The following is a 53,759-nucleotide window of genomic DNA, read 5'->3' on the forward strand; positions in this document are numbered from 1 at the left end:
AAAGTGCTGTGGACTAGTGGTTACTTTATAGCGAGTTGTGGTGGGGTAACCGTTGACGAGCTCAAAGCTTACGTCCAAAATCAGGACAGACCTGATTAGACTGTTCGCTATCACTCACCTGGCTTTCATCCCACGCTAAGGACAAGCCTGTAGCGTGGGAATTCCCGCCGATCTAGTTAAACGAACCAAAGCCAAAGGGCAGAATGTGCGTATTCGAAGGTGGGCCAGTTCGCTCACGACCCCTTGGGGACTGCTGCTAGGCGGGTTGCTCTTTCGTAGCATCATCGCCTACTTTTTACCCGTCGGCTTTGATGAAGCCTACTACTTTCTCTATACGCAAAATCTGGCCTGGAGCTATTTTGACCACCCGCCTGCTGTCGCCGTTACAACTGGTCTAGGCATCTGGCTGACGGGAATAGCCACGCCGTTGACGATGCGGCTCTGCGCGTTGGTTTTGTTCACGGCGAGTCTATGGCTGCTCTATGCGACGGGAAAATGGCTGTTTGGCCCTCGGACGGGATTAATTAGCTGTGCGATCGCCTCTCTCGTTCCACTTTTCGTCCTCAGCTTCGGCGTTCTCGCTGCTCCAGACAACGCCCTGATTTTCTTCTGGAGTCTGGCCCTCTACCTCTGCGCTCGCGAATTCTATCCGCAGGGTTGTTCGCTAAGTGACTCACAGGGTGACTCACAGCGCAATGCCTACAGCTACAGTCCCACCGCTCAAATTGTCCTAATTGCGATCGCCATTGGACTAGCCTGTCTTAGCAAATATCACGGCTTCATCATAGGGCTAAGCCTTATCGGTTTTTGCTTAACTAGTGCGCCCCATCGAGTCGTATTTAGATCGAAGTGGTTGGCATACGGCTGTGTGGCCTTTGGGTTGACGCTGCTGCCGCTGCTGTATTGGAACGCTAGCCACGATTGGATTTCGTTTCAGTTTCAGCTAGGCGATCGCTTCACAGAATATGGAGATGATAGCAATAGCTATTCGTTCACGCTGTTGCTAGGGGCGGTGCTAGCTCAGTTTGGCTACCTGTTTCCTAGTATGGCGCTGCCGCTGTGGTGGGCGATTGTCAAAGCGCTAATTAGCCAGCTGCCTGCTTGGATGCCTGGCTGGCGAATTAGTCAGCGCGGTAGTCAGCGTCTTGGTCGACGCACTGGCGAGTTGAACCATCAGTCGCAAATAATCTCTAGCAAGATCGGCTTTCTTCTTTGGAGTGGATTGCCGGTTGCCCTCGGATTTACCTTGATCGGCGGTGCGACTCACACCTTTCCTGCTTGGCCTGCCTCTGGGCTTTGGAGCCTAGTCATTTTGCTGGGCTACGCTGCCTCAAGCTGGCCACTAACGAAGGTACGCCGCTGGCTGATGTCGTCAGCATTGACAATAGGCGTATTGCTGATGTTCGCGCTAACCCATATCACGCTAGGCACACTGCAAAAGTCGGGCGACTATGCCCTTTTGGGTGGCGTGGTCGCAATCGAGCAAGATCCTTCTACAGAGCTGATAGATGTGATGCAGCTGCGTCGACGACTCGATCAATCTGCTGAATTTAGAGTCGCTATTAAAAGCGTCGACTTTGTCATCACATCGAGATATTGGCTCAGTGGATATATCGCCCTAGCGATGCCAAGAGAGGTTGATTTGCCGGTAAGCAGCTTCACAATCGATCCGCGTGGCTATGCTTTTTGGTTCGATCCAGCGCAGTGGATTGGAAAAGATGCGCTATTTGTCAGCTTGAACCAAGATTCTCTTATAGAAGAGGTGGATGCGATCGCCCCTTACTTTTCCGATATCATCCCGCTGGCTCAAATCTCTACTAGACGAGGCGGCGAAATCTCTGAAACTTTTCATCTATATCAAGCTAAAAACTTACGCCAGCCCTACCCGTATCCATATGGGCCTAAACAACCTAATACCCGTACGACCTGAAAAAAGGGACGAGTGACCAAAACAGGCAAGCAAAACAGGCAATCAGTGACTAAAGGGTTAGCTCCAAAGACCCATGAGCAACAGATAACTACTTGGCCAAACGCACCGCCTTCCAGCCAGTGAAGCTCAGCAGCGCCGTCGATGCAAACACAAAAGGAATACCCGCTCTCAGCCCGGAAAACGCCATCGCCAAGCTGCCCACCCACAGCGCTAACACATAGATAAACATCACCGTGAATCGATGAGAGAATCCAGCATTGAGCAAACGGTGGTGCAAATGGCGCTTATCGGCGACAAAAGGCGATAGCCCCTGGCGCATTCGCAGCAAAATCACCGCAGACATATCCAAGATGGGCACCGCTAGCGTCAGCGAAGGCAACAGGACTGCAACGGTCGTAACGCCTTTGACCAGACCGATGACGCCCACACCCGCTAGCGTAAAGCCAATAAAATAAGCGCCACCATCGCCCATAAATATCTGAGCCGGATTGAAGTTGTAGCGCAAGAATGCCAAAGACCCCCCAGCCAAAGCTGCTGCAATCAGGGCCGCCGCTGGCTGTCCCATGTACAGGCTCACAACCACCATCACAACCGCAGCAATTCCAGAAACGCCTGCTGCCAAGCCATCTAGGCCATCAATCCAGTTGATCGCGTTGGCCATACCAACTAGCCAGAAGATAGTGACTACTAGACTCAACCAAGCTGGTAGCTGAGTAATACCAATAAAAGGAATAGTCAAAAACCGAATATCGACGCCTACCCACCAGGCAACCGACGCCACCGCAGACTGCATGAACAAACGACTGATCGGCGATAGGCCGAATAAGTCGTCGATTAAGCCAATTAGAAAAAAGGCTAGGCCGCCTATCGTCACGCCCCAAACTGAATATTCAGAGATGCGCTCTACCGGTTCACCGTCGCTACCCAAAAACCCACCCGCAGCCCACACTGATAGCAGCGCAACCAAAACACCGACAAAGATAGAAACACCGCCTAGACGAACCATCGGCTGGCTGTGAACTTTTCGGGCTCCAGGTAAATCTACTCTGCCGCTGGCAAGTCCTGCTTTTCTAACCAGCGGCGTTAGACATAGGACAACAAGAGCAGAGAGAATAAAAGCGAACAGATGGTAGAACGAAAATGCCATCGGAGGGAGGAGATAGGGTGGGCAAAGTTCAAAGATGAGCCCTTTCAATAGTAAGGCTCGGAACAAATCCACTGCGAAAGGATTAGCTCTTGGGGACGCTGCTGCCGGACGCAACAAGCGTCATGTAAGTTCAATTTCTGTCAATTTATCATCGTTCGGCGATAGTATAGCCTTTGCCAGCTACCGAAGACACAAATAAGGGCTGAGCATATCTTATGAAAGCGGTAAGATATCCCGGCTAGGTCCATAGCGCTGGTCACTTCGCTCAGGCTTCCCTTGATAGTGAAACCCTCACTACCAAAGTTCAAAGTAGCCAGCTAGCATAGTGGCTAATCAGCATACGGATGCATTCGGCGCTAGCTACAACAGGCCGGAAAATGAATTCTGACAAAACCCCAAGCATCAATAGAAATGCTTGGGGTTTCAATAGATAGGATCGTAGAAGGTTTAGTTTCTTAGATCTTCTGTGCTGTTTTCTGAGTACAGCAGTCCGCAACGAATAGCGACCAAAACCACGGCTAAAACTTAGACAAGCGCTGGCTCGGGCGATCGCAGGTGAGGATAGAGCGGAAAGCGATCGCATAAATCAAGCACCCGCTGCCGGCAGTCTGATTCCACGTTGCTATCGTCAGGATTTAGCAGCCTATCGGCGATGATATTGGCAATCTCAGCAAACTCTGCTTCGCCCATTCCCCGCGTCGTCATAGCAGGCGTACCTAGACGCAGCCCACTGGTGACGAATGGAGACTCTGGATCGAAAGGCACCGTATTCTTATTAGCGGTGATATTAACTTCACTCACCAAAGCATCAGCAATCTTGCCAGTCATGCCAATAGAGCGCAGATCGACGAGTACCAGATGGTTGTCTGTGCCATCAGACACTACCTTAATGCCTCGCTTTTGAAGCTGCGCGGCCAGCGCTTGGGCGTTTTTGATCACTTGCTCACAATAGGTCTTGAACTCAGGCTGTAGCGCCTCGCCAAAGGCAACTGCCTTAGCGGCCACGACATGCTCTAATGGCCCACCTTGGCTACCAGGGAAGACGGCCTTATCAAACTTTTTGCCCAGATCAGCGTCGCGAGTCATGATCAGCCCACCGCGCGGTCCACGCAGCGTCTTGTGGGTCGTTGTGGTGACCACGTCGCAATGAGGCAGCGGATTAGGATGGTGCCCAGTGGCGACTAGCCCAGCAATATGGGCGATATCAGCCATCAGGTACGCTCCGACTTCATCTGCGATCGCTCTGAACTTCTCAAAGTGAATCGTCCGAGGGTACGCCGAGTATCCACAGATGATCAGCTTCGGCTGATGCTCTATGGCTATCCTACGGATTTCGTCAAAATCAAGCTGTTCTGTTGCTTGGCTAACGCCGTATTGAACCACGTTGAACCATTTACCTGAATAGTTCACGGGTGAGCCGTGAGTCAGATGGCCACCGTGAGATAAATCCATCCCTAGAATCGTATCGCCCGGCTTCAGCAGTGCTAGAAACACAGCAAAGTTGGCTTGGGCACCCGAGTGAGGCTGAACATTTGCGTGGGCAGCGCCGAACAGAGTCTTCACCCGTTCGATTGCCAGGTGTTCTGCCTGGTCGACAAACTCGCAGCCGCCATAGTAGCGCTTGTTCGGCAGCCCTTCAGCGTACTTGTTTGTCAAAACAGAGCCTTGAGCTGCCATCACCGCTGGAGACGTAAAGTTCTCACTGGCAATTAGCTCTAAATGAGTCTGCTGGCGGTTTAATTCCCTATCGATAATGGCGGCCAGCTCTGGGTCGCTTTGCTGCAAAAAGTCCACGTTAGCCTGTGTCATCAGTTTCCCTTCAATCCACTCTATTTCTGTATTTCTCTATGACTTCTATCTCTCTTGTGTAAGCCTAATCGCTAATACACTCACACAGGTGCATTAACGCACGTCAGATACTCACCTCTAGAAGGTTTTCATAATAGCTCGATGCAAACACTGAGCTGGCAACAGATCTCGAAGAAATTCTATGAAGAAAGAGAATAAAAGAGGGTGGTAGAGTAAATAGATTGCCTGACAAATTGCCTGACGAATCGCTGAGAGGGCAAAGGATGAAAGGCTGCTTTGCCTTAATCTTTGGTGGCGGCTAAAAATGCCCTTGCTACAAGAGAAATTAAGGTTCGCCTCAAAATGTAACGCTTTGAAACATATAATAAGGAAATTACGCATCGCCTAGCCACGTCGGGAAACAACGATTCCCTGCGGGCGATCGCGATTGCTCAAGACGCCCTTGGCCGACTTGCCTAGCGACTATTGTTCATCTTCCAGTTTGAGGCATTGATGCTGCAACTGACCCATCCTTCAACGACCCTTACGCCTAAGTTTGTATCGCTCCAAGAGTCCTACGAACAATGTCGTCAAATCACCGCAGAGTGCTCTAAGACGTTCTACACGGGGACGTTGCTCATGCCTGAAGCCAAACGCAGAGCGATCTGGGCCATCTATGTTTGGTGTCGCCGAACCGATGAACTAGTAGACGGACCGCAGGCAAAGTACACAACAGAAAGTACGCTAGACCATTGGGAATCTACGCTAGAAAGCCTCTTTTCGGGTCATCCTAAAGACAATCTAGACGTCGCTATGGTTGACACGCTAGAGCGCTATGAGCTAGATATCCAGCCCTTTCGAGATATGATTGCCGGTCAAAGAATGGATCTGCACCGTTCTCGCTATCAAACTTTTGAAGAACTAAAGCTCTACTGCTATCGAGTCGCAGGTACGGTCGGTCTGATGTCGACGGTAGTGATGGGAATGGACACCGAGATCAACGCTTCGCCCTGGATGCGCTCAAATCCAGCCATTCCTCCCATCCCTGAGGCTGTTTCATTGGGAATTGCCAATCAGCTGACTAACATCCTTAGAGACGTGGGCGAAGACGCCAGAAGAGGGCGAATCTATCTGCCACTAGAAGATTTAGAGCTATTTGACTATACGCAAGAAGAATTGCTGCAAGGCGTGATCGACGATCGTTGGCGGGGGCTAATGCGGTTCCAAATTCAAAGAGCGCTCAAGTACTATCGAGAAGCAGAAGGTGGAATCAGTCGGCTGCACCCGGATGCCCGCTGGCCGGTATGGACAGCGCTGATGCTCTATAGAAAGATTTTGGACGTAATTGTCGAGAATGATTACGATGTCTTCAATCGCCGAGCATACGTATCTAAGACTCGTAAGCTGCTCTACTTGCCTCAAGCGTTGGTGCGATCACAAATCTCCTAAGGCTAGAGTTCAATAGCAGCAGTCCCAAAAGGCAGCGCGACAAAGTTTCTACAAAGTAGCTTTCACCAAAAAAAGACAGCGCTGCTATAGAGACAGCCTGTCTTTTCTGTTAGCTCAGCTATATACCGCTGTAGCTGAGACCTATGCCTGCCAAAGAAAATCTTCGGCAAGGAAGTCTTTACGTTTGTGATAAGCGATCAGGAAGCTGCTGTCTGAGCGGCAAGCATTTCCTTAAGCTTAGCTAGATCTTGTGCCCAGCGAGGATCTGGACCCGCATCAGCGCTCTGACTTTCTGCAACGACGACATTGTTGCCGCCACGCTTGCTGCCGCCTTTCTTTTGACGACGCTGTCCGCTGCTATCACCACGAGAACCTTCGCTTTCTTTTTCAGTTCGAGGCATTGCTTTTTCCACTTTCAAGGTGGCATCTTGCAAAGTAAACCCGTTGTACTTTTCGACTAGAGTATCCGCTGTCGCGTCATCTTTAGCGGTTACAAAGCCAAAGCCACGACACTTACCAGTCTTACGATCTGAAATCAGCTTGACTGAAACTAAACTGTCGGCATCTTCAGTAAAAATAGCCTCAAATTCTTCACGCTCAAGACTCCGTGGCAGGTTGCCAAAGTACAAACGAACTGACATGTGAGTATACCCTCTAACTCTTTTAACTTTTTAAAATCCTTCACAAAGATAAGCCTTGTGACCGCTTCTAAAGCGAAAGCACAAGTGCTTGACTAGTTAGGAAAATGGAAAACTCTTTATCACAATGTTTTTGGTGAAAGATCGGTTGTTTTTCCTCATCGAGCGGCTGCAGTGCTATGAAAACTTAAGACAGCCTCGATCGCGGTGACGAACCTACATAAAATGCTTAAGCAGACGCCTAAACGCAATAGGCACTCACTAACCTCTAAATATCTAGACTGCCATTACAGCTATCTAGACTGTCACTACAACTCAACAGAAGTAGCTAAGCTTAAGCGTTCGATAAAACACAGCTCAGTTTCACTATTCATCTTCTACTTTCTCACAACTGTCTTTCTAACAGTTGCCTCATTGACAATAGAGCTGGCGCGTGAGCTACGTGGCGGCTAGTTTCTTGTTTGACCACTATTAAAATATCACGATGTCAGATACCCAACCAGTTTATCAAGATAACTTACAGCCTGGGTTAGATAAGGGTTCGCAGCAAAACAACCTTGTCTTTATAAGTATTTCTTTTTCAAGAACAGAATGAAAATCACGCTTGTTCTTGCTCGAACCTCAAAGGCAACGCTGTCTTAACTCGATCTGTTGGCAAATTGTTGTACAGGCTAGGGCTCGTTGTCTTGACAATAGAACAATAAAAAGTCAGCCGTTTGGAAGAACGACTGACCCATATGCTGTGTTGAGAGTAGGAGAACCCGTGCCTAACTCCAGATGCGCGCGATCGCTAGAACGCTAACTCACCTAGCCAATAGACAAAACAAGCTCTTGCGAACGAATGTAACACTCTTTGCCTAGTATTCGCAACATTTCTTCACGTTGGCAGCAATAGGCTGATTTCACTGCGCTGACAGCCTTATATCCTTATATATAGTGCTCTCTTTGTGCTTGGACACAATTTGCCCAATCAATTGCTAATTGATTTTGCTCAATCGCTAGTTGCTTTGTAGTAAAAGCCAGAGTCCTAATCCGATAGTGATAGCGGCAAGAAGGAGCGAATAGATTGGGTGGCCTGCCTGAAGCACTCTGCTGTTTTCCGGTCGAATTTGGTGAATATCAATCCAGGGGTGAACGCCTCGGCGAAACCAGCCTGTAATCTGCACCGATTCACCTTGCATCTTTCGAGGTGTTTTCGACCTATTCAGCAGGTTTCCTAAAGGGCCAAGTGTAGAAAAGAAATGTAGCCTAATGAGGCCGAAAGACGTTTGCAAGCAAAGATCTTGGCCAAGCCAGTTGGCGATACCTGGCCTGCCTAACAAAGTGCCTGTCAGCTTGACTGGCAGACTATCTACTGGCAGGAGTTCAGGGTGAGCGATCCATCCGGGCACTAAATGATCGCAGAACGAACGACTAGACGATAGGGAAGAGATCTGCATAGAAGGCGGCAGGTCCGGGAAGAAGCGATTAATTCGTAAGAGAATGCCTACCCCGGTGCCTAATAATAGACAGCATTGAAAAAGTCCAATGTCTCTGTGCATCCAGTCAAATACAGGCCACTCGGTCGCGGCGGCGATCGCGCCCAATACCCACAGCGCCAATCCAATGCTTAGCCCTAACGTCAGCCCAAAGTATGGCGTTCCCTGATTGAACAGATGTTTCCACTCTGGCCTGGATAGTCCGCTCTGTCGACGAGGTAGAGGATCGAACAAAATTTCTGATGGTAGTTGCCAATGTTTGGCATAGGCTGTGAGCAGACGCAGACGATCGCCCAGCGGTGGATGTGAGTCTAAGCAGCCCATCCAGTTTCGTAGCGGGTTTTTGCTATCCCAAGCAAACAAATCAGCCAGGGAAAGACGTCCGTACAGTTTTTGTCTAGACAAGTCGGCAGAAACGGGCATGAGTAAAGACAGCCTTTCGATCCAACTAGGCGTATAGCCCTGTTGCTCTATGCTGGCAGCTAGGCCAAAGGAGAGTTTGGTCAGCCCTCGAATGAGACCATTGGGATCGCCTGTCATCTCAGTTGCGATGCGATCGCCATAATAAGTTCGCACCCTAGCTACCCACAGCCCCGGCAATCGCACCAGCCAAAAAAGCGCATAGCTGAGGCTAGCGATTGTTCCTACGGCCCATTTCAGCGGCAAGTTCTGCTTATTTCCCCATAGTGCTAGCTGCCAGTAGATCTGATGAAGTAGCTGAAGCAATAGGCTATGAGCGCTGAGCAACAGCCAATGCCAGCTTTTCCAGTGGGACAGCTCATAAGCTAGTACATCAGCGAGTTCATCGGCCTGTAGCGTAGACAGCAATCCATCTGAAATGACTAATCTGGCATTGCGAGGCAGCCACCCATAGGAGAAAACTAGCGGGATATCTGTTGACAGCTTCCACAGGCGAGGCAGTTTCCACTGGCGCTGGCGGCAGTATTGACTTATCAAGCTAGCCGCTTCGGCCGAATGCATGCGTAGCTGGCTAATTGATAGCTTTTGGCGATTCGCGGCAAAACGCAGATAGAGATCCCACAGCCAGGGAGAGGCGATCACAACTGCCAGTAGCGCCATTAGCAGCGGCCAAGTGACCTCTTCTAGATAAGTGGGTAGTGACCGTACATAGAACGGCGTGATGTCGTCTAAAAAAAACAGATAGCCGTTGAAGATTGCCACAGTCTGGTGGATGAGAAAGCGCAAGAGAAAATAGAGCGCGATCGCACTACCAAACTGAGCTATGCGTAGCTGCGATCGCTTAATTCGTCCCAAAGAGCGCCCTTTATCAAGTCGACCGGCGTAAGTCCAGAGACAGCCCTCCCCTACAGAATTTGGCTCGGCCTCATCACTTTCTGCTGGCGTGACTTCGTTGTTGAGGTAGGCATAATGAAACATTGAGACCTGCGGCTCAGAAGTTTCATCGACAGGCAATAGAGTATCGACCACTGGAGAATCAGCCGCTGAAGTATCAACGGATTTCGCCGATACTTCGAGCGGGCCAGACGACATATCTACAGACGACATATCTACAGATTCAAACCGACCAGTCCCGGTCTTTGCCAATGTCTCCGCCGATATAGGCGTCGAGCTAGCAGTTTGCGAATCAGCAGTAATCGGCTGAAATCCGCTTTTATCACCGCCATCAGAAACGGCCCCGGTAGAAACATCGCTAGGCACAACGGCATCTGAGACAACCACTCGATTGGCCATTTGACTGTTCATTTGGCCGTTCATTTGGCGGTCGATATCAGTCAACGTCGACCTTGCCCACCGCTGTGCTGCGGGCATTGGTGCCTTCTGCAAAATCTTTTGGCATAGCGCTTTGGCCTCGGCCCACCGCCTTTGAGCAATGTAAATCTGCACTACGCCCATGCTTGCCTTCAGCTGATATGTGCGATTTTCCCCTTTTGTCAAGCGAGCAAATACAGCGGCGGCCTGGTCGTAATCACCTTTCTGATAAGCAGCGATACCCGCTTTGAACGCCTTTTCTAGATCGATTGCAGAAGATGTCATAAAAGCTGTTGCGGGTAGAAACTTTGAGATCAGGGTACGCAGATTCGCGCAAGATATAACTTCTGTGGCATGTCAGACCTCCACCGCCTATTATTAAGAAACGGTTAATAATCGTTCACAATTTTGTTGTTTTAGCCTTTAATGTCCGACGCCTTACTCTTAGTTCTGCTTTCTTCCGTTAGCTTTGCAGCCTGGTTCACTAGCATGCTGGTGGGCGGTGGTAGTCCCCTAATTCTGATTCCGCTGGTGACTCTGCTACTAGGTGCGCCCTCAGTTGCCCCGGTGCTGACTATCGGCAGCGTCTTAGGTAATATTCAGCGGAGCATTCTGCTGTGGCGGTACATCGACTGGAAATTGACGCTTTGGCAAATGCCGGGTGTGGTGGCCGGATCCCTGATTGGTGCTTACGCTTTTACAAAGGTGCGGGCAGAAGGGCTGCAGTTTTTTATTGCGATCGCACTTCTCTATATGGTGGTTCACTCTTTACTTAGCCACCGTATCCAGATGCCTGCCATCAGAATCAGAGCATGGCATTTTCTGCCTTTGGGCTTTCTCAACGCAGTTGTCTCCGGCCTAGTCGGCAGCACTGGGCCGCTACTAAACCCTGCCTATCTCAGCTACGGCCTGGAAAAAGAGCGCATGATTGCTACCCGCGCAGCCGGATTCACCCTCACACACCTGATCAAAATTGTCGCCTATGCACTCTTGGGCGTCTTTTCACCTGCGCTGCTCGGCTATGGCTTAGTAGTCGGCTGTGCAGCCCTACCGGCTAATTGGCTAGGTCGAAAAGTTTTAGAAAAGATGAGCCCAGAACAATTTCAAGTCGCTGCGGTCAGCTTCGTTGGATTAAGCGGCGTATGGATGCTTTGGCAACAGCGGACCTTCTTTATCCACTAGCGCTTACCTATTAGCGCTTGGCGACTTCGTTGAAGTCGGCCTTAAATGCTAACTATCTGGGGCCAAAATATTTTCAACCAGTGCATACAGATTTTCCTCGCTTTCACCATCCATCTGTCGCGTTTTTAGATCAGTTAAGCCGTGAGCTAAGATCTCAGCTTGCTTCTTATAGCGACTATTTGCAGAGAGTAAATCAACAAACACCTCTTGCTCTACCTCTAAACGGCTAGCTTCTTCTGAGATATGAGAGATATAGCCGTCTTCTTCTACGTCATAGCGCAGCAAGAATATCAGAGCGTTGCAGAGTTCTTGAAGCTGCTTTTGTAGCTGACGGGTATCTAGCTCAAGTCGATCGAAGCCAACGGTGCCGGTAATGCGTAGCTCTACAATTGGCTTCTGGTCAGGGATGATTTTTTTCGATTTGATGGCTTTTTGGATGAGGGCGATCGCGCCTGCTTCTACCGATTCAATCGCATCTTGACTTCTCAGCTTCTGCTGCAATCGCACAATTGGCCGCTGCCGATAGTCCGTCTTCAGCTCTGCCTTAATCTTGCCTTTCTGGTCAATCTCAACTAGATAGGCACCCCGCTCGAACTGGCTTTCTTCGACATTATTTGCCTCAATCGAGCCTGGGTTGAAAATCCAATCATCTTCTGAATAGTTCTTATGAATATGGCCTAGCGCCAGGTAATTTACCCCTGCCTTTTTTAACGGCAGCACTTCGCTATAGCGCAAAGCTCCTGAATACCGAGCAATCTGTCCTTCTAACCCGTGATGAAACAGCAGGATAGAGGGCCCCTTTGCCTTTGGCAATTCACCCATTGCTGCTGCAATCTGCTCAATCGCTCTTGGCGCTGCTGCCCCATACCAGCTAGAGCCCAGTACCCGAACGCCGCAGTCTAAATCGATATATCCGCCCCGCTGTCGCGCTTCGTCCCAAGGTGAATAAAATGGCTCACCCGAATTCACATCCCCTGGCTCCAATAGCTTGAGTAGTCCCCAGTCGGATAGATAGCGCAGCCAGCTCGATTTGGTGCCGTAGGGTGCATTGTCATGGTTGCCCTCGATTGCTAGCACCGGAATATTTGCCGCCTGTAAAAGTTGTAGACAAACCTGAGCGTGATTTAGGATGGCGGGCTTGATATTTCGATGCTCGAATAGATCGCCGCCGATGATGACAAAATCTACCTGCTGGGCGATCGCATATTTCTCTAGAACATCCTTGAGCGCATAGAAAAAATCCAGCGTCCGCGCCTTACTGTCGTAGCGATCAAAGCCTAAATGGATATCGGAAATATGCAGAAATTTCGCCATGCCTAAAAGATGAAACGCTTTGATTCAGAGCATTTATTGTAGAACGATTTGTAGAACGGTTGAACTGTATGGCGAAGGCATGAGGAAAGCACTAATCCGTCTGATGCTTGGCGCGCATCAGGCTACACTATAGGCATGATTAGGTCGATCAAGCACAAGGGCTTGCGGAAGTTTTTTGAGACGGGAAATACCGCTGGCATACAAGCGAAGCATGCTGAGATTTTAGAAGACAAACTTACGGCGCTAGATACAGCCGAGTCTATCGATGACATGAACATCCCTGGCTACCGTTTGCATTCTCTAAAAGGCAAACTCAAAGGTCGATGGTCAATCAGAGTGAGCGGTAACTGGCGGTTGACTTTCGAGTTTAGAGACAAAGATGTCTATGTTTTGGACTATGAGGACTATCACTGATGAGACAATATAATCCCCCTCACCCCGGAAAATTTATTCGGCGGACTTATATAGAACCATTCGAGGTTAGTGCTAGACAGATAGCTGGCTTCCTTAAGGTATCTCCTTCGACTTTTTCTAGGCTGATCGCCGAGCAAAATAGAGTGACGCCAGATATGGCAATTCGTCTATCAAAGGTATTGGGACGCTCGCCTCAAAGCTGGCTGCAGATGCAGATGAATCATGACCTTTGGCAAGCTGAGCAAAAACAGCCACATGAGCATTTGCAACAATTGGAACTCGCGCGAGGCGAAAAGTCTGCTGAAGTCTAGCCTAATTCACAAAACAATTTCACTACACTGCTTCGGTTGTAGAAGCCGCTAACTCTTCTAAGCGCTCTTGCTGATCTTGGGAAATGCAGGTTTGAACGACAGTCTCGATATCGCCTTCTAAAACGGCAGGTAGCGAAAAGTTCTGATTGAGCCGATGATCGGTGACTCGGTTGTCTTTGTAGTTGTAGGTGCGAATTTTTTCAGAGCGAGAGCCGGAGCCGACTTGAGATTTTCGCATGGAGCTGATTTCGTCTTTTTGCTCTTGTAGCTTCATCTCATACAGTTTGGCGCGCAAGATCTGCATGGCCCGCTCTCGGTTTTGCAGCTGCGATCGCTCTTCCGTACAAAACACCCGAATCCCGGTTGGCTTATGAATAAGGTCAACCGCTGTCTCGACCTTATTCACGTTCTGGCCCCCGGCACCACCAGAGCGGGCTGTTGTCATCACAATCTCTTTCGGATCGATATGAATTTCAACATCGTCCACTTCTGGCATCACTGCCACCGTCGCCGTAGACGTATGCACCCGTCCGCCAGACTCTGTTAGCGGCACTCGCTGCACCCGGTGCACGCCCGATTCAAACTTCAGCTTGCTATAGACCTGATTGCCTTGAATCTCTACGATGGCCTCTTTCACACCACCCATATCGGCCCGTGATTCGCTGAGCAAATTCGCCTTCCAGCCCTGGCCTTCAGCGTATCGGCTGTACAAACGCAGTAAATCTCCTGCCCAGATACCAGCTTCATCACCGCCCGTCCCCGCCCGAATCTCTAACATTATGTTCTTGTCGTCGTTAGGATCTTGGGGCAGCAACAAGATCTTCAGTCGCTTTTCCAAAGCTGCCAAAGACTCCTCTAGTTCAGTGACTTCCATAGCCGCCATCTCTTTCATCTCAGAGTCGCTAGCGGCTTCTTTATAAACTTCTCTAGCACCTGCGAGTTCTTCATCAGTCTCTTGCCACTGATGGTATGTTTGTACAGTTTCTTCTAGCGAGGCCCGCATCTTGGCAATCTTTTGAAACTCATCCGGGTCTTTAGCCACATCTGGGTCGGCCATTCGTCGGGTGAGTTCGCCAAAAGTCTGCTCTACCGACTCTAATTTTTGTAATAGATAAGATTCAGCCATAGCAGTTAAGTCGAAAGACGGAGTAAATTCGCAGATGATTCTAGGGTAGATCTAGCAGAAATAAAGCGGCAAAGATTAAGTTGCAAAAAAATATCCGAGCAACCTAACCTCAGACCATAGCTGAGATGCGATCACTCGGAAATATCAAAGTTTGAGGGCGCTAAGCTTCAGCGTCACCTTCAGCTTCTGTGGTCTCGGATTCGCTAGACATGCCGTACTTACGCAAGAATCGCTCAACCCGACCTTCAGTATCGATAATCTTTTGAGTGCCAGTATAGAAAGGATGGTTACCAGACCATACATCTATGTTCAACTGGGGTTTAGTAGACCCTACAGTCATGACTTCTTTGCCGTTGCAAAACACTTTTGCTTCGGGGTACCACTCGGGATGGATATCAGCTTTTGGCATGGTTCTAGAGGAATGTAGTTAAGCAATTGGGCTTCGACTCCGCTCAGCCCACAGATTAGTAAGAGAATTGACCGGGAAGAAAGTCCCTGAAAGCTGCTGTATACAGCCAGTAGGGTGACTGAGCGTAGCCGAAGTCAACGCTTAGAGAACTGGCCCGCTTTGCGAGCTTTCTTGAGACCGTACTTCTTCCGTTCCTTCTGACGAGGGTCACGGGTCAGATAGCCTTCAGTCTTCAAAGGCATCCGATTATCCGGGTCTAACACACACAGCGCCCTGGCAACACCTAGCTTGATAGAATCTGCCTGACCTGTTAGCCCACCCCCGCGTACGTTGACGAGAATGTCGTATTCTCCTTCTAGACCTAGCGTCTCTAAAGGTGCTTTTGCAGCCGTAAGGTAAGCAGGATTTGCCTGCAAATAGTCTTCGCCAGTTTTTTTGTTGATAGTTAGGGTGCCGTTACCAGGAACCAGGCGAACCCTTGCCACTGAGGACTTGCGGCGGCCAGTGCCCCAGTATACAGCGCGATCAGATTGGTCTGGCATGGGTTAGTTAGCTCCAGTAGTGTTGACGGTTAAGGTTTGAGGGCTCTGAGCAGCGTGGGGATGGTCAGGGCCAGCATAGACTTTCAGTTTGGTAAATAGCTGACGGCCCAGCGCGTTCTTAGGCAGCATGCCTTTGACCGCTTTTTCGACAATGCGTTCAGGAATACGAGCTTGCAGCTGATTGAAGGTTTCAGTTTTCATTCCACCGGGGCGGCCAGAGTGACGGCGATACAGCTTTTGTTCGCTCTTTTTGCCAGTCACCACAACTTTGTCCGCGTTCACAACCACGACAAAGTCGCCTGTATCCATATGCGGCGCGTAGTTTGGCTTCTTTTTGCCGCGCAGCACCTGCGCGATCTCAGTAGCTAGCCGTCCCAAACGCTGATCAGCGGCATCTACCACATACCAATCGCGCTCGATTTCGTTAACAGGAGTAAGGGTAGTTTTCGTAGCCATAAGTGTACCGTGGGCGTTTTAGATCGTTGTAAGTGAAAAAGTTGTAAATGAAAAATCAAAGGAGAAACTGGAACTGCGGCTGAGTGTCTACCCAGACTTTGGGCTCAAAGGGAAAAGTCGGGTATCCGACCCGCAAAAGACACAGGCCCTGAGGTGGAGCACTGTATTTTACCAAATCGCGGCGGCGTTTTTGCCAGATAGCCGCAAATTCTTTTGTAGACAGCCGCTGCTCACCGACTTGAGTAATCAGGCCCATGATTAAACGAACCATGCCGTACAAAAAGCCCTTTGCCTGCAGCTCGATCTGAACAAAGTCACCTGACCTAGAGCACTGCACATCCTGTAGCTCTACCCAAGAGTGAGTACGATTAGAACCTGTGCGATGGAACGCGGCCAAGTTATGATAGCCCACCATTGGCTGCAGCGCCGCTAGCATTAGGCTTTGATTCAACGGCTGGCGGTAGTAGTGCCAGACATAGGGCTGTACGAACAGGTTAGGATATCTGCTGGTGTAAAAGGTGTATCGGTAGCGTCGCCAGCTAGCAGAAAACTGAGCGTGCCAGTCATTAGCTACCTTCGCAGAGGCTCTGATGACAATATCGTCACCCAATCGGTCGTTGAGAATAATGGACCATCTCTCTGCCGGAATCACTACAGGGGCAGCGAAATGAGCAACTTGAGCAGCGGCGTGGACCCCTGCGTCTGTTCTTCCGGCACCGACTAGCGCTGACTTTTTGCCTAGAACAGATGCGATCACGCGCTCTATCTCAGCTTGAATAGTCCGCTTTGCATTTGCCTGTCGCTGCCATCCATGAAAATGAGTTCCTCTGTATTGAATCACTAAGGCAACTCGCTGAATAGCCCTTTTGTCTGCTGGCAGATTTTGCAACTGCTGAGCAACTTTGGAATCGCGACTATCAGATGCACCCATCGCCTTAATTCATCAGAGTCAGCGCTCATCGCTTAAGTCAGCTCAATGATCGCCATCCGGGCGTTGTCGCCTCGACGGCTGACGGTTCGCACGATGCGAGTATAGCCACCGTTACGATCGGCGTAGCGATCGGGTGCCTGCTCAAATAGGGCATGCACGAGCTGCTTGTCATAGATGTAGCCCAGCGCCCGGCGACGCGCTGATAGAGAGCCATCTTTGGCCAAAGTGACCATCCGCTCAGCTTCAGAACGAACCGCTTTTGCCCTTACTTCAGTCGTTTTGATGCGGCCATTGCGGATCAGCTCTGTAGTGAGCGATCGCAACAGCGCCTTACGCTGGTCAGCAGCCTTACCCAGCTTTGCTACACGGCGACCATGTCGCATTTGTCTTCCTTCCTTTTCTAAACTTGCTAAACGATAAATATGAAAAAAACTGCACACAGCAATGGGGCTCTATCCACTAGAACCCCATGAAAGTTGTCTATACAGCCTTGGCTGGCTTTTCGAGAGGCAACATGATGCCTAAATGAATTTGAAGCGCCTCGACGACTTCTTCGGCTGACTTCTGACCAAAATTCTTGATCTCTAAAAGATCTTCTTGGCTGTAGTCCAGCAGATCGGAAACAGCGTTGATCTGTGCCCGCTTCAGGCAGTTGTAGGCACGGACTGAAAGCTGCAGCTCCTCAATGGGAATTTGATACGTCGGGTCTTCTTCCTTAGTATCTTCGTCTCGCTTGGGCTCAAGAGTAACATCCTTGAGCGGGTTGAACATATCAACGAGCAGAGCAGCCGCTTCGCTCATCGCCTGCTGCGCGGTCAAACTACCATTCGTCCAGATTTCCATCACTAAACGATCTTTGGGCAGACCTTCAGGATCGATGAAGTTTTCGACACTGTAGTTCACCTTACGTACGGGCATGAAGACCGCATCAATCTGCATGAATTCTACGCCGCCAGTTTCTTCACGGCTGCGATCAATTGCCTTATAGCCTTTGCCTCGCTCGATCCGAAATTCCATCTCTAGCTTGTAACCAGCAGAAACAGAAGCAATGTAGCGATCCGTGCTGATCAGCTCAACTTCAGATGGCAGATCGAAGTTTGCTGCCGTTACCTTGGCAGGGCCCTGTACTACCAGACGACCAATTTGAGGCTGCGCTGAATAGCTCTTCAGCACAGTCTCTTTCATATTCAGCAAAATATCCAAGACATCCTCTCGGACACCTGGAATCGTTGAGAATTCATGGCTAGCACCCGCAATCCTTACAGAAGTAACCGCTGTTCCTTCTAGATTGGATAGCAATACGCGCCGAAGAGCGTTACCGACAGTCGTGCCTTGGCTACGGCCCAAGGGTTCAATCACGAATCGGCTAAATTGACTCTGATCGTCTTCAACAATAGACTCTACACAATTGACCTGAAACTGTGCCATTCATAACCTCTGGTGAATTCCAATAGCCGCGCGTTGACCTACAAGACGGCCTTCGGGGCTATACATAGTAATCTCTATGGTTTTTAAATCCGCTGAACTTAACGCCAAGTTTAAATAGCTAAATAACTTGCTGCTCTAAACGCGACGACGCTTGGGTGGACGGCAGCCATTGTGAGGGATGGGCGTAACATCGCGGATCAGCGTGATCTCTAGGCCAGCTCCTTGCAGGGCTCGAATCGCTGTTTCACGACCGGATCCAGGCCCGCTGACTTGCACTTCGCACTGACGCATGCCCTGGTCGATTGCTCGCCTTGCAGCGCCATCCGCAGCAGTTTGCGCCGCAAAGGGAGTTCCTTTCTTAGCGCCTTTAAAGCCGCTAGAGCCTGCCGACGCCCAGGAAACTGCGTTCCCGCTCGCATCGGTGATAGTTACGATGGTGTTGTTAAAAGTTGACTGAATATGAGCGACCCCGTTGGGAATGTTCTTTTTCTGTTTACGGGGGCCTGTCTTACGAATAGGTTTTGCCATATCTAAACTGATGTGAGGTGTTCTTAGGAATGGATGGTTTGAATTTAGGAGGTTTGCTAGTAAGGCTGTAGACGGAAACTTTGAATGCTTGCTTTTCCAAACTGGCAGAGCATTCCTCTACAGCGACACTCGAAAACGCGAACTGAGTGTTCTGTCTGACCAGATTCCTAGCTAGTAGTCCAGCCTAGTTTTCTGGAGTGGAATCTCAGGTTTGCGCGATCGCAGCAGCTATGTCCTAACTTAATCGAAACTTACTTGGGCGCTAATTTTACTTACGCGGCGGCTTCTTCTTGCCAGCGATTGTGCGCTTACCGGAGCGGCGAGTGCGGCTGTTAGTGCGCGTCCGCTGACCTCGCACGGGCAAGCCTACGCGGTGCCGACGACCACGATAGCAACCAATGTCCATCAGTCGCTTGATGTTCATATTTACCTGACGACGGAGATCTCCCTCAATCAGATAGTCGCCTTCAACGGTCTCTCTCAGCTTAATAACGTCTGCATCAGCTAAGTCTTTGACTCGAATATTGGGGTCTACGCCCGTTTTTTCGAGAATCTCTTGAGAGCGACTAAAACCCACACCATAGATGTAGGTCAGGCCGATTTCAATTCGTTTGTCTCTTGGCAGGTCAACGCCTGCAATTCGTGCCACCGATTATTTCTCCCTCTATTTACACATCGGCAAATCCTATAAGGAAGATGCCAACAGATTCTCGTATCCCAGCGAAGCAAACTTTAACAATCGCTCGAAAATCTATTGGCTGCGCTAGTAATTACACCAGTAGCCAATAGATTCTATCCAACTAAATTTTGTTAAACCGCTGAGCTAATCAAATTGCCGAGCCACCTTATAAGCATAGCTATAGCGGTGATCGGCTGTGCCTGAACTCCAGTCTCAACCTTGACGCTGCTTGTGCTTGGGGTTGGGACAGATCACCATCACCCGACCTCGACGGCGGATAACCCGGCACTTTTCACACATTCTTCGAACAGACGCACGGACTTTCATGTCCTAAATTTCTTATTTACTACAGATTTGCAATCCTACCAGAGAAAACCGCATCCGACAACATGGCTTAAAAGACACTACTGATTAACTGAGCTTGCAGACCTAAGGAAATCGAGCCACGACCGAAAAAGCACCCTAGCTGTAAAGTAGTTGGCTAAGGTGCTCTTGGCGGCGATATTTTGGCTAGGCAAGGCTATAAGCAATTGAGCGTTTTAAGCGCCTCTACGCAGTGCCGCCTCTACCTGGCGAAATTCCTGCTCTAGCCTGTCCTGCAGCTTCTGCGGAACGGGACGGTTTGGATAAGAGCTGTAGTGTCCTGCCAGCGCGTTCAGGGCGGTACGCATGGTGGCGAATGAGCTGAGGTTAGAGACAGAGCCATTGCGACGATAGCGAGAAGCAAAGCCGTTGATCTTAGCTTTCGCTTCGTCTTGAAGCTGCACCTGATCAGGCGCATCCTTGGGCAAAGCAATAGATTCTCTGAGCGTTTCGATCAGTGCGGTGGTATCTTCGGTGTAGTTGCCAGTTAGGCCGTCGCTCGATCCGACTGCGCTACAGCCAGTGAGGCCGATAACTACAACTAGCATTAAGGCGAATATTCGGGAAAGTAGGTTTCTCATAAGGTTATTCGTGGGAATGAGCAGTTACAGCGAGATAACGCGATCGCTCGACCACGCCCGCTGAAAGAGTGAACATATGTAACATCCTACTCTGACGGGGGCGGTGAAGATAGTCCTCAGGGCAGAGCTTGGGAAGCACTAGGCCAGCGGCGGGGATCACGCTGGGTAGATTCTCAAGCGACGGTTAGGCTCATCGCCAAAGCTCAGCGATTTCAGACGATAGTGTTCGGCTAGCTCGTGCTGCATTTTGCGAATTTTGGGCGATCGTGGCAGTAGCTCAACCGGCTGATTTTTGGGGATCACAATCTGCTCTACTGCTAGTCTGGCCTCTTCTAGCGCCTCTAGCTCGTCGTCTGCGCCGTTTTGAGCAAACAGATCGAGATTAATGCCTTCGGCCATTTCACCAGCGTCGTCTAGATCGAGCAAGCGACGGAGCGATCGCGTAATCTGCGGAATGCTATTTGACTTCACCGTATACACAGGTAGCTGACGCGCTTTGGCCACCTGTTTGAGTTTGGAATGATTGCGAATGTGCGATCGCAGAGCTAACACCGCATCAGCCGACGCCAGCTCTTTAGTGAACCTGACTGGCAAGTCTAAAGTTCGCACCACATGATCTAACTGCTGACGACTGATCCCATAGGCATAGATGCGAGTAATATCATCTTCGCCGACCTCGTAGAAATCATCGCCAGCTACCTGGGCCATTCGATCGGAAGGAATCGGCAGCTGATGCAAAGAATCATCCAATAGAGCCTGAAATCGACGCTGCTCGGTTATCGGGTCATTTATTTGATCACCAACCGCTGGCTTTGCGACCGGTGGCTGATAGCTCGCCCGCTTACCAAACACGTCAGATCCTAGCGGTTCAATTTGTGATCCTACTGGCGGCATCTTGCCAGTGGTTCGCCAGCCGCCAGGACTAGGCTGCGCCCGCAGACTGCCAGATTTTAGTCTGCCGCGCCGATCGGACTTCAACGCTGCTGTGGCCAAAGACGAGTCACTGGGCATCTCGTCAGTGATGACCACTTGATTATCGGCGTTGACCGATCTGACCTGCTGTCCGGGCACTCGCCCTCGCAAGATAAAGTCCACAGTGTTCGAGACCTCTTCATGCACCACCCAACGCTGTCGCTCTAGCATTTCTACTGCGATATCAAAGGTGGGCGGCGCTTTGCGCTCTAGTACGCTTTTTTGACTGCCTCGACGACGGGCTTCATCGTCTCCTAACGTGACTGACTGGATACCTCCTACCAGATCAGAAAGCGTTGGATTTTTAATTAGATTCTCTAGACGGTTGCCGTGCGCGGTGCCGACTAGCTGCACTCCGCGTTCTGCGATTGTCCTAGCCGCTAGCGCTTCTAGCTCGGTGCCAATTTCATCGATGACGATCACTTCTGGCATATGGTTTTCTACTGCCTCAATCATCACCTGGTGTTGTTTTTCAGGATGGGATACCTGCATCCGCCGAGCCCGGCCAATGGCGGGATGAGGAATATCGCCATCCCCGGCAATCTCGTTAGACGTATCGATGATCACCACGCGCTTCATCAGATCGTCTGCTAACACCCGCGCAATCTCTCGAAGGGCAGTCGTTTTTCCCACACCCGGACGACCCAACATCAGAATTGAATTGCCAGTCTCAACCAAATCGCGGATCATCGCAATCGTGCCAAACACAGCTCTGCCTACCCGACAAGTTAGCCCAATGACATCGCCCTTACGGTTACGCATAGCGCTAATGCGATGAAGCGTTTTCTCTAGGCCAGCTCGATTATCGCCGCCGAAATGACCTACCCGGTCGACACAGTGCTGCAAGTCAGCTTTAGAAACGGGGGCATCCGAGAGATATTGCACCGCGTCCGAGAACCGAGCTTCAGGCTGTCGACCCAAATCGAGAACGACTTCAATGAGCTGGTCACGCCGAGGATGATTTTCTAGCTGGTCGCGGATGTATGCTGGCAGAATTGCTAATAGCTGCGGCAAATCGTCTGTTACAGACTGCGGCTTTATCTGTGCCGATTTTGAGCGCTTGCTGATAGTGGAATCGCGAGAGGATGATTCAGTAGGCTCTACTGAAGCGTTACCTTCAAACAAATTTTCGTTAAGACTCGTCATATAGAACTGTTTTCAAACGAGAGACAAACGCAGCAGCTGACGGAGCATTACAAATGCATTTCATCAGCTAAGTCCATTTCATCAGCCAATAACCTGACAAGATGTATTCGTAAAAACGTCGAACTATTGAGCCAAGGGTGGGCCAATAGCCGCTTGCTTTAGAGGCATTACCAAAGATTCAGCAAGCGTTACAGCTGTCTGCAGTGCATGGGGCACTTCTTCAAGATAATGGTTTTGCTCTAAAACTGACATCAATAGGCTTCTAGCAAAGCTGCCATATGCGATTCCAGAGACAGTAGGTCGCCTCGTCTCTAAAGTCGGGTCCGGCGATGACAGCAGCCCTAATTCGCGTAGTTTGTCAACGGTATGCTGGTTGGTGCCGCCGGCTAGTTGTACATAGCCGGGTAACTCTGCTGCCAACACCTTCTGTGCTAGTCGAATGGCAGCGTGGGTTGTCCCTCGGCCAATATCTCCGCTCATCGGTCGTCCGTCCGTTTGCCAGATCAAGATGGGCTTAGAAACACTTTGGTCATCAGCACCTTGAAAGGGGGCACCCATGATTTGCTGTAGCGTCTTTAGGTAAGCAATCAGATGCTCTCCGTCAGGGCAGCTAATCGAAATTAGCTGAAGATGTCCAATCCAGGGCTGGATTGTTTGCCAAAGCTCGAAGAAAGCTTGCTGCTGCCCAACGTGAGTATGAATTTCTAGTGCGTTTGCTTGGGTGAGGACTTTTGGCGCGATCGCATCTAAAGAAGTCGGCTGTGATCGCGCCTCAATCAATCCATACGGGCAGATCGGCAGACATCGTCCGCAGCCATAGCAGCGATCATGAATGACACCGGATTTTTCGGGTTTGAACGCGATCGCAGCCGCCGGACAAATTTTTTCACAAGGTCGTTTGCAATCGGTCGGGCAAATACTCGCATCAAACCAAGCCTTCCGAAAGTGAGGGTCTTCTCCTGCACTCACGCTTACCATCACCAGAGGGCGCTCGTAGCTAGACCTTTGCCACTGTCCCCCGGCACTTTTAGCCAGCCCCTCGGCAGTGTCCAGCCCTTCTTTGACGGCTGCAACAACAGCTGTATCAGCAGCCATATCAATACAGTCAGCACCAGCCAAGGCATAGGCTAGCGCCAAGTTTCTGATAGAAGGCAAGTCTTGATAGCTAGCACCGCAGATTAGCTTGAACCAGTGACTATCAAGCAGTGACTGAGTAGGTGAAGAAATAGTCAGAAATTAAGCGCCGAGAACGTTACTCGAATATGTTAATGAATGCTCAGGCCGCGACCGCTTCTTTTAGAGGGAACCAAGTCATCTGACGCTCGCCACCTACCTCTAGCACCACTTTCACACGGGGTTCTATAGACGGCAGCGCCACCAGAAACTCAATTTCTCGATTGGAAAGGATGTGCCCTTCAATCAGCCAAAGCAATAGTCCTTTTGATTTGGGAGACAGTGCCTGCAAGCGATAGCGCACAATCGGGGGGATGTAATAGCGATCGCCCGTCGCCGAATCATCCAGGTTCTTTTTACCTAAATGCGGTGGTCGCACGCCGTGAAAGTCGAGCAAATAGGCTGATACATCTCCCAATCCCCTCGTCGACATGCAAACACATTCGTAGCCAGCCGATCGAACCCGCCGCCGATAGCGGCCTTCATGCCCACCCTCTAATGGCATCCGCACACCCAACGCGCCAGCCTTTTCGAGGTCGCTTGTAAATTTGTTAAATGCGATTAGTGCCATAGATTCAGCGCCACAAAAGAAAATACAGAAGTTCGATTAAAGAACATATTACGTCATAACCAGATCTCTAGAGAATGCACCCAAAGACCGAGCCAGCAGCACTACCGGCAGCTGATACCCAGTCTTAGCAGTAGTGCTGATACCCAGTCTTAGCAGTAGTTCTGGTACCAGCTACCGTAACCGGTGTAAGGCTAGTCAACAGAATGGCAAAAAATATACAGCCGCAGACAGTATGTTGCGGTATGATACGGATCGCTTAGCTGACAGATAGATTAGGTATCGAGGCTATTTTTGCAGCCTTGAAAGTTATTTTCTCAAGAAGCGCTAAACATTGCCCCAAAAGCGTGTATAGTTAAAAGCTGTCGCCAAAAAACGGATACTAGAGGAAAGCTACTACTTACGAAGTAACTCGTACTGAGCGAAGTGATTTGTACTGATAGCACCTTCAAGAAATAAGGGCTTTGTACATTGCTTAGTTGCTGTACTAAATTCTCCCAGTCCAAGGCGAAAAGATAAGGCCAGTTAAAGACTCTTGGGTTTCGAGTAGAGCCTTTAGCAAGAAAAAGCCCTATCGACTGTTTTCCAGTGTGGTTGAGCAGAGCATAAAGAGCGCAGCGTTTGGTTTCTGTGATTTCAGAAGTCTGCGTTCGGCTGTGTGCTGCTAAAGCCTGGTTGTGTTGTGTCAACGTGAAGCGGAGACGGGATTAGTGTCTGTCGGTATTCTTGGTACCAAACTTGGTATGACCCAGGTGTTTGATGAAACTGGAAACGCAATTCCAGTCACCGTCATTCAGGCTGGCCCCTGCGTAGTAACGCAGATAAAAACAGAGCAGACAGACGGCTATGCGTCTGTGCAGATTGGCTATGGAGAAGTCAAAGAAAAAGCGTTGAATCGGCCAAAGCTCGGCCACTTGAAAAAGTCAGGTGCTTCGCCTGTTCGTCATCTGCGCGAGTACCGTGTTAGCGATACGGGTGAATTCGAATTGGGCCAAACCCTAGCGGCGGATCGATTTGAAGCAGGCCAGGCAATTGATGTCAGTGGCATCAGCATCGGTAAAGGCTTTGCTGGCAACCAGAAACGCAATAACTTTCGCCGAGGACCAATGTCTCACGGTTCTAAGAACCACCGAGCGCCTGGTTCGACGGGTGCAGGTACTACGCCTGGTCGGGTCTATCCTGGCAAGAAAATGGCGGGTCGGATGGGAAATGAGAAAGTTACTGTTCGTAAGCTCAGCGTTGTGAGAGTAGATAGCGATCACAATCTGCTACTGGTAAAGGGAGGCGTGCCTGGTAAGGCTGGTTCATTGCTTAGCATCGCGCCTGCGAACATTGTTGGTCAAACGTCAGTAGGCCAGTAGTCAGGATCAATAGCTAGAGCAACAGGCGTTGGAGCCAACATTTAGAACAGACAGCAGAGCAGCACACACGACTAAAGAATTACAGGTCGATAGACGCAAAAACTAAACGTCGCAGGACTCGAAAGGCTCAAAGGAACATCATGGTTGATTGTGTAATTAAAGATTGGCAAGGCGAAGAGGCAGGCTCAGCCACTCTCGATCTGAGGGTTGCCAGCGAAGAAAACGCCTCGCACATTGTCCATCGGGCGCTGGTTAGACAAATTAACAACGGTCGCCAGGGGACCGCTTCTAGTAAGACTCGCGCTGAAGTACGTGGGGGTGGCCGCAAGCCCTGGAGACAGAAGGGGACAGGCAGAGCTCGGGCGGGGTCTATCCGTTCGCCGCTCTGGAGAGGTGGCGGCGTTATATTTGGCCCCAAGCCACGCGATTACACAACGAAGATGAATCGCAAAGAGCGTCGGCTAGCACTTAGAACTGCGTTTCAAAGTCGTGCTAATGATATGACCGTCGTCCAAGATTTTGGCACAGAGCTCACTCAGCCCAAGACCAAAGAAGCGTTAGCTGCCTTAGATAGATGGGGAATTGATCCGACCGCTAAAGTTCTGATGATCCTGAGTGAGAGAAACGACAACGTCTATCTTTCGCTACGTAATGTGCCAAACGTTCGCATGATCGACGCGACCAACCTAAATGTGTACGACGTTTTACATACAGACAGTTTGGTTGTGACAGAATCTGCTCTCGAAAAGATTCAGGAGGTATATGGTGAGTAAACGATATGACGAGCGCGAAGTTCCAGACATTATCCGCAAACCTCTGATTACAGAAAAAGCCACCATCGCGCTTGAGGACAACCAGTACACCTTTGAGGTTGCACCCAAAGCGACAAAACCACAAATTAAGAATGCGATTGAGCAACTCTTCGATGTAACAGTGGTTGGAATTCGCACTCAAAACCCCCCTCGCAAGAAGCGCCGTGTGGGTCAATTTATTGGACACCGGGCCGCTTACAAGCGGGCAGTAGTCACTCTCGCACCAGACGATACCATCACGCTATTTCCAGATGTCTAGTCCTAGATGTCTGATGCTAGATGTCTGGCCGCTAGCTAGCCTAGCTGAAGACAATCAGCAGCTTAGCTAGATTATCCAAAGACGCACAAACAAAGACACGCAAACAACAGACAACGTAAACGCCAACCGCGACAAATTACAGCCATGGGCATTCGCTCTTACCGACCATTAACCCCAGGAACGCGCGAGCGTACCGTTTCAGATTTTTCTACTGTCACTACTGACAAGCCTGAGAAATCTCTCACATACTCGGTTCACCGTCCGAAAGGGCGCAACAATCGTGGTGTAATCACCTGTCGTCACCGGGGTGGCGGGCACAAGCGTCTGTATCGAGAGGTCGACTTCAGACGGAACAAATTCAACGTTTCAGCTAAAGTAGCAACGATTGAATATGACCCCAACCGTAACGCTCGAATCTCCTTGCTTCACTACGAAGATGGGGAAAAGCGCTACATTTTGCATCCGATTGGTTTAGAAGTCGGCGCAACTATCGTCTCTGGTGAAGATGCCCCTTTTGAAGTGGGTAATGCGCTACCGCTGCACCGTATTCCGCTAGGTACAACGGTTCATAACGTAGAACTAGTTCCCGGTCGAGGCGGGCAGATGGTTCGCGCAGCAGGTGCAGGGGCACAGCTAGTCGCCAAAGAGGGCGGTTATGTCACCCTTAAGCTGCCTTCTAGCGAGGTGCGAATGGTACGCCGTGAGTGCTATGCCACTATCGGCCAGGTAGGTAATGTCGAACACCGCAACCTGTCGTTGGGCAAGGCGGGGCGCAAGCGCTGGGCCGGTCGCAGGCCCGAAGTTCGCGGTAGTGTGATGAACCCGGTAGACCACCCTCATGGCGGTGGTGAAGGCCGAGCGCCAATTGGCCGTAGTGGTCCTGTGACGCCTTGGGGCAAACCGGCACTAGGCTACAAGACCCGGAAGAAGAAAAAGGGTAGCGATGCGTTGATTGTGCGTCGTCGCCGGCGTTCTTCCAAGCGTGGTCGCGGCGGTCGTAACGCTTAAGCATTTGCATATCACTACTTGCATATCACTGATCGATTGTTCTAGGTAAATAGCATGTCTCGTTCCCTTAAGAAGGGGCCATTTGTGGCAGATCACCTTCTTACTAAAATTGAAAAGCTCAACGCAAAAAACGAGAAGCAGGTCGTTAAGACTTGGTCTCGTGCCTCGACTATTGTTCCTCAGTTTATTGGTCATACCGTTGCTGTACACAATGGCCGTCAGCATGTGCCCGTATTCATCAATGAGCAAATGGTGGGTCACAAGCTAGGCGAGTTTGCCCCGACTCGCACTTTCCGGGGCCACGCGAAGAGTGACAAAAAGGCTCGGCGATAAAGCCTCTTTAGGAGATAGACACAAGAAATGATTGATATTGACTCAGATTCTCAGGTAAAGGCGACGGCTAAGTTTGTTCGCATGTCTCCTCGTAAGGTTCGCCGTGTTCTCGATCAAATTCGAGGTCGCTCATACCGCGAGGCGCTAATTATGCTCGAATTTATGCCTTACAAGTCCTGTGAGCCCATTCTTAAAGTCTTGCGCTCAGCAGTGGCTAACGCAGAGCACAACAACGGCCTCGATCCTGTCAGTTTATATATAAGTGAAGCGTACGCAGATCAAGGCCCGGTGCTAAAGCGATTTAGACCCCGCGCTCAGGGCCGAGCCTATCAGATTCGCAAGCCGACTTGTCATATTGCGATCGCAGTTGCCCCTGGCACCGAAGCATAACCTTTTCAGACCCTTCCACCCGTTTTTTCTAAGGAGTACATCAGTGGGACAGAAGATTCATCCTATCGGTCTTCGCCTTGGCATCACTCAGGAGCATCGCTCCCGCTGGTATGCCGACAAAAACCGTTATCCAGCGCTGCTCGAAGAAGACCATCAGATCCGTGAGTATGTGCTCAAGAATCTGGCCAACGCAGGTATTTCGGATGTCCATATCGAGCGTAAAGCCGACCAGATCGATCTAGAAGTTCGCACTGCTCGCCCCGGCGTTGTCGTCGGCAGAGGCGGCGCTGGGATCGAATCGCTGCGAGCTGGACTGCAGAAGCAAATCAAAGATGACAGCCGCCAGATCCGCATCAACGTAGTGGAAGTTTCCAAAGTGGACGCAGACGCAGGGCTGATTTGCGAGTACATCACCCAGCAGCTAGAGAGACGGGTCTCCTTTCGCCGAGTGGTCCGCCAAGCCATCCAAAGGGCTCAAAGAGCTGGCGTAGAAGGGATTAAGATCCAGGTCAGCGGTCGGCTGAACGGCGCTGAAATTGCTCGCACAGAGTGGACCCGTGAAGGTCGCGTGCCACTGCATACGCTTAGAGCCAACATAGACTACGCCTATCGCACAGCCCAAACGACTTATGGAATTCTAGGCGTAAAGACTTGGGTCTTCAAAGGTGAAGTCATTCCGGGGCAGGAGAATCAGCCAGAAGAATCTAGAGCCCAGCCTCGCCGTCGTCAGCCTCGCCGTCGTCAGCAGTTTGAGGATCGCTCTAATGATTCATAGAGCTGATTCATAGAGCTTTGATTCATAGAGCCTTGATTCATAGAGCCTGATTCCTAGAGTTTGATTTATAAGGCTCGATTTCTAGAGCAACTCTCCGCTATTTTTTCTGTGACCTATCATGTTAAGCCCAAGAAGAACAAAATTTAGAAAACAGCATCGCGGCAAGATGCGGGGCATGGCTTATCGAGGTAATGAGATCAACTTTGGTCAATTTGCTTTACAAGCTACCGAATGTTGCTGGATGACTTCACGTCAGATCGAAGCCGCTAGGCGAGCGATGACTCGCTATATCAAAAGGGGCGGTAAGATCTGGATTCGCGTCTTCCCTGACAAATCAGTCACGATGCGCGCAGCAGAGACTCGGATGGGTTCTGGTAAAGGTAACCCCGAGTTTTGGGTTGCTGTGATCAAACCCGGTCGAATAGTTTTTGAAATTGCAGGTGTTTCGGAGGAAGTCGCTAGAGAAGCAATGCGACTCGCCTCATTCAAGTTGCCCTTCAAGACCAAGTTCGTTATTAAAGAAGGCGAGGAGGGGTAAGAGAAGATGGCAATTGTCAAGATTCAAGAATTGCGAGAACTAAGTGACGAAGAACTCACCTCGGCGATCGCACAGACCAAGCGCGATCTGTTTGATCTGCGTTTTAAGAAAGCTACCCGTCAGTTAGAAACCGGATTTCATCAGTTCAAACACAGCCGTCGTAAGCTCGCTCAACTGATGACCATTGAAAGAGAAAGGCAGCTAGCAGCGATCGCATCAGCCGATCAAACAGCAGCGACAGCTCAAACGGACACAGCGACAGCTCAGACGGACGCAGCAATAGCTCAAACGGAAGAAGAGGCGTAGCTCACTATGGCAGCAAAAGAGAGAATTGGCTTAGTCGTCAGTAACAAAATGGATAAGACGGTGGTGGTCGCGGTAGAAAGCCGGGTTCAGCATAAAAAATACGGCAAGATTATGGTGCGAACGCAGCGCTATAAAGCCCACGATGAGGACAACACCTGTAAAGAAGGCGATCGCGTCAAAATCAGCGAGACTCGCCCCATCAGCCGCCACAAGAGGTGGGTTGTGGCTGACATCCTCAGTTCTTCTGACCTGTAGGCAGAACCCAATCAAAGCAATGAGGATAATTCCATGATTCAGCAAGAAACCTATCTAAATGTGGCGGACAACAGCGGCGCTCGTAAGCTCATGTGCATTCGCGTCTTAGGTGGTCGCAAGCAGTATGCAGGTGTAGGCGATGTTATTGTCGCCGTTGTCAAAGACGCTCTTCCGAATATGGGCGTCAAAAAGTCCGACGTGGTCAAAGCCGTTGTCGTGCGAACTCGCAAGGGCGTCCGTCGTAATAGCGGCATGAGTATTCGCTTCGACGACAACGCGGCGGTTCTCATCAACCCAGACGGCAACCCTAGAGGCACTCGTGTTTTTGGCCCGGTTGCCCGCGAACTCCGCGATAAAAGCTTTACCAAAATTGTTTCGCTAGCGCCGGAGGTACTCTAAATGGTGATCAAAAACAAGAATGCCGGAAAGCGTTTTAAGATGCATGTCCGCACGGGCGATACGGTTCAAGTGGTCGCTGGTAAAGACAAAGGCAAAGTCGGCGAAGTGGTCGCTGTCAATGCCAAAACTTCTCAGGTGATCGTTCAGGGCGTGAATATGCGTACCAAACACGTGAAACCACAAGCAGAAGGTGAATCTGGTCAAATTCTGACTAAAGAGTTTCCGATTCACAGCTCCAACGTCATGCTGTATTCCACCAAGCAAAAGGTGGCCAGCCGCGTAGCCTACACTATCAATGACGATGGTCGTAAGGTACGCACGCTGAAAAAAACAGGCGAGGTTCTAGAAAACTAGGTAGGGAAAGACCATTTGGAGAAGGCTATTTAGACACCATCGCGGTTGAGCTTAGCAACGCTGCTTGGAACTCACTTTCTACCAAAAAATCCTGCAAAAGTTTTAGAGCCAATTCTATCGCTACTTCCCGCAATTCAGTATCAGCATGATGCCCTGACCAAGCCCAGGGATACATTTTTCCAAAAGGACATAATGGCCGATTCACTCAAAACACTCTATCTGGAGAAGGCAGTACCTAAACTGAAAGAGCAGTTTGGATACACCAACCCGCATCAGATTCCTAAGCTTGCTAAAGTCACGGTCAATCGTGGGTTAGGTGAAGCATCTCAAAACGCCAAGGCGTTGGAATCATCGATCAGCGAGCTAGCGATGATCACTGGCCAGCGGCCTGTGGTGACGCGCGCGAAAAAGGCGATCGCAGGCTTCAAGATTCGTGAAGGCATGCCAGTCGGCGTCAAGGTCACGCTACGCTCTGCTCGCATGTACGCCTTTACTAACCGCTTGATCAATCTAACCTTACCCCGCATCAGAGATTTTAGAGGCGTTAGTCCTCGCAGCTTTGATGGCAGAGGCAACTACACCCTGGGCCTGCGAGAGCAGCTGATTTTCCCAGAGGTTGACTACGACAGCGTTGACCAGATTCGCGGTATGGATATCACTATCGTCACCACCGCAACCTCCGACGAAGAAGGGCGCGCCCTTCTGAAGGAGCTGGGCATGCCCTTCCGAGATAACTGAGGCAGAAGCAAAAAAGAGGATTATGGCGTCTAACGACACGATTTCAGATATGCTGACGCGCATTCGGAATGCTACCCTTGCGCGGCATCAGACGGTCGATATTCCATCGACAAAAATGACTCGCAGTATTGCCACTGTACTAAAAGAAGAAGGCTTTATTGCCGATTCTGCAGACGGCGGTGAAGGCATTGATCGCAAGATCACGATTACTTTGAAGTACAAAGGCAAGACTCGACAGCCGATTATCACCAAGCTTTCACGGGTCAGCAAGCCCGGTCTGCGAGTATATTCCAATCGCAAAGAGCTGCCTAGAGTGCTCGGTGGCATCGGTATTGCCATCATTTCTACCTCTAGCGGCGTCATGACCGATCGTGATGCCCGTCGTCAGGGGATTGGTGGAGAAGTCCTTTGCTACATCTACTAAGTCTTTACCCCCTTTATGCAGCCCGCTAAATAGGAGAATTGAAATGTCTAGAATTGGCAAACAACCTGTGCCAATCCCCAACGGAGTAACCGTCACAATCGATGGCCAGACGGTGAGCGCTAAAGGCTCTAAAGGTGAGCTTTCTCGTGAGTTTCCCCCTGAGATTGCCTTTGCCAAAGAAGGTGAGGCGGTGGTGGTCACCCGAGTGAACGAATCTCGCAATGCCAGACAGCGTCATGGCCTAGTGCGTACCCTGATTGCCAATATGGTCGAAGGCGTTTCCAAAGGCTATGAGAAAAAGCTGGAGATTCAAGGGGTAGGATACAGAGCTTCTCTTCAAGGGCAAAAATTGGTAATGGCCTTAGGCTACAGCCACCCAGTTGAGTTCGATCCGCCAGCGGGTATTACGTTTGCGGTTGAAAAAAACACGAACGTGACCGTCACTGGCATCGATAAAGAAGTCGTCGGCAACACTGCAGCTAGGGTTCGAGCGGCGCGTCCACCTGAGCCCTACAAAGGAAAAGGCGTTCGCTATGCAGGCGAGCAAATTAGACGTAAAGCTGGTAAGGCCGGTAAGTAATGTTTGCTGAGCTAGTTAAGTTTTGCCTATAGATAGATTTGGCCGATAAGAAAATCTGTTGGCCCATGAACAGATATGGCAGGTAAACATAAACGATTAGTGAGCACAGACATAGTAAGCACAGACAAAAGGTAGTCGCCAAAAGATAAGCAACCATCCTATGAAAACAACTCGTCGAGAATCTACCCGCCGTCGCCATTCGCGCGTTCGTCGCCGGGTGAAAGGAACATCCGAGCGCCCGAGACTTGCTGTCTTCCGCTCCAATCAACACATCTACGCGCAGGTCATTGATGACGCAGAGCATCAAACCCTAGCATCCGCATCGACCCTAGACAAGGATGCTGGCACGTCGGCTGGGGCTAACAAAGACGCTGCGATCACAGTAGGGAGATTAATCGCAGAGCGCGCGATCGCCAAAGATATTTCTGAAGTGGTCTTTGACAGGGGCGGTAAGCTCTATCATGGTCGAGTAGCTGCTTTGGCTGACGCGGCCCGTGAAGCAGGGCTGAAATTCTAAAACAGGCTAAAAACATGGCAGATAACAGAGACAATCGTCGCAGCAAAAAGAATAAGAACCGAGAGAAGGATTCTGAGTGGAAAGAGCGCGTCGTCCAGATTCGTCGAGTCACTAAGGTCGTCAAAGGTGGTAAGAAGCTCAGCTTTCGGGCTATTGTGGTCGTCGGCAACGAGAAAGGTCAAGTCGGCGTCGGCGTTGGCAAAGCGAGCGACGTCATCGGTGCGGTCAAAAAAGGTGTGGCCGACGGCAAGAAGCATTTGGTCGAAGTGCCCCTGAACAAGGCGTACTCTATTCCCCATCCAATGACGGGACGTGCTGGCGGTGCCCGCGTATTCATGCGCCCAGCAGCGCCCGGTACGGGTGTAATTGCCGGTGGAGCTGTCCGCATTGTGCTAGAGCTAGCAGGCGTTCGTAATATTTTGGCGAAGCAGTTAGGGTCTGATAATCCCTTGAACAACGCTAGAGCCACTGCTGCTGCTATTGGCTCACTAAGAACGCTATCTGGTGTGGCTGAAGAGCGAGGAATTCCTATCGAAAAGCTATACGCGTAGCTGCCCTAGACAAGGCGTCACCCAGACGGACATTACCCAGGAGACTATTTCGCAATGAGACTAGATGATGCAAGGCCCAAGGTGGGCTCTAAAAAGCGCCGTAACCGCAAAGGAAGAGGCATTTCTGCTGGTCAAGGTGCCAGCTGCGGCTTTGGTATGCGCGGCCAAAAGTCTCGTTCTGGTAGCGGTACTAGACCTGGCTTTGAAGGTGGTCAGATGCCCCTCTATCGCCGGGTTCCCAAGCTAAAGCACTTTACGATTGTGAATCAAAACGTGTTCACAATCATCAATGTCAAAGGACTCGCCGATCTGCCCGCTGGCGAAGTCACGCTAGATTCCTTGATAGAAGCCGGTGTGATTACATCAAATGACGGGCCGCTAAAGGTATTGGGAGATGGTGAAATTTCGACGGCGTTGAATGTGAAAGCAGCCGCTTTTACTAAGTCTGCAAAGGCAAAGATCGAGGCCGCAGGCGGTAGCTGCGAGATTGTTTAGGCTATCAACACTATTGAGGGAGCAGGAATACGGCGCGAATAGTTAGCCTAGATGTTAGCTATCCACTCGCCGTTACACCCTGCTCCCTTTATTATTAGATATAGATATTAAATACATAGCGTTCCTCTAATGCATCAGAGGAACGCGCGTCACTTGACCCGTTGTTACATCAGGCTTTCAGTCTGAAAACTATACATCAGCTAAGTGACCCACGCTATAGAGAGACTTTATTGAGCGCGTGTCGCTTTAACCAGTTGACTTAACTGAGAGATACGCAATCTCAAATTCTTACCTAATTTCCAGCTAGTTTCTTTCTTTCCTCAAAACTATGGTTGTCAGTCAAGGCAGGTCGCCTAGCGCTCAAGAAACATTTCTACAAATGGCTCAGGCTGCAGGGTTACGCAGCCGCTTACTCGTTACTATCGGTCTCTTAGTCCTAGTGAGATTGGGCGTTTATATTCCGGTACCTGGCATCGATCGAGCTGCATTCTCGGATTTTGTCCAGAATGGCGGAGCCGGGGGCGTTCTTGGATTTCTAGATATCATCGGCGGTGGCGGTTTATCTCTAGTCGGCATTTTTGCGCTAGGGATTTTGCCATTTATTAATGCGTCGATCATCATGCAGCTACTGACGGCTGCAATTCCAGCCCTAGAAGACTTGCAGAAAAACGAAGGAGAAGCAGGCCGCCGAAAAATTTCTCAGGTGACTCGCTATGTTGCCTTTGGCTGGACTATTGTGCAGAGCACAATGCTCTCTAGTTTCTTGCTGAGAGACTTTGCCTATGACTTCGGAGTGCCGTTTGTCGTGGAGACGGTGATTGCATTGACTGCAGGCTCAATGTTTGTGATGTGGGTAGGTGAGCTAATCACCGAGCGCGGTTTGGGTAACGGCGCATCGCTGCTGATCTTCTTGAACATTGTGTCTTCGCTGCCTCGGATCTTGGGCGATACAGTGGACGTTGCTCAGACAGGGGGCCGAGAAGAAATTGGCGGCATCGTAATCCTCTTTCTCGTATTTATCGCCACGATTATTGGCATCGTCTTTGTTCAAGAAGGGACACGCCGCATTCCTATTGTCTCTGCTAGACGGCAGGTGGGCCGCAAACTGTATCTAGAGAAGAGCAACTACCTGCCCTTGCGACTGAACCAAGGCGGCGTCATGCCAATCATTTTTGCTTCCTCCATGCTGATTATTCCGCTTTCGCTGGTGCAGTACATCCGCAACCCAGCCTTTGCAGAATTTATGAGCCGCAATTTTACCCCCACCTCACCGCTGTACATCTTGGTGTACCTAGTGATGATCGTGTTCTTTAGCTATTTCTATGCCTCTTTGGTAGTCAACCCCGAAGATATGTCAAAGAACCTGAAGAAAATGGGCGCTAGTATTCCAGGCATTCGTCCGGGTAGGGCAACGACTGACTACATCGGCAAGGTTTTGAACCGCCTAACTTTCTTGGGCGCAATTTTCTTAGGGCTAGTTGCTGTAGTCCCTAGTCTGGTAGAGAGCGCAACTCGGGTATCGACATTCAATGGATTTGGAGCAACCTCGCTGCTAATTCTGGTAGGTGTGGCTATCGATACCGCGAAGCAAATTCAGACCTACGTGATCTCTCAGCGCTACGAAGGAATGGTGAAGCAATAATGACACGTTTGATTTTTTTAGGTCCCCCTGGTGCTGGAAAAGGTACTCAGGCGCAGATGCTTTGCCAGAACTATGAAGTTCCCCATATTTCGACGGGTGATATACTGCGAGCTGCGGTAAAGGAGAATACCGAGCTAGGACGCAAGGCCGAAGGATTTATGAAGTCGGGTGAACTGGTACCCGACGATTTGATCTTGGGTTTGATCCGAGAGCGGCTGAATAAGGAAGATACCGCTAATGGCTGGCTGCTAGATGGATTTCCTCGCAATGTAGAGCAGGCAGAGTTTCTAAATGCGCTGCTAGAAGAAATCGATCAGAGCTGTGACGCTGTGATTAATCTAGAAGTACCGGATGACGTGCTTGTAGAGCGTTTGCTAGGACGAGGCCGAGTAGATGACAAAGAAGATGTGATTCGAAATCGGCTAGAAGTTTATCGCGAGCAGACTGAGCCTTTGATTGCGCTGTATGAAGGCAAAGAGCAGCTAAAGTCAGTCAATGGAGATCAGGATCTCGACCAGGTGACTAGCGAGCTCACAAAGATTGTAGAGAGCTAACCCGTTAGATCTGACAGATGTGTTCTATATTCCTAATGGGATTTGCTACGCTGGTAGCATAAATATAGTCAGTTTCTGCTGACATTGAATTAATCGAGGAACTGCTGGTTTGTCTAAACAAGATTTAATTGAAATGGAGGGAACGATCACCGAATCGTTGCCCAACGCTATGTTTCGCGTTGATCTAGACAATGGGTTCAATGTATTAGCCCACATTTCTGGAAAGATTCGTCGGAACTACATCAAGATTCTGCCGGGCGATCGCGTCAAAGTAGAACTCACCCCCTACGACCTTACCAAAGGCCGCATCACCTACCGATTGAAGAAACCTAGATAGAAAAGATGGGATAGGAAGGTGGGGTAGAGAAGAAAGGGAATAAAAGCCTTTGATAGCCTAGGAAAAAGTTATTGGCCGAGATATTTAGGGCGGATGGTTGTGTCGTGAAAGTATTTAGCAATGACCACAGCCCGGCGCACGTACATGTGAGTTCTGCCGAGCATAAGATCAAGATAGATATATCGGGGACAGAGGCTATCGTTCTAAGGGCAGGCAAAAAAGAGAGAAAAGAAGTAGATCCTAGGTTTGCGAAAAAGGCTTTACGCTTAGTCAACAGCAGGCTTGCTGAAGTGAGGGCGGCTTGGGAGGCTATTCAGCAGCATGGAAAATAAAATTATTGATGTGTGCTACATATCTGGTTCGAGGGAGGTAGAAGTTACTTTTACTAACGGTGCTCGATTAGCATGTCCTGTTGATGCCCTTGAAATGTTGACCTGGACTGGTTCAGAATTTGTATCAGCGCCACGCCCCACAGATGAGCAGCTTTCTAGCGTTCGAGTCTGGGCAGGCGGCTACGCTATTGATTTTCCTGAAATTAATCAGAATTTTGATATTGATGAGCTTGTGGCCCTGCTGCCGATAGATCGCAAGTTAGCTGGCGTCACATCGTAACCGTCTAAATTCGTGATCATTCAAACTTGAGCTCAGCTTTTATTGAAAACGCTATCGAGTAAAGAAATTCCACCGAACCGGACAACGTCGGTACAGGGCAACCCGGTTTCTTGAGAGACTGCTTCGATTGCATCTGAGGCTGCTTTCTCGCCCAATCCAAACGTATTGAGCGCAATCCCGGCAACGGGTGTCTTCGCGAAAGTGCCGCCTGCTTGAACCGCTGTCTCATACAAAGTAATAACCTGCGAAAGGGAAGGAATTTCAAAGTCCGGGAAATGCTGGATATGAGTCATTCCGGCTTTGTGAACCAGAATTAAAGCAGTTGGCTGCGAGCCTCTCATTAGCGGCAGCGTCGCCGTAGAGCCGGGGTTTAATAGCGAACCTTGGCCTTCGATGAAGAGAATATCTTGCTCTGGGGCGCTGCGAATGACGGCTTGTTCGACGGCCCCGGCGGCGTAGTCTACTCGAATGGCGTCTAGAGCAATGCCATCTGCGCCGAGCATAAGACCCGTTTGACCCGTAGCAACGAGTTTGGCGCGTTGTCCTTTGGCCATAGCAGCGCGGGTGAGCTCGATGCTAGTAGACATTTTGCCGATGGACATATCGGTGCCGACCGTGAGAATGCGATCGCATTCTAAAAGCCTAGCCTTGCCGCTGCCTACCTCCAATCCTTCTGGCTCTTGGCGAATGTCCCACACCCACCGACTGGGCTGAATCTGTGAGGCAATCTCGGGGTCTGCGTTCATCTGAGTGTGCAGCCCGTTCATGACGCTAAGTCCCGCACTCACAGCCTGTTTTACTTCTGCGTACCAAGGATCAGGAAGTCTCCCGCCAGAAGGCGCAAGTCCAATCGCTAGAACAGTGGGGTTGAACGCTAGAGCCGCCTGCACCGAAGCAACCACTGGAACCTGACGATCCACCCCCGTCAGAGCCTTGACAGATTGCCCAGCCGCTGCTTCGTCGATAACCGCGACGATCTCATTTTGGCTATAGCGCAGTAAGGAGATGCCCGTTTTACCCTTGCTGCCGGCGAGGCCGTTATGTAGCAAGATAGCAATGCGATCGTTAGGGGTGAGCATGAAGAGAAAGTCCTAGTCCAGGTCGCGAGTTTGGCATCAAGATACCGTTTTCTAGGTGTGCGCCAGAGAACGGGTCGTCTTTGAGATTAAAGTGGCTATCGAGATCGAGGTGATCAGCCAGTGGAGCTAGGTGAGAGAGGGCAGTATTGGCGATCACACTGTCCGAATAGCAGCCAAACATCACCTGCAGCCCGCAGGCTTGGGCCGTATGAATCATCCGCCGGGCTTCACTCAGACCACCAGATTTCATCAGCTTAATGTTAATGCCATCAATGCAGTGGGCCAGGCGATGAATATCGGCGCTATCAAAGCAGCTTTCGTCGATGAAGATCGGCAGCGGCGACTGAGCGCGTAAGGCTGGGAGCAGATCGTCATGGGCGACCGGTAGCGGCTGCTCTAGGTAGGTGACGCCGCGATCGGCGAGCCAGTAAGACATGGTCAGCGCATCGGTCAACCGCCAACCGCCATTAGCATCGATACTGACTTTTGCGCCTTTAGGCACCTCGGGTAAAAGCGCCTCGAACATGGCTTGATCAGCAGCGATGCCAGCTGGCGCACCTAGCTTGACTTTGACAGAGGCCACGGTTTGCTGGTCGCGCCACTGCCGGAGACGTTTGACGGCATCTGCTGGGGAACTAATGCCAATGGTAACGGCAGTCGGGGTGATGCGATCAAGGTCTAATCCCCATAGCTGCCATAGCGGTAGGCCAACCTTCTTTCCCAACCAGTCGTGTAAGGCAACGTCCACGGCTGCCTTTGCCGCTGAGCAGATCGCTAAATCATCACATATCGACGCAATTTTTTGCTGCTGTAAAGGATAGAACCCTGACAATTTCGTCGATAGTTTCTGAAGGTCATGAGCGATCGCTTCAGTTGTTTGAGTTTTGTTACCGATGGAAAAAGGAGACGCTTCACCCCAGCCTTCTATGCCATCGGCGCTGACTTTGACCCAAAGGTTTGTTGAGCCCGCATTTGTCCCCCGGCTAATGGTAAGCGGCACTCGCTTATGGACGGAGAAGGGCTCAATCTGAATCTGCATTGCTAGGGCTAGTAAGGGGCGCTATTCTATGGCATTCGCGATCTCCATAGTGTTGTCTTTGGGGTCGCGAATGTATACAGATAGAATAGGGCCAAGCGCTCCCGTTCGTTTACTGAAGCTGAGTTTTTGAGGCGATGCGGGTTTTCTTGCGATCGCGCTCCGACAACTCTTTTCCTTCTTGCAGCTGAGTCGCGTTCCTTTGCAGCACCGTTGCCGCGTTTTTATCGCCCATCTGAATGGCGGTGTTTGCCGCCGACTGTAGCATCGTGACTGCGCCAGTGCGATCGCCAGACTTTAACTTATCTTCTGCGATCTGGGTCTGTCTGTATTTTGCTAGTGCCAAGATATGCTGCTGCACGTCTGGATTGACATTGGCCGTGTAAGCAGACTGGACCAAAATATCAATTGTCTGTGGCTCTGTCGACTGCGCCGTCAGGTCAAGCGCTGGGTCGTCGTAGGTGACTTGAACTTTGACAATTGGTACAGTGCCTTCTGCTAGCTGGGGCACATACATTGTCAGCAGAATCACCCTCGGTTCATCGATCATCAGATCGCCAATGCGGATAACGGCTATATTTTCTTGCGTGTTGGCGCTTAGCTCTACGGTTTCAGGCGCGACTTGAGCGACGGGTTTGAGATCGGCCAAGCGAGTGCCTGACAGCAGCTCCAGGTTCAAAAAGGCGTTGGTTAGACTGACAGACTGCATGCGGGTGAACAGACGCCCGAAGGTGGCGATTGCCTCTTCAGCATGCTCGATGTAGCTCAGCGATCCGCCGCCCGCATCGGCGATTTGCTCCAAGACATCTTGGTTCCAATGGTCGCCAAAGCCCAGCGTGTTTACCGTCAGGTTATAGCCAACTGCCACATCAGCTAGCTTGATTGCCCTAGCATTATCGCCGTGCTCATTCTCACCGTCGGTTAGCAGTAGGAGCTGGGAAATGTAGCCTTCTTTGCCAGCAGCAAGCTGCTCGATTCCCGCTTTTAGGCCATCGTCAATGCAGGTGCCGCCGCCCGCCCGCAGGCGGTTGATTCGTTTTTTGATTGCGTCAAGGTCGGTTGCGAGTTCGTTGGAGATTAGGACTTCGGCTTTGTGGTCAAAAGCGATTATTGAGATGCGATCGCGCGCCGTCAGCCTATCCACAATCCGGCTCGCCGCCTGCTTGACCGTTTGCAAAGGCGTGCCCATCATCGAACCACTGCGATCCAGCACAAAACAGACATTCAGCGGCGCAGAGCTGCCACCCCCCTTAGCCGCTACAGATACCGATAGCTGACGCTGAGCGCTCGCTTGATCAGCCGAAAGGTGAGCATCACTAAGCGCACACTGCAAATCAACCTTCATCTTGGCACCTCGCTACTACTGACATAACACTAAACTAATGGATTCCCGATTAAAGAAACCGCTAGCACCTCTACTTGCCCTTTTGGGAGCCTTGAGAGGTGTAGGAGGCTGCGAATCCAATGACTTTCTTCGTCTCAGCAATAGCTTTAGCCTTCTCTCGACGGCGAGTTGCCCACCAAGTCACAAAACCAGCTACAGAAGCAGGACCAATCGTCAGTCCTAAAAACTCCCCCAGATTATTAGCAATAAATTGTCTGAACGAATAAGGAATATTAGCCCTGACTGGACGCTTAGATTCAAACGTAACAAACTCACGCGGGTAAGTTTGATTGCTGTCCTTCGGACTAAACTCTACTTTTGCCTTGAGTACAATCAAATGGTTCCCAGCTTTGAGCGGCGTCACGTTCCATGACCAAAACTGCTCATCCTCAGAGAACACCGTCTGGCGCCCACTCTTAATAGGTGACACTCGGAAGGCTTCGTCGTCAGCCCACAGGATTACCTCTGTGCCCATCGGATCGTACCTTACAGCGGAGCGCTCAATCGTGACGTCGCCCTCTATGTCCAACCGGCTCAATACTTCATCAGTCGCTTCCTCTGCTAAGCCAGCCTCTATCTTCGTTTGCACGTTGACCTGCATCGTCTCAGGCACATTGTGAAAAAAATCTCCAACTGTCAAACTATCGAAGAACTCCTTTACTGCTTTTTCTTCACTCAGCCGAGGTAGCGGAGCAATACTGGCAACTGTACCTTGCTCACCTGCTGTACCTTGCTCACCTGCTGTTATATCAGGAGCTGGCTGCGGTGGAGGACTTCCAATATTGTCAACTGGGTCAGGATATGGTTGAACTCTCGTGAGTAGGAAAAGGCTGCCGATGCCAATACAGGCCAGCAGAGTGATGAGAAGAGCTGGCTTTACTTTTTTATGTTTCATTGGATCTGGCTTATGCTTGCCGCAGAGAATTTCTTTTGGTAGTGACGCTTACTCAGTAGCCGCGTCACAAATCCAATCAGTACTGCTGAGAGAACCAGCGTATAAATTTGCCAATAACGACGAAAACTCAACCTGAGCGTAGAGATAGAACTTCCCCTAACCTGTATGGGTCTTTCTGCCAATAGTAATCTTTGCTCTCTTCCAATAGAATTGGGAAAGTCGAGACTCAAGGTTGATTCCAAGGTCAGACTGTAGCTACCGCCTAGCAATGGCGTAACTGACCATCGCCATACATCCGCGTCGTTTGCTACGACAGCCTTTCTACCTGCTGATATGTCCTCTATCAAAAACATATCTGGATTCCCAACCAGACGCAGCTCTACGTTTAAAGGATTGTATAAAGTAATCTCTTCTAAGCTGATCGGCTCATCTATGTCCAAGGAGTCGAGAATTTCTTTAGTCACCTCATCGGCGATACCTGCTTTTATAACGATGGGCTCTTCGACCTTCAGTTCAGTAGGGATAGTATGAAAGAAATCACCTTCTACTAGACGGTCGTATATGGATGTGACAGTACCAACAGAAGGGGTAGATGAGCCAACGCTCAGGCTACTCTCCCCTTCTGCCAAGGATTCTCTAGGTAAAGCCTTAGAGGATGCGTCTAACGAAGAAGCGTCAAATGGAGAAGCTAACACCGGAGCAGATTCAGTATCTTCTGAACCGCTTATGGGAATCCCTCGAACAGATATGCGCTCGTCGCTGACAGATGGTTGCGGTGGTACTGTCTGCTGACACGCCGAAATCGACAAGACCAAAAACAGACCAAGCTGAATCATCAGTAGAGGGAAGATAAACTTCTTCATAGACCTAAGGATGGCTGGACGTGCTGAGTGGAAAGGTTTTGACACACTCGAATGTAGCAATATTCAAGTGTTTTTCTTAGGTGAATTAGAGCACAGGTAAAAGTAGATAGTGTCAGACTGAAGGGATTTGTAGCATAAGGACGGTATTGGTGTGGTTATCCGCCACAAACCCAAAGCCAGTGCCGCCGCACCCCAACCGCTAGCGAGCTACTATAGTATGCAGATATTTTAGATGTCGAAAAGTAAAAGTTAGCGCAAACGCAAGTCCCTATGAGTTCTCCTATCAAGGCCGTTCAAGCTCCCTACGGTGGAGGCAGCGCGGCCTATCGGACACCCCCACCCGACCTCCAATCGCTGCTGCTAAAAGAGCGCATCGTCTATTTGGGCACGCCGCTGGTTTCTTCTGACGACTTCAAACGTCAAATGGGCGTAGATGTCACTAAGCTGATCATCGCGCAGCTGTTGTATTTAGAATTTGACGATCCCGAAAAACCGATTTACTTCTACATAAACTCAACCGGAACCTCTTGGTATACCGGCGATGCGGTTGGCTTTGAAACCGAAGCCTTTGCTATTTGTGACACGCTGAAATACATCAAGCCCCCTGTACACACCATCTGTCTAGGTCAGGCAATGGGCACCGCCGCGATGATTCTTTCTTCTGGTGCAAAAGGCTCTAGAGCTAGCTTGCCTCACGCTACTATCGTCCTCAATCAGACTCGTTCTGGGGCGCAGGGTCAGGCAACAGATATTCAGATTCGAGCAGAAGAAGTACTGGCCAATAAAGCCGCTCAGCTCGATATTCTATCTGCTAACACGGGCCAATCGACCGAAAAGCTAGATAAAGACACCGATCGGATGTTTTATCTAACCCCAGAAGAGGCCAAAGACTATGGCCTGATCGATCGGGTGCTGAGCAGTACGAAAGAGCTGCCAACGGCGATTCCAGCGGGGGTTGTTTAGGTCATGCCCGTAGATAGAATTATGCGAGTTCCCTACAATTTGCCGGGCAGTCGCTCTTGGCAGTGGGTGAATATTTTTACCCGGATGAGCCAAGAGCGCATTCTGTTCCTTAACCAGCCGTTGACGGATGGGGTGGCTAACTCTTTGGTCTCGGCGCTGCTGTATTTGGATTCGGAAGATCAAAGTAAGCCAATCTATCTGTATATCAACTCGATTGGCGATCCGGTGATGTCTGGCCAGGCAGATGAGTCGGCTGGGATGATTTCGATTCGAGCGGGCCTAGCAGTCTATGACACGATCGCGCATATCAAGTCAGAAGTGCTGACGATTTGTATGGGAACGGCCTACGGCATGGCAGCGGTGCTACTCGCGGCTGGCGTCAAGGGAAAAAGAGCGGCGCTACCTCATACCAGCATTGCGCTAACTCACCCGACTACCCTGACTCGCGGCCAGGCGACCGACATCAATCTAGAAGCGACCGAGGTGTTGGCAAAGCGGAAGCTGATTCAGCAGATCCTGGCAAACAGCACAGGCCAGAGCGCTGAAAAGATTGCGAAAGATATGGAGCGGATGTTTTATCTTTCTCCAGCTGAAGCCAAAGACTATGGATTGATCGATCGAGTCATTGAGAATCCGGCGCTAGCTAGCTCCTCTGTTCCTGCGCTATCTGAAGCTTAAACCCAGAGCCTAAATCCGCAACCTAAACACGACCTTTTATTTCACTTTTTGCCATGCCTATCGGAACTCCCAGCGTCCCCTATCGCCTACCCGGCAGCACCTACGAGCAGTGGATTAGTATCTACGAGCGGCTGTTCAGGGAGCGAATTATCTTTTTGACTGAAGAAGTAGATGACGGCATTGCTAACGCCATCGTCGCCTACATGCTCTATCTCGATTCTGAAGATTCCACCAAGCCGATCTATCTATACATCAACTCACCAGGTGGCTCAGTCACAGCGGGCATGGCGATCTACGACACCATGCAGTACATCAAATCTGAGGTGGTGACAATTTGCGTAGGGCTAGCGGCCAGTATGGGCGCTTTTTTGCTAAACGCAGGCACTAAGGGTAAGCGGCTAGCATTGCCCCACTCGCGAATTATGATTCACCAGCCTTCGGGCGGGGTGGGTCGTCGTCAGGCAACTGATATTGAGATTGAAGCGGTGCGGATTGTCCAGGTGCGTCGTGAGCTAAATGAGCTGATGGCGGCGCATTCGGGTCGGACGATGGAAGAGATTGAGCGGGACAGCGATCGCGACAATTTCATGTCGGCAGCCGAAGCCAAAGAATACGGCTTAATCGACCGCGTGATTGAAGAGCGTTTACCAGCATAGGTTGCCTGCCTGTTAAGGGGCGACACGAGCAAGCACCCAAGAATGGGGAACAATTATTAGCCAATTTGACAAAAATTGATTAAAGTTTGTCTGCTGTCCTTATCGGCCTAGCCTAGAAGCCGACGCTGCTATGAAACTGGCTCATCACTATCGCACGCTAGGACTAGGCCGTAGTGCATCTTTCACAGAGGTCAAGGTCGCCTATCGTCAGCTGGTGCGAAAGTATCATCCTGATCTCAATCCAGATGAGCAGGCAGCCACACAGTTCATTGCGATCAACGAAGCCTATACTGCTCTTTCAGACGCCCTTTCTAAAGCACACAGAAACAAATCAAGCAGAATCGAGCTACATGAAACGGCACCGTTTGAAAGCACTAAAGCTAAAGACGGTGCCGCTTTTCGTGAGCAGGCAGCCGCAGCAGAGCCGCTGGACTTGGATGAACTGAGACAGACCTTAGAAAGGTTAGGCATCGGCGATTTTCAAAAGTCACAGAGAAAGGCTAGATCAGTCGGTAGAAAGAAGCGGTCGGTCGAAGACTATAAACAAAAGCCTCCGTCAGCTAGAGCAGACAATGTCTCAGTAGTAGATAGCTCAGGAGTGCCCATATCAGAGGCCGATCGGCTGTTGAAACGGGATGCATATACGCAGTTGAAAGTGCTGCTCGGACAGCAAAAGTTTCCAAGGGCGATCGCCCTAGTAGAAGGTTTATCCAATCGCCTGCCAACCGATCTAGAAATCAGCCAGTGGAAAGCAATTGTCTACCAGCGCTGGGGCAGACAGCTGATCAACGAAGGCCAGCTACGCAAAGCAAAAATCTACTTGAAAAAAGCTACTCGGGTTGATCCAAATAACTCGACGTTAGGGGCCGAGATAGAGCGAGATCTAGCGCGGTTAGCCATTCTAAGAAGCATTTAGTCTGCAGGTCAGATTGTTTCTATGTTGGTTCTTAAGTTTCTAGGTGGACTCTTAAGCCGGTCCTTCGCTCTGCACCCGAGCATAGTCAAAGCTGTGACAAAAATCGTCTACGCCTGATTTGAAAATGTAGATAGCGACAGGCGCAGCAAGTAGGGCCGGGCAGTCGGTCTCTTGCGTTAGATGGTTGACTAGGGTACCGGGCTGATGAGCACTGAGCGCGTCGCGAAACTGGGTTTGACAGGCAATATGACGGTAGCGCTTGCTGAAGCTAGCTAGCCACCGGTCATTAGTATCTGGTTCTTGACCAGCCCGCAGCGCTAGGGAAATAGCAGCATCTTCTATATCACCGTCACAATCTGATATTTCTTGAAGTGCGGCGATCGCGTCGGGATAGTCGGCTAGACAGGCCGTTAGCTGAGTAATTTCTTCAGAGGTTAAAACAATCATGCTAGGCGCTAATCGATACCATCGGTTGCAGGGTCGGAGACTACAGTACCAGAAGATACAGGGGCAGAAGACCCGGTAACAAAAGGTACATGATCATAAGGCTCATGACCGGAAAGGATTTGGAAAAACCACTGCTCAAAACGCTCACTCCAAACAGGTAGATCATACAAACATTCGGCCTGATAGCGACAGTCGGCGCGGTTGATACGATCTAGTAGGTTAGCGATCGCATCAGTTAACCCGGTTACATCATCTGGAGATACTAGCCAGCCAGTTTGACCATCACGCACAATTTCGGCTGGGCCACCGCGCGCATAGGCAATCACAGGCACGCCGCAGGCTAACGCCTCAATTGCCACCATGCCAAAAGCTTCTGTCCATTTTGGTGTGACTAGCAGCGCCAGAGAGCGTCCAAGGGCTTTTTGTAGCGCTGATGTTGAGCGGAACCCGCCATATTCGATAGAGACGGTGGCCTGGTGAATCAGAGGCTGCAGGCTTTGCCAGTAGCTAGCGTCTTCTATCTTGCCAAATACTTTAAGGGGCCGATTAGCAGTGGCAGCCGCTGTAATCGCATCTTCCAATCCTTTTTCTGGAGAAATGCGGCCAATCCAAGCAAGGAAATTGTCTGGATGGTCGCAGTAGTCGTACTGGCGAATATCGATGGCGCTGCCTAGAATTTGCCAGCTATGCTCAGGGATAGGAAAGGTTTGGACTTGCGATCGCGTATAGGCTCCTAGCGTGCCGGGAAATTGGACAGCCGTTTGGGCGATCGCCTCATCTAGCGCATTGTTCAAAGAGCCCATGCTGACAAAATGAGCCACAGGCGTTTTGAGAAAAGGCGTTAGATAAAACGGTAGCCAGTCATAGGCAAAATTAACCAACAGGTCATACGCCGACTCGCGTTCTCTGGCGTAGGTCCAGGCATTTGCCAACAATGAACCTACTGTTATCGGTGCTAAGCGATCTTGAGTTTGAGCGGTTGGCTGCCACTTGCCCGGTATCTGAATGAGCGTTGTCGTACGGTTTGATTGTGGCAAACTCGATCCTTCAGGCGCAGCAATATCGATCTGATGACCTTTGGTGCTCAGTGCCTGCGAAAGGTTGAACACTGTTAGCTCTACGCCGCCGCCTAATCCTGAGCCCAGCGGCCCGACTGGCGTTGAGAGAAACAAAATTTTGAGCGGCTTTCTCACGAGTCCTAGTCCTAGATTGTTAGCTCCAGATTTCTAGTCTAGGACTGCGATCGCGCCTTCAGTCGGTAGAGACAAGCCGCTTCAAGATCTAGCGTCTTATTCGTCAGCAACCGGCAGCGCACTGGTAGCAGCGTGTCCGTTGATGCTAAAGTCCTGAGTCTGGCGGATGCGACCAAGCTGATTTAGTGCCCACTCTGCCGTTTGGCGCACTTCACTATCATCATCATCAATAGCGCGGCCTAGCAGATGGCTGACTTGAACCACCTGTTCATGGATGCGGGAAAGATCGCGGATGGCATTCTTACGAACCTCTGGGTTGTCATCTCTTAGGGCGACTGAGAGCACCTGAGATAGCGGACGCAGAGAACGCATTCCCATTTCTGACAGGGCTGCTAGGATCAGACTCTTCTCTTTGGAATCGGCTTGAGACATTAGGTCAACCAGCGGCTGAGCGGCTAGGGTATTGCCTCGCTGGCCAAGCTCCCAGATCACTCGGCGGCGGCTTTGCGAGTCTGCGCTATGTAGATCTTGAATCAGACCCTCAACCGCTTCTTTGGGATCAAGCGGTCGCGTATGGCTAATCTGACCCGATTGAGGACTGTCGAACCCTAACGAGGTGTTTACCGAATCGGTAGGCGTTTCGCCAAAGGGCGCTTCATCAAAAATAGATAGCTGTGATTCGGCGCTGCGCGATCTGGCACTACCAGATTGGTGGTTGGACCGAGAGCCAGCCTGCTGATTAGATTCGAGTCCTAACCGATGGTTAGGGTCGGAATTAGCTTTGGTAAGCTTACGGGCAGTCGAGAACGGAGCTTGCTTCGCTTTACCGCGACGAGCGAAGAGAAACCCCAGGCCAAAGCTGCTGGCGATCGCAGCTAAGCCCAGACCTATCACAAGAAAGTTGACCAATCCTCTTCCATCTTGAACCCGTTCATTTACTTCGTTAACTTCCACACCAGGACTCTCACTAGCAGGCTCATTAGTATCCGGCTCGCTAGCAGGTTCTCCATCAGTAATAGGGTCAGCGTCTGTCGCGGCGGCAGGCTCTGTCTGTAGTGCCTGTCTGGTGGCCTCATCAAGCCTTCCTGTCGACTCTATTCCAGCTTCTGATTGAAAAGCGATCAGCGCCCTTTGAGTAGACAGACTGAAAACACCGTCTAGGGAACCCTCATAAAAGCCGCGCGCTTGAAGCTGTGACTGTAAGGTGCTAACGGCTGCGTCGCGTGAGCCGATAGAGAGATCTAAAGGGGCTAGGGATTGGGCTGTGAGTATGGAGGAGGTTTGGGCGATCGCCATCTCACCCGCCATTTCACCTGGTATGTTTATAGACGCTCGTTCTAGCACAGAGAATGTAGCGACCGTGAAAAGAAGTAAAGCAGAACGCCGAATCATCGCTATCTTTTGCCTACTGGATCTAGAGGGGGAAAGCACTAGAAAGTGATTGAACAGACGGTAACTGCACGACCTAACCGAAGATACAGCAAATATTCTGATGCAACCTGATAGATGCTCCTGGTAGATGCTATAGAGTGCCCGCCTGGAGAACATTTCTACTGAATTTGATGCTTCGTCATGAAAAGATCAGCGTTCTGCGTTTTGGCTGCCCGGATAGTCAATAGGAAGTGCGAGCTGCTCGGACAGGTAGGCGGATAGCTGTACCCGCTGATTGATTAAATAGATGCTGATCAAGGTCAGCATGACACCTGACCACTGTAAAAAGCTGAGGCTTTCGGCGAGTAGCAAAGTGCTGAAAAGCAAAGCAAAAACAGGCGTAAGAAAGGTCAGGGCGCTGAGGCTAGTGAGGTTGCCTTGGGCGGCAATGTAAAAGAAAACACCATAGGCGATCGCACTGCCAAATACCGTCGCATAGCCAATCTCCAACCAGCCCGATAGCGAGATGGACTGCCAGGCAGTCGGCTCACCCAGCGCTGAAGTAATCGCCAGCGGCATTCCACCCAAAATCATGTGCCAGCCGGTTGCCGCCACCGGATCAGCAACCTTGGCCACAAACCCAATTAAAATCGTCCCGACTGCCATCGACAGCGCTGCCATCAGCATCAGCCACTCGCCCTGCTGAAAAAGCACCGTCCACATTTCTTGTTCTAGGGCGATACTCACGTTAAACCACTGTCCTTGAAACAGTGAAAAAATCCACTCATCTGGCAGTCCGATAAAGCTGATGCCAAGCAGGCCAATACTTAAGCCCAACCAGCCCAGCGTCCCAATCCACTCCTTAAACAAGAATCTAGCCATGATCGCCACTGCCAGTGGCTGCGAGTCGATCATCACAGAGCCTAATCCGGCCCCGGTGCGTTCTAGCCCCTTCGCCAAAAAACCCTGAAACAGCGTGCCATCGATTAGCGCAAACAGGCCAATCCAAAGCCAGGCAGACCAGCCTTTTGGCTGCTCTCTACCGAGTGCTACCGACGCCAAAACCACTAGAATACCTGCTGGCAGCAGCCGCATACTCGCCAGAAATAGCGGGCTGGTCTCAGTCATCACGCCCTTCATCGCCACCATTGCAGTTCCCCACAAGAAAAAGGGAGAAACCAGCACCAACGGGTTGGTGACTAGGCCAGCGGCTGGCTGGAGAATAGGGGGAAGGCGTAGCGGCTGTTTGGCCACACTATCGGTATCGGCCACTTCACTGGCCACTTCACTGGCCACTTCACCGGCCACTTCATTAGTGACTACGCTAGCTTCCTCAGATGGGGTCTCCGTAATAGGCGACTGAGCGGCGTCTTTAGTCTGAGGAGCATCCATTCTTTAGAAGAGTTATAAGAGTGAGGCAAGGCGTATACTTAGCTTAAAGTAATGTTAAGCCCAGCGCACCTAGATATCTCATGATTTGGCCTTTTAAGCGTCGCTACCGTAAACAAATTGCTCGAATTGAGATTTCTGGTGCGATCGCTGGCTCCACCCGTAAGCGGGTGCTCGAAGCGCTCAAAGAAGTTGAAGAAAAGAAATTTCCAGCCTTGCTTTTGCGGATCGACAGCCCAGGCGGCACCGTGGGGGATTCACAAGAGATCTATAGCGCCCTTAGAAAGCTGCGAGAAGACGTCAAAATCGTCGCTAGCTATGGAAATATTTCTGCGTCAGGCGGGGTTTATATCGGTGTTGGCGCTCACCACATCGTGGCGAATGCAGGCTGTATTACCGGTTCTATCGGCGTGATTTTGCGCGGTAATAATATAGAGAAGCTACTAGACAAAGTGGGCGTCTCTTTTCAGGTCGTCAAATCGGGCCCTTACAAGGATATTCTGGCTTTTGACCGGCCTTTGACCTCTGAAGAAGAAACAATTTTGCAAGAGTTGATCGACGTGAGCTACGGGCAGTTTGTTCGGACAGTCGCCGAAGGCCGCAACTTGCCCGAAGAGAAAGTACGCGAGTTTGCAGACGGTCGGGTCTTTACCGGTGAGCAGGCGCTAGCGCTAGGTATGGTCGATCGCTTGGGCTCAGAAGAAGATGCCAGACGGTGGGCCGCAGAGCTGAGCGGCCTCGATCCAGAGAAGGCTGAATGCTTCACTTTTGAAGAGAAAAAACCGCTCTTAAGTCGGGTTCTCCCAGGGAACAATGCCCTTCGAGGTCTCTTGCTAGAAGCCATGCCGACGACTATGGCTCGCATAGAATTTGAGCTAGAAACCAGCGGCATCCCGCTATGGATGTATCAGCCTGCTACCCTTCGAGGACCGCTTTCTAGGTAGGTTGAAGGAATCGCTGAGGATACTACTGGCTATTAACTGCTAGCTACTAACTGCTAGCCACTATTAGGGACGCCACTAATGGTTAAATGGGGACGATAGGTAGACGACAAGGTAACAGAAAGGAAGGTATCGCTGTGGACTGGCAGATACACGCCATTCGGGGGGCAACCACCGTTCCAGAAAACTCTACAGAGGCGATGGCGATCGCAGTGAATGAGCTGCTCGATGCCTTAGAGTCGCGCAATCCGCTCGATACCAGCAAGATCGTCAGTGTGACGTTCTCTGTGACTAGGGATTTGGATGCAGTGTTTCCAGCTGCGATCGCCCGCAAACGCCCTACCTGGGACAGCGTTCCCTTACTCGACGTTCAGCAGATGCACGTTGAGGGCAGCCTCCCAAAATGCATCCGATTCATGCTGCATATCTATCTACCGATTCACCACACTGACGTCAGTCATATTTACCTGCGCGGAGCCCAGAAGCTAAGACCTGATCTGTGCCTAGCCGCCGATTAGGAAGAAAAGAAGTAGCTGTGCAGCTTCAAGGCTGTTTCTGAAGCCACTTTTACAACGGGCAAAGCCGATCGGCGGTCTCTCGCAAGGTTTATCAAACCCAACCACATCGTACTTTTGAAGGAGAGCCGATAGAACAAAGTCTCTCTTGAGGGTATTCAAGACAGATCGTTTAGACCTTTACGATCTGCTTTGTCATCCTACAAAAGCATCAAAGGAATATTCAATATGGTTACTGGTTCTGCATCATCTAGTACTTCAGAAGCGCCTAGCGATATCTCGCAAGAGCTCTCTGCTTTCAAAGCGCTAACCACAGACGAAAAACTAGGTCTGCTCTGGGTGGTCTATGACAATATGGGCGGCTCTATCACTCCTGCTGCGCCTAGAGCGGCTGGCCCTCAATTTACAGAAGATCTCTTCAACACAGTTAAAGGGATGGAAGAAGCTGACCAGATGGCCTTCATGCGCGATCTAGTTGAGAACAAAAAGACTGAACATACAGAAGCTTACAGCGCTTTTGAAGGGGACAATAAGCTAGTGTTTTGGTACCAGCTATCAGAAGGCATGGCTGCTGGAGATGTCATTCCTGTCCCTGATGACTACGAGATGTCTGGGGCAGCTTCACAAGTGTTCAACCAGATCACCGCGCTTGATTTCAACCAGCAAATCACTCTTTTGCGCTACTGCGTTATCGATATGGGCGCGTAAGCCTAGGAGCATTTTCGATACCCCAGTTGTCGCGGATCGGGCAACTGGGGTATTCGATATATAAGCGAAGATGCGCTATTCGCTAATCTTCTTTCTCCGCTTTTGGATGGAAGCGAATACCCAAAAACAGATCATACAAAAAGCCTAAGAAATCTTTCGTCTTTAGTAGACCTAGCGACTGAGGCGATCCCTTTTCGTCTAGCAGTGGCTTCATCACCTCATAGGCTGGCTTGTATTTGTACCAGGGGATAGAAGGCCACAGATGATGAATCAAGTGATAGTTCTGGCCCATAATCAACAGATTCAAAATTTTGCTGGGATACACGCGGGCATTGCGCCAGCGATGCTGCTCTTTGAAGGGGCGATGAGGCAGATAATCAAAGAACAAACCCAGCGCTAATCCGACCACAAGCGCCGGGGCAAACCAATAGTTGAGCAAGTACTCAATAAAGCCAAAGCGGTAGGCCGTATAGATAAACAGACCAACCGTCAGCCTACTTAGAAGCCACTCTGTTAGCTCGTTGTTCTTCCAGAGCCGACGCTGAAAAAAATAAATCTCGTGGTAAAAGAAACGGGCCGCAATTAACCAGAGCGGGCCGCCAGTAGAAACAAAATGATCTGGGTCGTTTTTTGGATCGTTTACGTGGGCATGGTGTTGCAGATGTACCCGCATAAATACCGGAAACGTAAATCCCAGCATCAACGCACTCCCGTGACCAAGCGCCGCATTGACTTTTGGATTCTTGTGAGCTGAATTATGAGATGCGTCGTGAATAACTGTACCTACTAAGTGCAAAGCCAGAGTGTTGAGTATAAAACAACACCAGTGAGGCCATTGCCAGGAAAAATATCCTGCTGTTGAAAAAATAACTAGAGAAACGGCCCCACAAAAGATGAGAAGATTAGGGCTCACACCGCCATCGGCATCTAGAAACCGCTTAGGGACACGTCGGGTAACCGCTACCGGTACCGCTAGGGGCTCTACTGCCGCCGACACCATACAATTGCTCCTTGACACCGCTTTTCAGAATTTCCGTTCAACGGTAGTATACGCTACCCCCGATAAATAATAAAGTTTTATGACGTTATTTTAAGTTTTCTGAAACTCGTAAAACCCAATAGCAGCCAGCATTTGCTACCTTCCTATGTTGGTTCTTTCTCTTTGCCGTACCCAAACTCTAATCGAACGTAGGCTACATGT

General features: G+C 50.4%; 65 protein-coding genes. 36 read left to right on the forward strand and 29 right to left on the reverse strand.

Annotation, left to right across the window (positions count from 1 at the left end):
• Together IQ256_RS30375 and IQ256_RS10760 are read left to right on the forward strand one after the other, a co-directional pair.
• On the forward strand, positions 1 to 99 hold a 99-nt coding region (locus IQ256_RS30375; RefSeq protein WP_193855553.1), incomplete at its 5' end, for a transposase.
• A 55-nt stretch (positions 100 to 154) separates the two neighbouring features.
• The gene (locus tag IQ256_RS10760) at positions 155 to 1,930 is read left to right on the forward strand and encodes a glycosyltransferase family 39 protein (RefSeq protein ID WP_193855554.1); all 1,776 of its coding nucleotides are present in this window, start codon (positions 155 to 157) and stop codon (positions 1,928 to 1,930) included.
• Between the two features lie 88 nt (positions 1,931 to 2,018).
• On the opposite strand, the gene IQ256_RS10765 is transcribed toward IQ256_RS10760, so the two are convergent.
• The gene (locus IQ256_RS10765) at positions 2,019 to 3,077 is read right to left on the reverse strand and encodes a glycosyltransferase family 4 protein (protein ID WP_193855555.1); all 1,059 of its coding nucleotides are present in this window, start codon (positions 3,075 to 3,077) and stop codon (positions 2,019 to 2,021) included.
• 525 nt (positions 3,078 to 3,602) lie between these two features.
• Positions 3,603 to 4,886 (reverse strand): serine hydroxymethyltransferase, encoded by a 1,284-nt coding sequence (gene glyA, locus IQ256_RS10770; RefSeq protein ID WP_193855556.1) that lies wholly within the window; start codon positions 4,884 to 4,886, stop codon positions 3,603 to 3,605.
• Positions 4,887 to 5,378: 492 nt separating this feature from the next.
• Here glyA and crtB point away from each other — a divergent pair, with 492 nt between their 5' ends.
• Entirely contained in the window at positions 5,379 to 6,314 is a 936-nt protein-coding gene (gene crtB, locus IQ256_RS10775; protein ID WP_193855557.1) for a 15-cis-phytoene synthase CrtB, read from the forward strand.
• Between the two features lie 197 nt (positions 6,315 to 6,511).
• On the opposite strand, the gene IQ256_RS10780 is transcribed toward crtB, so the two are convergent.
• Both IQ256_RS10780 and IQ256_RS10785 read right to left on the reverse strand, forming a co-directional pair.
• Positions 6,512 to 6,955 (reverse strand): RNA-binding protein, encoded by a 444-nt coding sequence (locus tag IQ256_RS10780; RefSeq protein WP_193855558.1) that lies wholly within the window; start codon positions 6,953 to 6,955, stop codon positions 6,512 to 6,514.
• Positions 6,956 to 7,950: 995 nt separating this feature from the next.
• Positions 7,951 to 10,446, reverse strand: a complete 2,496-nt coding sequence (locus IQ256_RS10785) for a M48 family metalloprotease (protein WP_193855559.1) — start codon at positions 10,444 to 10,446, stop codon at positions 7,951 to 7,953.
• A 141-nt stretch (positions 10,447 to 10,587) separates the two neighbouring features.
• Between IQ256_RS10785 and IQ256_RS10790 the strand changes: the two genes are divergently transcribed.
• Positions 10,588 to 11,343 carry a sulfite exporter TauE/SafE family protein gene (locus IQ256_RS10790; RefSeq protein ID WP_193855560.1) on the forward strand — a complete coding sequence of 252 codons (756 nt, stop codon included), beginning with the start codon at positions 10,588 to 10,590 and terminating at the stop codon, positions 11,341 to 11,343.
• Positions 11,344 to 11,391: 48 nt separating this feature from the next.
• Here IQ256_RS10790 and IQ256_RS10795 read toward each other — a convergent pair whose 3' ends face one another.
• A complete protein-coding gene (locus IQ256_RS10795) occupies positions 11,392 to 12,657 on the reverse strand; it encodes a DNA repair exonuclease (RefSeq protein WP_193855561.1) in 1,266 nt (421 codons plus the stop codon).
• Positions 12,658 to 12,792: 135 nt separating this feature from the next.
• On the opposite strand from IQ256_RS10795, the gene IQ256_RS10800 reads away from it, so the two are divergent.
• Together IQ256_RS10800 and IQ256_RS10805 are read left to right on the forward strand one after the other, a co-directional pair.
• Positions 12,793 to 13,071, forward strand: coding sequence for a type II toxin-antitoxin system RelE/ParE family toxin (locus tag IQ256_RS10800; RefSeq protein ID WP_193855562.1), 279 nt, complete (start codon positions 12,793 to 12,795; stop codon positions 13,069 to 13,071).
• The gene (locus IQ256_RS10805; RefSeq protein ID WP_193855563.1) at positions 13,071 to 13,382 is read left to right on the forward strand and encodes a HigA family addiction module antitoxin; all 312 of its coding nucleotides are present in this window, start codon (positions 13,071 to 13,073) and stop codon (positions 13,380 to 13,382) included. The genes IQ256_RS10800 and IQ256_RS10805 overlap by 1 nt, the downstream gene beginning before the upstream one ends.
• A gap of 22 nt (positions 13,383 to 13,404) precedes the next feature.
• Here IQ256_RS10805 and prfA read toward each other — a convergent pair whose 3' ends face one another.
• The 14 genes from prfA to ndhN form a co-directional block, all read right to left on the reverse strand.
• Positions 13,405 to 14,508: a peptide chain release factor 1 gene (gene prfA, locus IQ256_RS10810; protein WP_193855564.1), complete on the reverse strand. Its 1,104-nt coding sequence runs from the start codon at positions 14,506 to 14,508 to the stop codon at positions 13,405 to 13,407.
• Positions 14,509 to 14,668: 160 nt separating this feature from the next.
• On the reverse strand, positions 14,669 to 14,917 hold the full coding sequence (gene rpmE / locus IQ256_RS10815; RefSeq protein ID WP_193855565.1) for a 50S ribosomal protein L31: 249 nt from the start codon (positions 14,915 to 14,917) through the stop codon (positions 14,669 to 14,671).
• Between the two features lie 134 nt (positions 14,918 to 15,051).
• Positions 15,052 to 15,459 (reverse strand): 30S ribosomal protein S9, encoded by a 408-nt coding sequence (rpsI, locus tag IQ256_RS10820; RefSeq protein ID WP_193855566.1) that lies wholly within the window; start codon positions 15,457 to 15,459, stop codon positions 15,052 to 15,054.
• Positions 15,460 to 15,462: 3 nt separating this feature from the next.
• Positions 15,463 to 15,915, reverse strand: coding sequence for a 50S ribosomal protein L13 (gene rplM, locus IQ256_RS10825; protein ID WP_193855567.1), 453 nt, complete (start codon positions 15,913 to 15,915; stop codon positions 15,463 to 15,465).
• Between the two features lie 55 nt (positions 15,916 to 15,970).
• Positions 15,971 to 16,846: a tRNA pseudouridine(38-40) synthase TruA gene (gene truA / locus IQ256_RS10830; protein ID WP_193855568.1), complete on the reverse strand. Its 876-nt coding sequence runs from the start codon at positions 16,844 to 16,846 to the stop codon at positions 15,971 to 15,973.
• Positions 16,847 to 16,878: 32 nt separating this feature from the next.
• A complete protein-coding gene (gene rplQ, locus IQ256_RS10835; protein WP_193855569.1) occupies positions 16,879 to 17,229 on the reverse strand; it encodes a 50S ribosomal protein L17 in 351 nt (116 codons plus the stop codon).
• Between the two features lie 97 nt (positions 17,230 to 17,326).
• A complete protein-coding gene (locus IQ256_RS10840) occupies positions 17,327 to 18,274 on the reverse strand; it encodes a DNA-directed RNA polymerase subunit alpha (RefSeq protein WP_193855570.1) in 948 nt (315 codons plus the stop codon).
• Between the two features lie 135 nt (positions 18,275 to 18,409).
• On the reverse strand, positions 18,410 to 18,802 hold the full coding sequence (gene rpsK / locus IQ256_RS10845; RefSeq protein WP_006455253.1) for a 30S ribosomal protein S11: 393 nt from the start codon (positions 18,800 to 18,802) through the stop codon (positions 18,410 to 18,412).
• Positions 18,803 to 19,070: 268 nt separating this feature from the next.
• Entirely contained in the window at positions 19,071 to 19,451 is a 381-nt protein-coding gene (gene rpsM, locus IQ256_RS10850) for a 30S ribosomal protein S13 (protein WP_193855571.1), read from the reverse strand.
• A 243-nt stretch (positions 19,452 to 19,694) separates the two neighbouring features.
• Positions 19,695 to 19,808, reverse strand: a complete 114-nt coding sequence (rpmJ, locus tag IQ256_RS10855; RefSeq protein ID WP_193855572.1) for a 50S ribosomal protein L36 — start codon at positions 19,806 to 19,808, stop codon at positions 19,695 to 19,697.
• A 212-nt stretch (positions 19,809 to 20,020) separates the two neighbouring features.
• Entirely contained in the window at positions 20,021 to 20,425 is a 405-nt protein-coding gene (psb27, locus tag IQ256_RS10860) for a photosystem II protein Psb27 (protein ID WP_193855573.1), read from the reverse strand.
• A 156-nt stretch (positions 20,426 to 20,581) separates the two neighbouring features.
• A complete protein-coding gene (locus IQ256_RS10865) occupies positions 20,582 to 22,543 on the reverse strand; it encodes a R3H domain-containing nucleic acid-binding protein (RefSeq protein ID WP_228024766.1) in 1,962 nt (653 codons plus the stop codon).
• Positions 22,544 to 22,666: 123 nt separating this feature from the next.
• The gene (gene ldpA / locus IQ256_RS10870; protein WP_193855612.1) at positions 22,667 to 23,776 is read right to left on the reverse strand and encodes a circadian clock protein LdpA; all 1,110 of its coding nucleotides are present in this window, start codon (positions 23,774 to 23,776) and stop codon (positions 22,667 to 22,669) included.
• A 43-nt stretch (positions 23,777 to 23,819) separates the two neighbouring features.
• On the reverse strand, positions 23,820 to 24,287 hold the full coding sequence (ndhN, locus tag IQ256_RS10875; protein WP_193855574.1) for an NAD(P)H-quinone oxidoreductase subunit N: 468 nt from the start codon (positions 24,285 to 24,287) through the stop codon (positions 23,820 to 23,822).
• A gap of 707 nt (positions 24,288 to 24,994) precedes the next feature.
• Here ndhN and rplC point away from each other — a divergent pair.
• The 23 genes from rplC to IQ256_RS10990 all read left to right on the forward strand — a co-directional run bounded on the left by rplC (position 24,995) and on the right by IQ256_RS10990 (position 37,524).
• A complete protein-coding gene (rplC, locus tag IQ256_RS10880) occupies positions 24,995 to 25,645 on the forward strand; it encodes a 50S ribosomal protein L3 (protein ID WP_193855575.1) in 651 nt (216 codons plus the stop codon).
• A gap of 140 nt (positions 25,646 to 25,785) precedes the next feature.
• Positions 25,786 to 26,418 (forward strand): 50S ribosomal protein L4, encoded by a 633-nt coding sequence (rplD, locus tag IQ256_RS10885; RefSeq protein WP_193855576.1) that lies wholly within the window; start codon positions 25,786 to 25,788, stop codon positions 26,416 to 26,418.
• On the forward strand, positions 26,408 to 26,716 hold the full coding sequence (locus tag IQ256_RS10890; RefSeq protein ID WP_193855577.1) for a 50S ribosomal protein L23: 309 nt from the start codon (positions 26,408 to 26,410) through the stop codon (positions 26,714 to 26,716). The genes rplD and IQ256_RS10890 overlap by 11 nt, the downstream gene beginning before the upstream one ends.
• 144 nt (positions 26,717 to 26,860) lie before the next feature.
• Complete coding sequence (gene rplB / locus IQ256_RS10895; protein ID WP_193855578.1) at positions 26,861 to 27,724, forward strand: 50S ribosomal protein L2; 864 nt, start codon at positions 26,861 to 26,863, stop codon at positions 27,722 to 27,724.
• 54 nt (positions 27,725 to 27,778) lie between these two features.
• The gene (rpsS, locus tag IQ256_RS10900; protein WP_193855579.1) at positions 27,779 to 28,057 is read left to right on the forward strand and encodes a 30S ribosomal protein S19; all 279 of its coding nucleotides are present in this window, start codon (positions 27,779 to 27,781) and stop codon (positions 28,055 to 28,057) included.
• A 27-nt stretch (positions 28,058 to 28,084) separates the two neighbouring features.
• Entirely contained in the window at positions 28,085 to 28,447 is a 363-nt protein-coding gene (rplV, locus tag IQ256_RS10905; protein WP_006455538.1) for a 50S ribosomal protein L22, read from the forward strand.
• 43 nt (positions 28,448 to 28,490) lie between these two features.
• Positions 28,491 to 29,222, forward strand: a complete 732-nt coding sequence (gene rpsC, locus IQ256_RS10910; protein ID WP_193855580.1) for a 30S ribosomal protein S3 — start codon at positions 28,491 to 28,493, stop codon at positions 29,220 to 29,222.
• A 118-nt stretch (positions 29,223 to 29,340) separates the two neighbouring features.
• Positions 29,341 to 29,760 (forward strand): 50S ribosomal protein L16, encoded by a 420-nt coding sequence (gene rplP / locus IQ256_RS10915; RefSeq protein ID WP_193855581.1) that lies wholly within the window; start codon positions 29,341 to 29,343, stop codon positions 29,758 to 29,760.
• A gap of 6 nt (positions 29,761 to 29,766) precedes the next feature.
• The gene (rpmC, locus tag IQ256_RS10920) at positions 29,767 to 30,066 is read left to right on the forward strand and encodes a 50S ribosomal protein L29 (protein WP_193855582.1); all 300 of its coding nucleotides are present in this window, start codon (positions 29,767 to 29,769) and stop codon (positions 30,064 to 30,066) included.
• Positions 30,067 to 30,072: 6 nt separating this feature from the next.
• Positions 30,073 to 30,321 (forward strand): 30S ribosomal protein S17, encoded by a 249-nt coding sequence (rpsQ, locus tag IQ256_RS10925; protein WP_193855583.1) that lies wholly within the window; start codon positions 30,073 to 30,075, stop codon positions 30,319 to 30,321.
• Positions 30,322 to 30,354: 33 nt separating this feature from the next.
• Positions 30,355 to 30,720 (forward strand): 50S ribosomal protein L14, encoded by a 366-nt coding sequence (rplN, locus tag IQ256_RS10930; RefSeq protein ID WP_193855584.1) that lies wholly within the window; start codon positions 30,355 to 30,357, stop codon positions 30,718 to 30,720.
• Positions 30,721 to 31,074 carry a 50S ribosomal protein L24 gene (rplX, locus tag IQ256_RS10935; RefSeq protein ID WP_193855585.1) on the forward strand — a complete coding sequence of 118 codons (354 nt, stop codon included), beginning with the start codon at positions 30,721 to 30,723 and terminating at the stop codon, positions 31,072 to 31,074.
• Positions 31,075 to 31,266: 192 nt separating this feature from the next.
• Positions 31,267 to 31,812, forward strand: a complete 546-nt coding sequence (gene rplE, locus IQ256_RS10940; RefSeq protein WP_193855586.1) for a 50S ribosomal protein L5 — start codon at positions 31,267 to 31,269, stop codon at positions 31,810 to 31,812.
• Positions 31,813 to 31,834: 22 nt separating this feature from the next.
• A complete protein-coding gene (gene rpsH / locus IQ256_RS10945; protein WP_193855587.1) occupies positions 31,835 to 32,236 on the forward strand; it encodes a 30S ribosomal protein S8 in 402 nt (133 codons plus the stop codon).
• A gap of 43 nt (positions 32,237 to 32,279) precedes the next feature.
• A complete protein-coding gene (gene rplF, locus IQ256_RS10950; RefSeq protein WP_193855588.1) occupies positions 32,280 to 32,816 on the forward strand; it encodes a 50S ribosomal protein L6 in 537 nt (178 codons plus the stop codon).
• A gap of 160 nt (positions 32,817 to 32,976) precedes the next feature.
• Entirely contained in the window at positions 32,977 to 33,333 is a 357-nt protein-coding gene (gene rplR, locus IQ256_RS10955) for a 50S ribosomal protein L18 (protein ID WP_193855589.1), read from the forward strand.
• A gap of 14 nt (positions 33,334 to 33,347) precedes the next feature.
• Positions 33,348 to 33,884 carry a 30S ribosomal protein S5 gene (gene rpsE / locus IQ256_RS10960; protein ID WP_193855590.1) on the forward strand — a complete coding sequence of 179 codons (537 nt, stop codon included), beginning with the start codon at positions 33,348 to 33,350 and terminating at the stop codon, positions 33,882 to 33,884.
• A 54-nt stretch (positions 33,885 to 33,938) separates the two neighbouring features.
• Positions 33,939 to 34,379 carry a 50S ribosomal protein L15 gene (rplO, locus tag IQ256_RS10965; RefSeq protein ID WP_193855591.1) on the forward strand — a complete coding sequence of 147 codons (441 nt, stop codon included), beginning with the start codon at positions 33,939 to 33,941 and terminating at the stop codon, positions 34,377 to 34,379.
• Positions 34,380 to 34,707: 328 nt separating this feature from the next.
• On the forward strand, positions 34,708 to 36,021 hold the full coding sequence (secY, locus tag IQ256_RS10970) for a preprotein translocase subunit SecY (protein WP_193855592.1): 1,314 nt from the start codon (positions 34,708 to 34,710) through the stop codon (positions 36,019 to 36,021).
• On the forward strand, positions 36,021 to 36,575 hold the full coding sequence (locus IQ256_RS10975) for an adenylate kinase (protein ID WP_193855593.1): 555 nt from the start codon (positions 36,021 to 36,023) through the stop codon (positions 36,573 to 36,575). Before secY ends, IQ256_RS10975 begins: the two co-directional genes overlap by 1 nt.
• A gap of 109 nt (positions 36,576 to 36,684) precedes the next feature.
• Entirely contained in the window at positions 36,685 to 36,912 is a 228-nt protein-coding gene (infA, locus tag IQ256_RS10980) for a translation initiation factor IF-1 (protein WP_006455294.1), read from the forward strand.
• 104 nt (positions 36,913 to 37,016) lie between these two features.
• The gene (locus tag IQ256_RS30380) at positions 37,017 to 37,244 is read left to right on the forward strand and encodes a DUF4160 domain-containing protein (RefSeq protein WP_193855594.1); all 228 of its coding nucleotides are present in this window, start codon (positions 37,017 to 37,019) and stop codon (positions 37,242 to 37,244) included.
• Positions 37,234 to 37,524, forward strand: coding sequence for a DUF2442 domain-containing protein (locus IQ256_RS10990; RefSeq protein WP_193855595.1), 291 nt, complete (start codon positions 37,234 to 37,236; stop codon positions 37,522 to 37,524). The genes IQ256_RS30380 and IQ256_RS10990 overlap by 11 nt, the downstream gene beginning before the upstream one ends.
• A gap of 32 nt (positions 37,525 to 37,556) precedes the next feature.
• On the opposite strand, the gene IQ256_RS10995 is transcribed toward IQ256_RS10990, so the two are convergent.
• The 5 genes from IQ256_RS10995 to IQ256_RS11015 form a co-directional block, all read right to left on the reverse strand.
• Positions 37,557 to 38,603, reverse strand: coding sequence for a DUF1611 domain-containing protein (locus IQ256_RS10995; protein ID WP_193855596.1), 1,047 nt, complete (start codon positions 38,601 to 38,603; stop codon positions 37,557 to 37,559).
• Positions 38,590 to 39,642, reverse strand: coding sequence for a dipeptide epimerase (locus IQ256_RS11000; protein ID WP_193855597.1), 1,053 nt, complete (start codon positions 39,640 to 39,642; stop codon positions 38,590 to 38,592). Before IQ256_RS11000 ends, IQ256_RS10995 begins: the two co-directional genes overlap by 14 nt.
• Before the next feature lie 109 nt (positions 39,643 to 39,751).
• Entirely contained in the window at positions 39,752 to 40,984 is a 1,233-nt protein-coding gene (locus IQ256_RS11005; RefSeq protein ID WP_193855598.1) for a VWA domain-containing protein, read from the reverse strand.
• 70 nt (positions 40,985 to 41,054) lie between these two features.
• Positions 41,055 to 41,918, reverse strand: coding sequence for a hypothetical protein (locus IQ256_RS11010; protein WP_193855599.1), 864 nt, complete (start codon positions 41,916 to 41,918; stop codon positions 41,055 to 41,057).
• Positions 41,915 to 42,781, reverse strand: a complete 867-nt coding sequence (locus tag IQ256_RS11015; RefSeq protein ID WP_193855600.1) for a hypothetical protein — start codon at positions 42,779 to 42,781, stop codon at positions 41,915 to 41,917. Before IQ256_RS11015 ends, IQ256_RS11010 begins: the two co-directional genes overlap by 4 nt.
• Before the next feature lie 270 nt (positions 42,782 to 43,051).
• Between IQ256_RS11015 and IQ256_RS11020 the strand changes: the two genes are divergently transcribed.
• From IQ256_RS11020 to IQ256_RS29575, 4 genes are all read left to right on the forward strand, one after another.
• On the forward strand, positions 43,052 to 43,744 hold the full coding sequence (locus tag IQ256_RS11020) for an ATP-dependent Clp protease proteolytic subunit (RefSeq protein WP_193855601.1): 693 nt from the start codon (positions 43,052 to 43,054) through the stop codon (positions 43,742 to 43,744).
• Positions 43,745 to 43,747: 3 nt separating this feature from the next.
• Entirely contained in the window at positions 43,748 to 44,422 is a 675-nt protein-coding gene (locus IQ256_RS11025; RefSeq protein WP_193855602.1) for an ATP-dependent Clp protease proteolytic subunit, read from the forward strand.
• Positions 44,423 to 44,475: 53 nt separating this feature from the next.
• On the forward strand, positions 44,476 to 45,078 hold the full coding sequence (locus IQ256_RS11030) for an ATP-dependent Clp protease proteolytic subunit (RefSeq protein WP_228024769.1): 603 nt from the start codon (positions 44,476 to 44,478) through the stop codon (positions 45,076 to 45,078).
• A gap of 130 nt (positions 45,079 to 45,208) precedes the next feature.
• Positions 45,209 to 45,994, forward strand: coding sequence for a DnaJ domain-containing protein (locus IQ256_RS29575; RefSeq protein WP_228024770.1), 786 nt, complete (start codon positions 45,209 to 45,211; stop codon positions 45,992 to 45,994).
• 51 nt (positions 45,995 to 46,045) lie between these two features.
• Here IQ256_RS29575 and IQ256_RS11040 read toward each other — a convergent pair whose 3' ends face one another.
• From IQ256_RS11040 to IQ256_RS11055, 4 genes are all read right to left on the reverse strand, one after another.
• Positions 46,046 to 46,441: a hypothetical protein gene (locus tag IQ256_RS11040; RefSeq protein WP_193855603.1), complete on the reverse strand. Its 396-nt coding sequence runs from the start codon at positions 46,439 to 46,441 to the stop codon at positions 46,046 to 46,048.
• Between the two features lie 8 nt (positions 46,442 to 46,449).
• Entirely contained in the window at positions 46,450 to 47,634 is a 1,185-nt protein-coding gene (locus IQ256_RS11045) for a glycosyltransferase (RefSeq protein WP_193855604.1), read from the reverse strand.
• Positions 47,635 to 47,730: 96 nt separating this feature from the next.
• Positions 47,731 to 49,026 (reverse strand): peptidoglycan-binding protein, encoded by a 1,296-nt coding sequence (locus IQ256_RS11050; protein WP_193855605.1) that lies wholly within the window; start codon positions 49,024 to 49,026, stop codon positions 47,731 to 47,733.
• A 189-nt stretch (positions 49,027 to 49,215) separates the two neighbouring features.
• Positions 49,216 to 50,397 (reverse strand): DMT family transporter, encoded by a 1,182-nt coding sequence (locus tag IQ256_RS11055; protein ID WP_193855606.1) that lies wholly within the window; start codon positions 50,395 to 50,397, stop codon positions 49,216 to 49,218.
• An 80-nt stretch (positions 50,398 to 50,477) separates the two neighbouring features.
• Between IQ256_RS11055 and sppA the strand changes: the two genes are divergently transcribed.
• From sppA to IQ256_RS11070, 3 genes are all read left to right on the forward strand, one after another.
• On the forward strand, positions 50,478 to 51,338 hold the full coding sequence (gene sppA / locus IQ256_RS11060; RefSeq protein ID WP_193855607.1) for a signal peptide peptidase SppA: 861 nt from the start codon (positions 50,478 to 50,480) through the stop codon (positions 51,336 to 51,338).
• 134 nt (positions 51,339 to 51,472) lie between these two features.
• Positions 51,473 to 51,853, forward strand: a complete 381-nt coding sequence (gene aroH, locus IQ256_RS11065) for a chorismate mutase (RefSeq protein ID WP_193855608.1) — start codon at positions 51,473 to 51,475, stop codon at positions 51,851 to 51,853.
• Positions 51,854 to 52,078: 225 nt separating this feature from the next.
• Positions 52,079 to 52,558 (forward strand): orange carotenoid protein N-terminal domain-containing protein, encoded by a 480-nt coding sequence (locus IQ256_RS11070; protein WP_193855609.1) that lies wholly within the window; start codon positions 52,079 to 52,081, stop codon positions 52,556 to 52,558.
• Between the two features lie 82 nt (positions 52,559 to 52,640).
• On the opposite strand, the gene crtR is transcribed toward IQ256_RS11070, so the two are convergent.
• Positions 52,641 to 53,558, reverse strand: coding sequence for a beta-carotene hydroxylase (gene crtR / locus IQ256_RS11075; protein ID WP_193855610.1), 918 nt, complete (start codon positions 53,556 to 53,558; stop codon positions 52,641 to 52,643).
• Between the last annotated feature and the right edge of the window lie 201 nt (positions 53,559 to 53,759).

It is taken from the genome of cf. Phormidesmis sp. LEGE 11477 (assembly GCF_015207105.1).
Taxonomy (GTDB): domain Bacteria; phylum Cyanobacteriota; class Cyanobacteriia; order Phormidesmidales; family Phormidesmidaceae; genus Phormidesmis.

Excerpts from the sequence above, each read along its gene's own strand:
- IQ256_RS11055 (WP_193855606.1), bottom strand. The coding sequence starts at position 50,397 with ATGGATGCTCCTCAGACTAAAGACGCCGCTCAGTCGCCTATTACGGAG.
- IQ256_RS11025 (WP_193855602.1), top strand. The coding sequence starts at position 43,748 with ATGCCCGTAGATAGAATTATGCGAGTTCCCTACAATTTGCCGGGCAGT.
- IQ256_RS11010 (WP_193855599.1), bottom strand. The coding sequence starts at position 41,918 with ATGAAACATAAAAAAGTAAAGCCAGCTCTTCTCATCACTCTGCTGGCC.
- rplE (WP_193855586.1), top strand. The coding sequence starts at position 31,267 with ATGGCCGATTCACTCAAAACACTCTATCTGGAGAAGGCAGTACCTAAA.
- IQ256_RS29575 (WP_228024770.1), top strand. The coding sequence starts at position 45,209 with ATGAAACTGGCTCATCACTATCGCACGCTAGGACTAGGCCGTAGTGCA.
- rplN (WP_193855584.1), top strand. The coding sequence starts at position 30,355 with ATGATTCAGCAAGAAACCTATCTAAATGTGGCGGACAACAGCGGCGCT.
- IQ256_RS10890 (WP_193855577.1), top strand. The coding sequence starts at position 26,408 with ATGGTGAGTAAACGATATGACGAGCGCGAAGTTCCAGACATTATCCGC.
- IQ256_RS11005 (WP_193855598.1), bottom strand. The coding sequence starts at position 40,984 with ATGAAGGTTGATTTGCAGTGTGCGCTTAGTGATGCTCACCTTTCGGCT.
- IQ256_RS10840 (WP_193855570.1), bottom strand. The coding sequence starts at position 18,274 with ATGGCACAGTTTCAGGTCAATTGTGTAGAGTCTATTGTTGAAGACGAT.
- rpmE (WP_193855565.1), bottom strand. The coding sequence starts at position 14,917 with ATGCCAAAAGCTGATATCCATCCCGAGTGGTACCCCGAAGCAAAAGTG.
- IQ256_RS11050 (WP_193855605.1), bottom strand. The coding sequence starts at position 49,026 with ATGATTCGGCGTTCTGCTTTACTTCTTTTCACGGTCGCTACATTCTCT.
- IQ256_RS10990 (WP_193855595.1), top strand. The coding sequence starts at position 37,234 with ATGGAAAATAAAATTATTGATGTGTGCTACATATCTGGTTCGAGGGAG.
- rpsS (WP_193855579.1), top strand. The coding sequence starts at position 27,779 with ATGTCTCGTTCCCTTAAGAAGGGGCCATTTGTGGCAGATCACCTTCTT.
- IQ256_RS10805 (WP_193855563.1), top strand. The coding sequence starts at position 13,071 with ATGAGACAATATAATCCCCCTCACCCCGGAAAATTTATTCGGCGGACT.
- IQ256_RS10795 (WP_193855561.1), bottom strand. The coding sequence starts at position 12,657 with ATGGCGAAATTTCTGCATATTTCCGATATCCATTTAGGCTTTGATCGC.
- IQ256_RS10975 (WP_193855593.1), top strand. The coding sequence starts at position 36,021 with ATGACACGTTTGATTTTTTTAGGTCCCCCTGGTGCTGGAAAAGGTACT.
- rpmJ (WP_193855572.1), bottom strand. The coding sequence starts at position 19,808 with ATGAAAGTCCGTGCGTCTGTTCGAAGAATGTGTGAAAAGTGCCGGGTT.
- rpsI (WP_193855566.1), bottom strand. The coding sequence starts at position 15,459 with ATGCCAGACCAATCTGATCGCGCTGTATACTGGGGCACTGGCCGCCGC.
- IQ256_RS11070 (WP_193855609.1), top strand. The coding sequence starts at position 52,079 with ATGGTTACTGGTTCTGCATCATCTAGTACTTCAGAAGCGCCTAGCGAT.
- secY (WP_193855592.1), top strand. The coding sequence starts at position 34,708 with ATGGTTGTCAGTCAAGGCAGGTCGCCTAGCGCTCAAGAAACATTTCTA.
- rplF (WP_193855588.1), top strand. The coding sequence starts at position 32,280 with ATGTCTAGAATTGGCAAACAACCTGTGCCAATCCCCAACGGAGTAACC.
- glyA (WP_193855556.1), bottom strand. The coding sequence starts at position 4,886 with ATGACACAGGCTAACGTGGACTTTTTGCAGCAAAGCGACCCAGAGCTG.
- prfA (WP_193855564.1), bottom strand. The coding sequence starts at position 14,508 with ATGGCTGAATCTTATCTATTACAAAAATTAGAGTCGGTAGAGCAGACT.
- IQ256_RS11015 (WP_193855600.1), bottom strand. The coding sequence starts at position 42,781 with ATGAAGAAGTTTATCTTCCCTCTACTGATGATTCAGCTTGGTCTGTTT.
- IQ256_RS10780 (WP_193855558.1), bottom strand. The coding sequence starts at position 6,955 with ATGTCAGTTCGTTTGTACTTTGGCAACCTGCCACGGAGTCTTGAGCGT.
- sppA (WP_193855607.1), top strand. The coding sequence starts at position 50,478 with ATGATTTGGCCTTTTAAGCGTCGCTACCGTAAACAAATTGCTCGAATT.
- IQ256_RS11000 (WP_193855597.1), bottom strand. The coding sequence starts at position 39,642 with ATGCAGATTCAGATTGAGCCCTTCTCCGTCCATAAGCGAGTGCCGCTT.
- rplR (WP_193855589.1), top strand. The coding sequence starts at position 32,977 with ATGAAAACAACTCGTCGAGAATCTACCCGCCGTCGCCATTCGCGCGTT.
- rplP (WP_193855581.1), top strand. The coding sequence starts at position 29,341 with ATGTTAAGCCCAAGAAGAACAAAATTTAGAAAACAGCATCGCGGCAAG.
- crtR (WP_193855610.1), bottom strand. The coding sequence starts at position 53,558 with ATGGTGTCGGCGGCAGTAGAGCCCCTAGCGGTACCGGTAGCGGTTACC.
- rpsQ (WP_193855583.1), top strand. The coding sequence starts at position 30,073 with ATGGCAGCAAAAGAGAGAATTGGCTTAGTCGTCAGTAACAAAATGGAT.
- IQ256_RS10995 (WP_193855596.1), bottom strand. The coding sequence starts at position 38,603 with ATGCTCACCCCTAACGATCGCATTGCTATCTTGCTACATAACGGCCTC.
- rplQ (WP_193855569.1), bottom strand. The coding sequence starts at position 17,229 with ATGCGACATGGTCGCCGTGTAGCAAAGCTGGGTAAGGCTGCTGACCAG.
- IQ256_RS11030 (WP_228024769.1), top strand. The coding sequence starts at position 44,476 with ATGCCTATCGGAACTCCCAGCGTCCCCTATCGCCTACCCGGCAGCACC.
- IQ256_RS10765 (WP_193855555.1), bottom strand. The coding sequence starts at position 3,077 with ATGGCATTTTCGTTCTACCATCTGTTCGCTTTTATTCTCTCTGCTCTT.
- rpsK (WP_006455253.1), bottom strand. The coding sequence starts at position 18,802 with ATGGCAAAACCTATTCGTAAGACAGGCCCCCGTAAACAGAAAAAGAAC.
- rpmC (WP_193855582.1), top strand. The coding sequence starts at position 29,767 with ATGGCAATTGTCAAGATTCAAGAATTGCGAGAACTAAGTGACGAAGAA.
- rplB (WP_193855578.1), top strand. The coding sequence starts at position 26,861 with ATGGGCATTCGCTCTTACCGACCATTAACCCCAGGAACGCGCGAGCGT.
- IQ256_RS10790 (WP_193855560.1), top strand. The coding sequence starts at position 10,588 with ATGTCCGACGCCTTACTCTTAGTTCTGCTTTCTTCCGTTAGCTTTGCA.
- truA (WP_193855568.1), bottom strand. The coding sequence starts at position 16,846 with ATGGGTGCATCTGATAGTCGCGATTCCAAAGTTGCTCAGCAGTTGCAA.
- IQ256_RS10800 (WP_193855562.1), top strand. The coding sequence starts at position 12,793 with ATGATTAGGTCGATCAAGCACAAGGGCTTGCGGAAGTTTTTTGAGACG.
- psb27 (WP_193855573.1), bottom strand. The coding sequence starts at position 20,425 with ATGAGAAACCTACTTTCCCGAATATTCGCCTTAATGCTAGTTGTAGTT.
- rpsE (WP_193855590.1), top strand. The coding sequence starts at position 33,348 with ATGGCAGATAACAGAGACAATCGTCGCAGCAAAAAGAATAAGAACCGA.
- rplV (WP_006455538.1), top strand. The coding sequence starts at position 28,085 with ATGATTGATATTGACTCAGATTCTCAGGTAAAGGCGACGGCTAAGTTT.
- IQ256_RS10865 (WP_228024766.1), bottom strand. The coding sequence starts at position 22,543 with ATGACGAGTCTTAACGAAAATTTGTTTGAAGGTAACGCTTCAGTAGAG.
- IQ256_RS10785 (WP_193855559.1), bottom strand. The coding sequence starts at position 10,446 with ATGACATCTTCTGCAATCGATCTAGAAAAGGCGTTCAAAGCGGGTATC.
- rplO (WP_193855591.1), top strand. The coding sequence starts at position 33,939 with ATGAGACTAGATGATGCAAGGCCCAAGGTGGGCTCTAAAAAGCGCCGT.
- rplM (WP_193855567.1), bottom strand. The coding sequence starts at position 15,915 with ATGGCTACGAAAACTACCCTTACTCCTGTTAACGAAATCGAGCGCGAT.
- ndhN (WP_193855574.1), bottom strand. The coding sequence starts at position 24,287 with ATGGCACTAATCGCATTTAACAAATTTACAAGCGACCTCGAAAAGGCT.
- IQ256_RS11040 (WP_193855603.1), bottom strand. The coding sequence starts at position 46,441 with ATGATTGTTTTAACCTCTGAAGAAATTACTCAGCTAACGGCCTGTCTA.
- IQ256_RS11020 (WP_193855601.1), top strand. The coding sequence starts at position 43,052 with ATGAGTTCTCCTATCAAGGCCGTTCAAGCTCCCTACGGTGGAGGCAGC.
- rplX (WP_193855585.1), top strand. The coding sequence starts at position 30,721 with ATGGTGATCAAAAACAAGAATGCCGGAAAGCGTTTTAAGATGCATGTC.
- rpsH (WP_193855587.1), top strand. The coding sequence starts at position 31,835 with ATGGCGTCTAACGACACGATTTCAGATATGCTGACGCGCATTCGGAAT.
- rplD (WP_193855576.1), top strand. The coding sequence starts at position 25,786 with ATGGTTGATTGTGTAATTAAAGATTGGCAAGGCGAAGAGGCAGGCTCA.
- crtB (WP_193855557.1), top strand. The coding sequence starts at position 5,379 with ATGCTGCAACTGACCCATCCTTCAACGACCCTTACGCCTAAGTTTGTA.